A 49,444-nucleotide genomic window follows, 5' to 3' on the forward strand; every position below is an offset into this window, starting at 1 on the left:
GAAGTCGTTTTCGTAATGCATGTGGCTCAGGTCCAGCCGATGCTGGTCGCTCGGCTGCAGGCGTGCTTTCAGCAGCCAGCTGCTGGGCTGCTGGCTGCCCGGGTCGGCGTCGTTCTTCTGCCCCCGCGCGGTGGCGTATTCGCTGCTGCGGCTGCTGCTGGCAGCGGCCAGCAGGCCGAACTGGCGATCACCGCCGTCCTCGCTGTGGCGCCAGGCGCCGGCGAAGGTGCGTCCATTGCCGTAGCCGTTGTTGCCGTGGCGGTAGCCTGCACGCAGGCCCCAGTCACGGTCTTCACCGAGCAGGTCACCGATATCCAGCGTGCGGAAATTGGCACTGCCGGCCAGCGTGCCTGCGCCATCACCACCGGCGACCGCACCGCGTTGCACGTCCACGCCGGCCAGCAGGAACGGGTCGACGTAGGCGAACGGCCCCCCGGAGCCATGGCCCGCGTTGTTGCGGAAGGTCTGGGTGACACCATCGATCATGGTGTTGACCCGCCCGGCGCCGGTCATGCCGCGGATGTTGACCTGCAGGCCGGGCTGGCTCCGCGAATGGAAGCTGTGGGTGCCGGGCATCGAGCGCAGCAGGCTGTTGCCGTCCTGGCGCTCGGCCATGGCTACGCGTTCGCTGCCGACGGAGGGCGCGAAGCCATCGCCGGTGGCCGGTACATATTGGCTGGCGCCGGCACCCGGTGCCGGGCCGTGCGCGGTATCGCCCTGTACGCGCAGCGGGCCGGTTCGACGGCTGCCGTCGGTGGGTTCGGCCGGCGCCGGTTCCAGCGTTGCACGGCGTGTGTCGATGAAGCGGGGGCGCAGGCCGCTGCCGACCAGCAGGCGCGACAGCGCCTGCGCATCATCGAACTGTCCGCGCAGCGCCGGTGCCGTCTGGCCACTCGGCAATGCCGCCCCAATCACCAGATCGACACCGGTCAGCCGGCTGTACGCATCCAGCGCGCTGGCCAGCGGTTGTGCAGGAAGATCGAAGTGGCGCGTGACGGTCTGCGCGTGCGCGCTGGCCGACAACAGTGGAAGCGGAATGGCGCAGGCCAGTGACAGGGCGAGGACAAGGGGGCGGTGAAACGGCATCGGGAGCTCCAGGGGCTGACGCAGCGCGTCGTCATCCTGGGTAGACGCAGCGGCAGGGCCGATGTCAGGGTGCATCGCGATGTCCCTTGCGTGGCGGCAGCCACACCTGCACGCCCGCGCCCAGGCGGAGCACGCGCACACGCAGCTGTGTGGCCAGCTGGTCGCGGCTGCGCGCCGCGCCGTCGGCGCTGCCGAGCAGGGTGACCGGCTGCTGGCGCAGCTGTGCGCCGATGATCCAGGTGTGGCCGCCATGCCAGCGATCCAGGCCCTGGGTGACCTCGGTCAAGGGTGCGGAGACCCAGTGCAGGCGCCGCTCGCGCCAGGCCAGGGCAGCCCCCTCCGCTGGAAGCAGCGTGGCGGATGCCTTCGCGTCGAATCGCATCTGCTGCCCTTCGGATGCTTGGCGGGTGCTGCTGCCGGACACCACGTTGACGCGGTGCTCGGTGACCGTGACCACGCTGTCGCCGCGCAGTACCGCCAGATCGAACGCGGTGCCCAACGCGGTGACGGTACCGTGCGGGGTATGCACCTGGAACGGTCGCGCAGCGTCGGCGCTGACCTGGAACCAGGCCTGGCCGCGCTCCAGCTGCAGCTGTCGGCGCTGTGCATCGATGCGGACATGGACTTCGCTGCCGGGCGAGAGCAGTACGCGCGAGCCATCCGGCAGTACTTCTTCGCGGATCTCGCCTGCCGCCGTCCGCATCGTCTGCGCGGCCGGTGGCGCGGCTTGGTGGGTATACAGGCCGAACGCACAGAGCAGCAGCACGGCCGTACCGGCGTCGCACAGGCGCCGGCGCTGCCGCCGGAGCTGGTGCCGCTGCAGGCTGGGTGTTGCATCACCGGCCAGCCAGAGCGCCTGCAGGTGCTGGTACTGCGCGGCGTGGCGCGCATCGGCGTGGTACCACTGGCTGAACGCACGCTCGTCACGGCCGCCGTCGCGGCCGTCCAGCCACCAGCGTGCGGCCTCGCGCGCGATCGCCTCCTGGCTCATGCGCCGGGTACCTGCTGCAGCGCGACCAGCGCACGCAGCAGATGGCCGTGCGCGGTCTGCCGGCTGATCCCCAGCTGTCGGCCGATCTCTACCAGTGCCATCTGCTCCACCCGTGCCAGCAGGAACACCTGGCGCGACCGGGGCGGCAAGGCGGCAATGACCGCGTCGAGGTGGCGCAGCTGTTCGGCATCGAGCAGGCGCTGCTCCGGAAGGGGCGAAGGATCAGCGATGGCGAGCAGCTGCGCGTCATCCAGAGCGTCTTCGCGCCGGCGTTGGCGTTGCCGGTAATGATCGGCGATCAGGTTGTGGGCGACGCGGTACAGGTAGGCGCGGCCATTGCTCAGCAGGCCACTGGCGGCGATTCTGACGACGCGCAGCCAGGTTTCCTGGACGACGTCATCGGCGTCGCTGCGTTGCGGGAGTTTACGGCGGACATGGGCGTGCAGCGGCCGGTAGTGGGCCGCGCACAGCTGCGCGACATCCGTCGGTTCGACAGGCGTGGACACGGGGCGGGCGACAACTGGGAAAGGGAACAGCCCGCGGCGGCAAGGGCAGCGGCTGCACCTTACAGCAAAAGAGAATCATTTGCATCCATGAGCGCAAGGCGCGGCATGCATGGCCGACTGCGAGGTCAGCGCGGACGATAATCGCAGTGGATCTGCAGGGCTTCGGTGGGGTTGCGATGCAGCTCGAAACCGCAGTGCTGGAGGCTGCGCTTCACCCGGGCGATCGCTTCGGCATGGCGGGCGGTGCGACGATGCTGCCAGCGCGGCGGGGTGAACACGCCCAGTGGCAGCAGCCGTAGCCGCTTGCCGTGCAATACCACTGAGACATCGATATGACGGCCATCGATGTCGTGGCCGTTGGCGCCGAAGATGGCATCGACTTCATCATGGCGCTGCGGATAGCATGCGCGGAACACTGCGATGCCGAGCCAACGCACGCCACGACGGAAGCTGCCGAGCCGGCTGTGGCTGGGTTCGAAGCCGCGCGTGACGAGCAGGCGCAGCCCGGCAGGCAGCAATGCCTGCGCGTCGAGCAGGCGTTGCAGTACCTCTTCTTCCAGCTGGATGCGGGTGGAGGGCCAGCGCGGTGCGATGAGCAGTCCGTGGTGGCGGCCGCGTTGCAGGGTCAGCATGGGTCAAGCCTCGCATGCGGGCGAACAGCCGGGGGTAGTGCCGGCAAATCTGTTCCCCGTCGGGTGCCGGCCAGCGGCCGGCACTACCGTGATGATCGTCAGAGGTCGCGGTACAGGATCTGCGAAGCCAGTACGCGCAGGCCATCGGCATTGCTGGACAGGATGCGCTCTTCGCTGATGCCTTTCTGCCGTTTCAGCTGGAAGCCCTGGGCTGCAGGCAGCTGCGCGGCGATGCTGTCCATGCGCTGCAGGGCATCAGGCCCGCTGCAGTCGAAGTGGCCCCAGTAGGCGCCATCGCGGTGAATCTGCAATCGGTAGTTCATCGCGGTAGCTCCGGCAGGTCCTGCAGCCAATGGTCGAACATCGCGGTGGCGGCCGCGGCCAGTGGCGCGCCATAGCGACGCGCCTGCGTGCGCAGGTCGTTCGGATCGATGCCGGCCTGCGCCAGTTCCAGGGTGTGACCGATCAGCCAGCGCTCGAACTGGCGCGCGTCCAGCTCCGGATGGCATTGCAGTGCCAACGCATGGTTACCGATGGCAAAGGCCTGGTGGCGGCAGGCCGGCGTGCTGGCCAGGCGGCGTGCACCCGCCGGGAGTTCGAACGCCTCGCCATGCCAATGCAGTACCGGAATGCCCTGCAGGGCCTGCAGTGGCGAGCGCTGGCCGTCATCGGTGAGCAGCAGTGGCGCAAAGCCGATCTCCTTGCCACCACTGGCGGCGACGTCGGCACCGAGTGCACGCGCCATCAGCTGCGCGCCCAGGCAGATGCCCAGCGTGGGCCGCTGCTGCTGCAGCCGACATTGCAGCAGCGCGATGCTGTCATCGAGGAAGGGATAGAGATCAACGTCGTTGACGCTGACCGGACCGCCCAGCACCACCAGCAGGTCGGCGGCTTCGGCCGGATCGAGGGCGTCGACACCGGCTTGCAGCACCTGCAGCTGCCAGCCCTGTGCCATCAGCAGAGGCTGCAGGGTGCCGAGGTCTTCAAAGGCGACGTGTTGCAGGACGACTGCGTGCTTCATGCCAGGGCTCCATTGCTGGGCCAGTAGAAACTGTCCGGGGTGGCGCGTGCGCCGAAGATGGCCTGCCCGACGCGGACCACGGTGGCACCTTCCTCGATGGCCACTTCGAAGTCACCGGACATGCCCATCGACAGCTGCGACAGGTCGATGCCGGGAGGTGCAGTGCGCTGCAGCTGGTCGCGCAGTTCGCGCAGGCGCACGAAGCAGGCACGCACGCGCTCGACCTCGGGGGTGAAGATGGCCAGCGTCATCAGGCCGCGTACGTGCAGGCGGTCGAACGCTGGAAGCTGCTGCACAAAGGCCTCGACGGCAGCGGGTTCCAGACCGTACTTGCTGGGTTCGGCGGAGGTGTTGACCTGTACGAACACATCGAGCGTGCGGTCTTCCAGCTGCAGGCGCTGCTGCAGCGCTTCGGCCACGCGCAGGCTGTCAAGCGCCTGGAACTCGCTGGCGAAGCGCGCCACGTAGCGCGCCTTGTTGGTCTGCAGATGCCCGATCACCGACCAGTGCACGCCCAGATCGGCCATCGTCTCGGCCTTGCGCTGCGCCTCCTGCACCTTGTTCTCGCCCAGCTCGCGGCAACCGGCGGCCACCGCCATGCGGATGCGGGCGTCATCGACGGTCTTGCTGACCGGCAGCAGGCGCACGCTGGCCGGGTCCCGGCCGACGCGGGCGCAGGCAGCGGCGATGCGTTGGCGCACCGTGACCAGGTTGGCGGCGATCTGTTCAACGGACTGGGCGATGGGCCAGCCGGCGGCGGCAAGGGGCATGCGGGCACCTCCAATGCAGGATGGCCAGGGTGGGATACACTGGCACAGGACAAGAATTATTTTGGCATAGGACAAAATGAAAATCACCGGGCATAGCGCCGAGTCGATCTTCGACAGCATCCGTGATGGCATCGGCAAGGGCCGCCTGCCGGCGGGCAGCGTGCTGCCGCCGGTGCGCGAACTGGCCGATCAGCTGGGGGTCAATCGCAACACCGTGGCTGCTGCCTACAAGCGACTGGATGCGGCCGGCCTGGCCAGTACCGCGGGCCGACGCGGCACGGTGGTGCGTGGCCTGCCGCCGACGCTGGCGCGCGAGGGCAGTACGCCGGGGTTGGCGCTGCAGGACCTGGCCGGTGGCAACCCGGATCCTCGCCTGCTGCCCAGCCTGCGCCTGGCCCCGGCGGCGCCACGGCTGTATGGCGTGGGCACGGTCGACCCGAGGTTGCAGGCGTTGGCACGCGCCTCGCTGGATGCGGATTGCCCCGAGGGGTACGCGCTGGAGCTGACCCATGGCGCGGTCGATGGCATCGAGCGCCTGTTGGCGGCATGGCTGCTGCCGGGCGATCGCATCGCGGTGGAGGATCCATGCTTCCTCGGCAGCCTCAATGTGCTCAATGCCGTGGGCCATGCGCCGTTGCCGGTGACGGTGGATGCGCATGGCATGCAGGTTGAATCGCTGCGACAGGCGCTGGAGGCCGGTGCACGCGCGGTGCTGCTGACCCCGCGTGCGCACAACCCGACCGGGGCCAGCCTGGATGCGAAGCGGGCACGGGCGTTGCGCCAGCTGCTGGCGGCCTACCCGCAGGTGGCGGTGCTGATCGATGACCACTACGCACTGCTCTCGCAGCAGGCCTACCACTCGGTACTGCCGGTGGATGGCCGGCGCTGGGCGCTGCTGCGTTCGCTGTCCAAGCCGCTTGGCCCCGACCTGCGCCTGGCCTGGCTGGCCTGTGATGACGAGACCGCGATGCGGTTGCGGTTGCGGTTGGCGTCCGGCATCGGTTGGGTCAGTCATCTGTTGCAGGATGCCGCCACTTCGGTGCTGGCCTCGGCGCCGCAGCGGGCGAAGATCGCCTCGGCAGGCGAGCGGTACCAGCAGCGCCTGCAGTCGCTACAGGAACTGCTGCGCGCGCGTGGCGTGCCGACGCCGTTGCCGATGGAGGGATTGAACCTGTGGCTGCCGTTGCCGGCCGACAGCCATCCACAGGTACTGGCGCTGGCTGCGCGCGGATGGCATGTGCGTGCTGGCGAAGTGTTTGCGGTGGCTGCACCAGGGCATGGCCTGCGCATCACCTGCGCGGCGCTGGGGTCGGCGCAGCTGCGGCAGCTGGCCGATGACCTGGCGGCGGTGTGTGGGGTATAGCGCCCAGCCATGCTAGACGCTACTTCGCCTTGTAGAGCCGAGCCATGCTCGGCTGCTGTTGGTAGAAGCAGCAGAGCATGGCTCGACGCTACATAGCCGGCAGCCGAGCATGGCTCGGCGCTACAGGGGCGAAACAAAGTCGAGCATGGCTCGACGCTACAGAAGCAGATCAGGGCGCGGCGTTGGCGCCGGGGCGCACGTAGTAGGACTGGCCACTGTCATCGACGAACATCAGCTCCGGCTTGCCCTGCCAGGAGGTGAGCATGGCGCCGGTATTGTTCTGGTGCTTGACCATCAGGCTGGCGCCACGGTCCGGGTTGGCGACGACCTTGAAGACTTCGGTGGTGCCGGTGGCATCGTCCAGAGTGAGCAGGGCTTCGCCGCCGCGGTCGCTGGTGCCATAACCGCCGCGCTCGGAACCGTCGGGGCCAAGCAGGATCAGGCCGGACAGCGCGGTTGCACGCGGTCCTTGGGGACGGCCCCTGCTGAGGGGGTCCGGCACCGGCGCGCCGAGGATCAGCCGTGGTTGGCCAGTGCCATCGTGGATGACCAGGCCGCGCGCTTCGATGATCCGCTCAGGCGATTGGCTGCGATGCAGGCTCCAGGCGGTCCAGCCGGAAACGAGCAGGGCAAGGGTCGAGACCACCAGGGTGGTCAGCAGCAGCACACGGGGCATCGGGTCGTCCTTCCTTGGATAGGCCGACGATAGCGGATGCCGGCGGGCAAAGGCCAGTTCGTTGTGTGACGATGTGTATCGTCAGTGGAAATCGCGGCTGTGGCTGCGCAGTCCCTGCAGCAGCTCATCCAGGCAGTGCATGCGCTGCACGATGACATGCTGCACGCCATCAACGCGCTCCAGGCGGCCATCGATCTGCATCAGCTGGGTGTCGACCAGCACCCGGTGCTGGCGGTCGGCCAGGTGGCGCCAGACCACGGCGTTGACCATGCCGGTCTCGTCTTCAAGGGTGAGGAAGGTAACGCCACTGGCGGTCTGCGGGCGCTGGCGCATGCGCACCAGTCCGGCGATGCGCACACGGCGGCCGTGGCCGTGCCCGGCCAGCTGTGCGGCATCCAGGCAGCCACGACTGCGCAGCTGCGCGCGCAGGAACGAGATCGGGTGGCGGCCGAGGGTGGTGCCCGTGCTGCGGTAGTCGGCCTGCATGTCCTCCCAGGCGCTGGGCAGGGGCAGCGCCACGCGGGCTTCGGCGGTGGCGCGGGCCTGGTCGAACAGCGGCAGCCGGTTCTCTACGCCGGAGATATCCCAGCGTGCACGATGGCGATGGCCGCTGAGCCCGCGCAGCGCACCGGCATCGGCCAGCAGGCCTTGCTGGCGGCGGTCCAGCGCGGTGCGCTGGCACAGGTCGCCGACGTCGTCGAACGGGCGCCGCGCGCGCTCGCGCATGATGGCCTGCACGGCATCTTCGTTGCAGCCGTCGATCAGGCGCAGGCCCAGACGGATCGCCGCCGGCCCCCTGCTGAAGTCCAGCGTGCAGTCCCAGTCGCTGTGGCGTACGTCCACCGGCAGCACGCGGATGCCATGCCGGCGCGCGTCCTGCAGCAGCTGGTCGGGGCTGTAGAAACCCAGCGGCTGGCTGTTGATCAGGCTGGCAGTGAATGCGGCCGGGTGGTGGCATTTCAGCCAGCAGCTGTTATAGGTCAGCAGGGCGAAGCTGGCGGCGTGGCTTTCCGGGAAGCCGTAATCGCCGAAGCCCTTGATCTGCTCGAACAGGTGCTCGCCGTATTCGCGACTGAAGCCGTTCTCCAGCATGCCGGCCAACAGCTTCTCGCGATGCGGTTCCAGCCCGCCACGACGTTTCCAGGCGGCCATCGAACGGCGCAGGGCATCGGCCTGGCCAGGCGTGTAGCCGGCTGCTTCGACCGCCAGCTGCATCACCTGTTCCTGGAACAACGGCACGCCCAGCGTACGCGCGAACACGCGTTCCAGCTGCGGTGGGTAGAGCGGATGGTCCGGATCGTTCAGTGCCTCCGGGCCCTGTTCGCGCAGGATCCGCCGCCGCTCCAGGTAGGGATGCACCATGTCGCCCTGGATCGGCCCGGGGCGCACGATCGCCACTTCGATCACCAGGTCATAGAACGTGCGCGGCTGCATGCGCGGCAGCATCGCCATCTGTGCGCGCGATTCGATCTGGAACACGCCGATGGTATCGGCGGCGCAGATCATGTCGAAGGTCTTCGCATCCTTGGGCGGGATGGCGTCCATGCGCCCTTCGTGCAGGCCATGCTGTTTCAGCATCGCCAGGCACTTGCGGATGGCCGTGAGCATGCCCAATGCTAGGCAGTCGACCTTCATCAGGCCGGTGGCATCCAGGTCGTCCTTGTCCCACTGGATGACGGTGCGGTCGGCCATCGCCGCGTTCTCCACCGGTACCAGGGTCGACAGCGGATGCTCGGAAATCACGAAACCGCCCGGGTGCTGCGACAGGTGGCGCGGGAAATCGATCAGCTCTGCGGTGAGTGCCAGCAGCCGCCGCATCAACGGCGTGTCCGGATCGAAGCCACGCTCGCGCAGGGTTTCCGGCAGCGGGATGTTGCCGCCCCAGTGGTCCATCGCCGCGCCCAGTTCGTTGACCTGGTCCATCGGCAGGCCCAGTGCGCGGGCCACGTCGCGGATCGCGCTGCGACCACGGTAGCTGATCGCCACCGCGGTCAGTGCGGCGCGCTCGCGGCCGTAGCGCTTGAACACGTACTGCAGCACCTCCTCGCGACGCTCGTGCTCGAAGTCGATGTCGATATCCGGTGGTTCGTCGCGCTCGGCGGAGATGAAGCGCTCGAACAGCAGGTTGCTGCGTGCCGGGTCGATCTCGGTCACGCCCAGCACGAAGCACACCGCCGAGTTGGCCGCTGAGCCACGGCCCTGGCAGAGGATGTCCTGGCTGCGCGCAAAGCGCACGATGTCCTGCACGGTGAGGAAATACGAGGCGTAGTTCTTCTGCTTGATCAGCGCCAGTTCGTGCTCGATCTGCGTGCGTTGCTTCGCTTCGATGCCGCCTTTCCAGCGCCACCGGATGCCGCGCTCGACCAGCACGCGCAGCCAGCTGTCCGGATCGTGTCCTTCGGGCACCAGCTCGCGCGGATAGGTGTACTGCAGCTGTTCCAGGGTGAAGTGGCAGCGCTCGGCGATGCGCAGGGTTTCAGCCAGCAGTTCGGGCGGATACAGCTGGGCCAGCGCGGTACGCGGGCGCAGGTGGCGCTCGCCATTGGGAAACAGGCGCCAGCCGGCCTCGGCCACGCTGCAGCGGTGGCGGATCGCGGTCAGTGTGTCCTGCAGGGCACGGCGGCGGCGCACGTGCATGTGCACATCGCCACTGGCGACCAGGGGCAGGCGGTGGCGTTCGCCGAAGGCCTGCAGCTGCTGCAGGCGGCGTGCGTCATCGTGTTCGCGGTGCAGTTCCACCGCCAGCCACAGCCGATCATCGAAGCCGGTGCGCAGCAACTCGAGATCGGTGGCGGATGGCTGCCGGTCCAGCCACAGGCACAACAAACCGTCGGGCAGGCCGAGCAGATCGTCGCGCAGGCAGCGGTATTCGCCCTTGGCAGCCCGCCGCCGACAGGTCGTGATCAACTGGCACAGCCCGGCATAGGCGGCCTGGTCGGTGCACAGCAGGGCCAGCTTCGGCCCGTCCTCGACCTGGAATTCGGCGCCGACGATCAGCGCCACGCCATGGGTCTTGGCTGCCTGCCAGGCGCGCACGATGCCGGCCAGCGAGCATTCGTCGGTGATCGCCAACGCGCGGTAGCCCTGGCCAGCGGCGCGCGCGAACAACTCTTCGGCGATCGAAGCACCGCGCTGGAAACTGAAGGCCGACAGGCAGTGCAGTTCGGCGTAGCCGGGCAGTTCGCTGTGCATGGCGGCTCAGCCGAACCAGCCGTGCAGCATCCACGGCGCATGCGGATCGTTGCGCACGCGGAAGGCCCAGCCGCGCTGGCCATGCGCGGTTTCCACCACGTAGTAGTCGCGGCGCGCGTCAGCCTGGTCCCACCAGCCCGATTCGATCCGCTCCGGCCCGGCGATGATGCGCAGGCGCGGGTCACGCAGCGGCTGTGGAGCGTCCAGCAGCCAACCGGGGCGCAGTGGCCAGTATGCCGGTGGCCTGGCCGCTGGCTGGGTGCCGCTGGCGCGTTCGGGGCGATGGTCGGCCTGCACTGCCAGCGGCTGCACGGCGTCATCGCCGAGCCGCGCGCGCAGGCGCTCACGCAGCTGGTTCCACGGCATCGCCTGCGCCGGACGGGTATCGAACAGGTCACGCGCGGCGGGTACGAACGGCGGCAGCTGTTCGGCCTGCAGGCGCAGTGCGCGGCTGCCGGCCGGCAGGGCGAACGCTTCCATGCGGTTGCGCGCGATCTCGAACAGCAACGCGGGATCGCGTTCGGGCGCCAAGAGGCCGATGGTCAGCACGCTGGCCGGCAACAGGTCATGCTCGAAATGCAGGTCGAAGCGCTGCACGCCGCCATCGCGCGAGCACAGGAAGGCGGCCAGGTCGAGCAGCAGGCGGCGCAGCGGGAACAGCAGGGCCTGGCTGGATTCGATCTCGTACTCGAATTCGATGCGCGCATCGAAACGGTCGGGTGGCTGGTAGTAGCGCAATGGCGCGGTGGGCAGCCCGCGCAATGCATCCAGCTGCTGCAGGACCTCGGGGGCGAAGCGCCGGGCCAGGCTGTCGCGCGGCAGCTTGAGCACCGCGCCCAACGTGCGCAGGCCGGAGCGGCCGAGCACCGTCACCGCCTCGCTGGGCAGGCCGCAGCGCGCCAGGGGCAGCTGCGCCAGCACCGCCGGCAGTTGCTGCGCATCGATGCCGAGGCCATCGTGGACGTTGGCCAGCACGCGCGCGGCATGTGGGGTAGGCGCGGCCACCAGGCGGTGGCGGAAACCGAGTTCGTGCAGTTCATTGCGCAGGCGCTGCTGGATCGTCAGCCAGTCACCGAACAGGGCGCGGCTGGCACCGATTTCCAGCACCAGTGCATGCGGAAAATCGAGGCTGACCTGCGAGCTGTAGGCATAGGCCCAGCTGGCCAGCAGCTGCCGGGTGTGCTGTTCGGCATTGGGGTCGTAGTCGTGCAGGTGCATGTCCTGCACCAGTACCTGTGCAGCCGACAGCAGCATGCCCGGGCGCAACCCCGCGGCGCGTGCCGACGGGCTGACTGCACGCACTACGCGTCGCTGTGCCGGCCCCTGCAGCAGCACCAAGGGCCGCTGTTGGTCGGGCTGCAGGCGCAGCACGCTGTCCAGCGCCAACTGCGGCAACAACAGGCAGGCCCAGTGCATGGCGCGTCCTCAGTGGGCGATGGCCAGCGGCAACGGTTGTGCCGGCGGCAGGCCGCCACGGCACTTCAGCACCCGCACCTGGCCGTGGTCGAGCTGCAGGCGCAGGCTGGCCGGGGAGGGATTGCGCGCGGCCTGCGCCTCGCGGAACACGAAGCCCAGGCACTGGCCGCTGTCGGCGGCCACCTGCAGGCGGCGCAGGGCGCGGTCGTCGGCTTGATGCGGCCAGCACAGTACCGCCGCGCAGGCCGCAGAGCGCAGGCACTGTTCGGCGGCCCACAGTGCCTGCTTCGGCGCGGCGTGGATGATCTGCAACTGGCCCAGGTCCAGCCCGGCGGCGGCCCAGGCCGGGGCATGCGGACGGTACGGCGGAGCGACCAGGACGATCGGGCGGTCGCGCTGGCTCAGCCTGGCCAGTGCCGGCCATACCAGCGCCAGTTCGCCAACGCCGGGCACCGCCTGCAGTACCTCGCACAGTCCGCTGGCCGGCCAGCCACCGCCGGGCAGGCGTGCATCCAGTGCCGGATGGCCGCTGGCCAGATGGTCGCTGGCGGGGCCCTGGCGGGCCGGGCCACGCCACAGCTGGCGCCCGTCCAGCAGCCGGTCGAGGGCGACGACGGCACCCATCAGTCAGCCCTCCAGGGGAGGCGCCGGGCGGGCTGGAAACGGCAGGAACGGGCGGAAACGGCGGGCATGGCGCGAGTATCGACGGACCGGTATCAGGGGCTGAGACCAGACATGCTACTCGCGTTGTAAGTAGAATTACTAATGAAATCGGAGGGTCCGGTTTCAGGTTGCTGAAGGGGGAAAGCATCCACGCATGGCGTGGATCTACTGGAGAGAGCCCCGGCAAATCCATGCCGCAGCCTGGTAGATCCACGCCATGCGTGGATAGCGGTAAAGCGCGGTGCCGACCAAGGTCGGCACCCACCCGGCATGGCCCGTTGCTACCCGGGGATGCCCCTGGTTACGGGCGCACCGGCAGCGCCACCGGGCGCAGCGGCGCGGCATCGCCACCGCGGATCTTCAGCGGGCCGCCGATGAAGGCGAATTCGTAGACCTTGTCGCGGGCCAGTTCGTCCAGCGCCACCAGCTCGATGATCGGCGCACCCTGCTGTGCCAGCAGGTAGGTGTGCAGCGGCACGTAGTCGTCGGACACCTCCGAAGGGAAGGTCTCGAAGCTGAGGTTGTCGGCACCGACGATCATCGCGCCGCCGTCCTCGACCAGGAAGCGTGCCGCGTCCAGGCCCATGCCCGGCGGGTTGGCCATGTAGGCCCTGGGCTGCTCGAACAGGCGCATGCGGCCGGTGCGGATCAGCACCACGTCGCCCTGCTGCAGTTTCACCTTCTGGCGTGCCAGCGCATCCTTCAGGTCCTGGCGGGTGACGCGGTAGCTGTCCGGCAGCATGTCCACGCCCTTGGCGCCGGCCACGTCGATCAGCACGCCACGCGCGATCAGCGGCGGGAACTTCTCGATGCCGGTGACATTCCAGCCACGGTCGCCGAGGTGCTTGTCGGCCTCGAAGCCGTTCCAGATCTTCCCGTGGATGCCGAAGTGGTTCAGCGCATCGATGTGGGTGCCGGTGTGGCTGTACATCGAGAACGCGGTGCCGGTGTAGCTGCGGGTGAGGTTCATGGCCTCGCCCACGCCCATCGGATCGTCCATCACTGTGCCGCGCGGGGTGTGGGTCATCCAGAACTGGTAGTGCGGGTCGCCGGCATCCTGCCAGCTGGGCATGCCGACGTAGTATTCGGTGGCCAGGTCATAGGCCTTGCCGCCGCTGACCCGCGACAGGATCGCGGCGCGCGAGGCTTCGGTGATCAGGTTGAGGCGGCCGATCTCGTCCTCCGGCCCCCAGGGGCTGGTGCCGACCTGCTGGCCGGAGGGAACGCGTTCGTGCGCGGATACGGTGGTGGAAGCGGCGGTGGCGGCCAGCAGCAGGGTCAGCGCGGTGGACAGGGTACGTGGGGTCATGGGGAAATCTCCTTGCAGGGTGGGGGAGGGTGCGGCTCAGGCCGCGACCAGGGGCGCCAGGGCCTGGCGCAATTGCGGCAGCGGCAGGGTCTGCAGGCGCAGGCCGTTGCCGCCGATCACGGTGGGGATGGACCGGATGCCGAGCGCGGCAGCGTCGGCGCGATCGGCCTGCACGCGCTGGCGCACCGCGTCGCTGCGCATGTGGTCAGCGAAGGCGCCACGTGGATGGCCCAGCGATTCGGCAATATCCAGCAGTACTTCCGCGTCGCCGATGTTGCGGTGCTGGTGCAGGTGCGCCCATTGCACCGCGTCGAACATCGCGCCATGGGCATCATTGCCACCGATCAGCCCTGCGGCCTGGCAGGCCAGTGCGCCGAGCCAGCCGGAGGGATACTCGAAGTCCTGTGCGCGCATGCCTTCGATATCGATGCGCGCGGTGTCTTCATGCGCGGCGCAGTCGGTCCAGTGGCGCAGGATGATCGCCTTGGCGCGCTCCATCGAGCCGAACACCTCGACCATCTGCGCGCGCGAGTCCTGCAGCACGAAGCTGCGGTGGCGCACCTGGATGCCGAGTTCGGCCGAGACCTGCTGCAGGCGCGGGGCCAGCACGAAGCACCAGCCGCAGACCACGTCGTGGAAGAAATCGACCACCGGCGCTGCGGTGGCGGGGGAAGGAACGGAAGACATCTGCCTGCCATCGGTGATAGGGGAGGCGGCAGAGTAGGCAGCGCGGCGTGGCCGAAACAGCACGCCGTGGGCAGCTCAGTTTTCGCTGGCGGTTACGAATCCAGGCCGGCGCAGCCGGGCAGCTCGGCGTGCAGGAAGTCGATGAAGGCACGCACCTTGGGCTGCAGGTGGCGCGAGGTGGGGTAGACCGCATGCACGAAGCGCGGCGGATAGCGGTGGTCGGGCAGCACCTGCTGCAGTTCGCCACGGGCCAGCGCTGGTGCCGCCAGGAACGAGGGCAGGGCGCCGATGCCCATGCCGGCCACCAGCAGGTCACGCAGCAGCAGGCTGTTGTTGACGGTCACGCGTGCCGGCAGGGTGATCGTCACCTGGCCATCCGGGCCGAGCAGCGGCCAACTGCCCGGTGAGTCGGACAGGCTGTAGGCCAGCACGCTATGGGCCTGCAGATCGCCTACTGCCTGGGGCGCCGGATGCTGCTGCAGGTAGGACGGCGCCGCGCACAGCACCTGCTGCAGCGAGGCCAGCCGGCGTGCCACCAGGCGTGAATCATCCAGCTCGGCACGCAGCCGCAGCGACACATCGAAACCCTCGCCGACTGCATCGAGCAGGCGGTCTTCCATCACCAGGTCCAGCGACAGCTGCGGATGCTGCTGCAGGAAGCGGGGCAGCAGCGGCGACAGCGTGCTCAGCGCGAACGACTGCGGCACATTGACGCGCAGGCGCCCGGTCACCTCGCCACGCTGCTCGGCGATGCCACGTTCCAATGCGTCCAGTTCGTCGAGCAGGCGGCAGCATTCGCGGTAATAGGCGTGGCCGGTCTCGGTCAGGCTCATGCGCCGCGTGGTCCGCTGCAGCAGTACCACGCCCAGATGCGCTTCCAGCGTGCGCAGCTGTTTGCTGAGCCCGGCGGGCGACATGCCCAGGTCTTCGGCGGCGCGGGCCAGCCCGCCGCGTTCGACGATGCGGCGGAAGGCACGCATCAGGTTGAAGGAATCCATGCCGGTCCCGGGCGCGATGAGGGCGCCATTGTAGATCCACGCCATGCGTGGATGTGGGAAACGCGGTGCGGCAGGGTTGCGCCGTTTGTTCAAGCCAGCAACCCGCACGCCACGCCAGCATGCAGGCCCCTCACTTCCCGGGTTGCTCATGAAGCACTGGATGCTCCGCCTGTATGCCCCGCTGTTCCTGCTGGGGTTCGTCGCCACTGCCGTCGTCTGGGTCGGCCACTGCCATGGCGATCCGTTGTGGCTGCTGGCCCTGCTGGCGGCCGCCATTGCGCTCTCGTTCGCCGCCGAGCGCGCGTGGCCGTACGATCCTGCGTTCAACCACGATCATGGCGACCGCCTGCGTGACACCCTGCATGCGCTGGTCAACGAAGGCCTGAACCTGTTGTCGATCGCGGCGGTGCCGCTGCTGGCGGCGATCATTCCGTGGCAGGTCTGGCCGCTGCAGTGGCCGTTCGCACTGCAGGTACTGGTGGCGATCATCGCTGCCGATCTCGGCATTACCCTGGTGCACTACGCAAGCCATCGCATCGGCTGGTTGTGGCGCCTGCATGCGGTGCATCACAGCGTGACCCGCATGTATGGCTTCAACGGCCTGATGAAACACCCACTGCACCAGGCGGCCGAAGCGGTGGGCGGTGTGCTGCCGTTGCTGCTGTTGGGCCTGCCGATGCCGGTGGCGGCGGTGCTGGCGTTTGCCATCGCCATCCAGCTGCTGCTGCAGCACTCCAACGTGGATATGCGCCTGGGTGTGCTGGGCCGGGTGATGGCGTGGGCACCGCTGCATCGCTTCCATCACATGCGTTACGGTACCGCCGGTGACGTCAACTTCGGCCTGTTCCTGACCGCATGGGATCATCTGCTGGGGACCGCCTTCGATGCGCCCGGTTATCGGCTGCAGCAATGCGATCTCGGCATCGGCAGCCAACCGGACTATCCACGCGATTACGCGGGGCAGCTGCTGGCGCCGTTTCGTGAACTGCCGCATGGCGAGGTGCCGGAGCTGCCCGAAGGCCTGCGCAGGCGTGGGTGATCGGCCGTGTCAGGTCGCATGCAACTGCAGGCCCTGCAGCTGTGCGGCACCGATGCCGAACATGCGGCGCAGGCTGCGCGAGAGATGGGCCAGGTCGGCGAAGCCGGCGGCATGCGCGCTGGCGGTCAGGGTGTGCCCGCGCAGATGATGCGTGAGCGCAGTGCGTAGCCGTTGCCACAGCACCCAGCCGCGCAGGGTCACCGCCAGCTCGGACTGGAAACGCCGGTGCAGCTGGCTGGTCGACAGGTGCGCCGCCTCGGCGATATCGGCGGCCGGCACCGGGCCCGGAAGGTGCTGGGCGATGCGGGCCAGCGCTGCCTGCACCCGCCGGTCCAATGGCTGCGCGCGGCTCAATCGCGGCAACCAGTCCTGCAGTTCCATCGCAGTGCCGGGCAGCACGTGCAGGTGCTGCTGGATCTGTTCGAGGTCGGCATGCGCCGGCTCAAGGAACACCGTGCAGCCTGCTTCCGGTGCCGACAGGATCGCGTGCGGCTGGAACGAAGGCAGCCATAGCCGCTGGCCCTGCTGCTGTACGCCATCGATCTCGACGTGCCAGGGCGTACCGTCGCTCAGCAGCAATTGATGGGCGTAGTGCGCATGCAAAGCGCTGTCACCAGCATGGCCGTGCAGCACGGCGGCGTGCGCATCCAGCAGCAACGTGCCGTTCCAGGGCAGGGCGGGGGAGGACATGGAGGGATTGTAGATCCACGCCATGCGTGGATGAATCTCCATCGAAATCGAATATTCCGACAGTTGAACGAAGAGCAGCCGAGCATGGGCTCGGCTCTACAGCAGGCCGTGCAGGGAACTGTCGAATCTGCGGGTACCGGCGCCGCCCGGCCGCGCCCTCACCGCCCGTGCGGATCCGGCCGGTGATGCACGTACTCGACCACCGTGCCATCGGGATGCACCGCATTGAACGCCGCCCCGGTCGGCACCACCTGCAGCGGGAAGATGATCTCGGCACCGGCGGCGACCAGTTTGTCGTGATAAGGCCGAACGTCATCGACCAGCAGCGTCCCCGTGGTCGAAGTGAATGGCGCCAGCGCCTCATCGCAACCTTCGATCAGCAGGAATGCACCGACCATCGCCAGGCGTAGGCCGGCATCGGGAAACGGGAAGCCCGCATCGGCCACCACACCCTGCAACTGCTCGTAGAACGCCACGCTGCGCTCCAGTTCGCCAGGGGCAACGAATACCCGGATCAGCACGCGTGGGCTGCGCTGGGTGGAGGTATCACAGCGGTCACGCCAGAGATGATCGAAGTCGCGGTGTATGTTCATGGGCGGGGTCCAGGGCCGGTGACACCTCATTATCGGCAGCCCCACGCGGCCTGCTGATGACCGCCGGTGATGGCCTGATAACCGCTGGCCGGGTTGCCTCTGTGACTTAGGTCCTGTTGACAGGTGTGAACACCCTCGCACAATCTTCACAGGATTGGGTCGCCCTGCGCGGCCCGGACAGGCAGGTTGTCACGCCGGGAGGAGGGTCCCAGGCGCAGACCGGCCCGTCCTTCGGCCTGCGGGAGGTTGCCTGGCAATTCCTGCGCGGCATGAACGCTGCACCCTTCGGCGGCACTTTCCCTGGACCGATTGCCTTGGCAACGGAATTACGCCTGCCGATGAAAACGTTTACAAAGCCGCTTGCACTGTCCCTGGCCCTGTCTGTCGCACTGGCCGCCCCGGCCTGGGCCGACCCTGCCGCGTTCACCGTGCTGACCCTGGAACAGGCCCCGACCGCCGAGGCGATGCCGGCCCTGGCCGCCCAGCTGAAGACCCTGCAGGTGGACGCGGTGAGCGTGCGCCAGGTGCAGCGCGGTATTGGCCAGGTCGATCCGCTGCAGGTGCTGGCCGACGGACTGGGTTACGAATACCGCTTCATTGCTGCGGGCAAGGACGATGGCCAGACCCAACGCGGCCAGGCCGTGCTGACCCGGCTGCCGATCGCCGCTGAATCCGGCCCGGACCAGCCGGGTCTGAACTACCTGCGCCTGGACGATGGCCGCCACACCGTGGCGGTCTATACCGACGCCGGCGCAGGTGCCGCGCAGCTGCCGGCGCTGGTCACCCGTTCGCGGCTGGGTGCACCGGCGGTGCTGCTCGGCGCAGTGGCCGGTGAATCGGCCAAGGCCGCCGGCTTCGATCCGGCGCGTGTGGCGCTGGAAGCGGATGCCAGCTATTTCAGCGACGGTTTCCAGGCCGCCAGCAGCGCACCGTTCAAGGTGGAGGGCAGCACCCTGCGCGCCACCCTGCTGACACTGGCCTATGCCGCCGACAAGCACGGCGAAAGGCCATGGATGGACACCGCCCTCAACGCCGATGCGCGCGCTGCGCTGCTGCTGAAGGCGATGACCGAGGATGAGAAGTTCCAGATGCTGCACAGCTACTTCGGGCTGGGCAAGGACGGTGGCCCACTGCCGGAAGGTGCGGTCGGTTCGGCCGGTTTCGTGCCGGGCGTGGCGCGGCTGGGCATTCCGTCGCAGCAGTCGGCCGATGCCGGCGTCGGCGTGACCAATCCGGGCGGCATTCGTCCGGGCGATTTCGCCACGGCAATGCCCTCAGGCCCATCCACCGCGTCCAGCTGGAACCGCGAAGTGGCCTTCGCCGGTGGCGCGACCATGGGCCGCGAGGCATGGCAGCAGCGTTTCAATATCCTGCTGTCGGGCAGCGTCAACCTGCAGCGCGACCCGCGCAACGGCCGCAATTTCGAATACGCCGGTGAAGACCCGCTGCTGGCCGGTTCGATGGTCGGCGCGCTGATCCAGGGCGTGCAGAGCCAGCACGTGATCTCCTCGATGAAGCACTTCGCGCTGAACGACATGGAGACCCGGCGCAACTTCCACGACGTGCGCATCGGCGAACAGGCCATGCACGAATCGGACCTGCTGGCCTTCGAGATCGCGCTGGAAGCCGGTCGCCCGGGCGTGGCGATGTGCTCGTACAACAAGATCAACGGCACCTACGGCTGCGAGAACGGCTACCTGATGAACCAGGTGCTGAAACAGGAATGGAAGTTCCCCGGTTTCGTGATGTCCGACTGGGGCGGCGTGCACAGCGGTTCGAAGGCGGCGCTGGCCGGCCTGGACCAGCAGTCGGCCGGTGAAGTGTTCGACGCCGCGGTGTTCTTCGACGAGCCGCTGCGCCTGGCCGTGCATGGCGGCGTGGTGCCGCAGGCGCGCCTGAATGACATGGTCGCGCGCATCCTGCGCACGATGTTCCTGCATGGCAACTTCGACAACCCGCCGCAGCACCAGAAGGTCGATGCCGAGGCCGGCTTCGCCGTCGCCCAGCGCACGGTGGAAGAGGGCAGCGTGCTGCTGCGCAATGAGGGCAACCTGCTGCCGCTGGCCGACAGCGTGAAGCGCATCGTCATCATCGGCGGCCATGCCGACAAGGGCGTGATCGGCGGCGGTGGTTCGTCGATGGTGGGCGTCACCGCCAAGGGCACCAATGCGGTGCCGGGCGTGATGCCGACCACCTGGCCGGGCCCGGTGATCTTCCACCCGTCCTCGCCGCTGGAATCGCTGCGTGCGGCGCGTCCGGACGCAACCATCGAGTATGTGGACGGCACCAATGCCGCCGCTGCGGCCAGGGCCGCAGCGCAGGCCGATGTGGCCATCTTGTTCGCCACCCAGTGGGCCGCCGAATCGGTGGACCTGCCGGACATGCAGCTGCCGGACAACCAGGATGCCCTGATCTCGGCGGTGGCCGCGGCAAACCCGAAGACCGTGCTGGTGCTGGAAACCAACGGCCCGGTGCGCACCCCTTGGCTGGCGCAGGTGCCAGCGATGCTGCAGGCCTGGTACCCGGGCATCCGCGGCGGCGAAGGCATCGCCGCGCTGCTGACCGGTCAGGTCAATCCGTCGGGCCGCCTGCCGGTGACCTGGGTGACGGACGAATCGCAGCTGCCGCGCCCGCATATCGATGGCCTCGGCTTCAAGCCGGCCAAGCCGTTCGGTGATGTGTTCGATTTCGATATCGAAGGCGCCAACGTCGGCTACAAGTGGATGGCGGTCAAGGGCCTGAAGCCCACCTTCGCGTTCGGTCATGGCCTGTCCTACACCTCGTTCGCCTATGAAAACCTCAAGGTGAGCGTGGAAGGTTCGCGCCTGGTCGCCAGCGTGGACATTCGCAACACTGGCAAGCGCGCCGGTGCCGACGTGGCCCAGCTGTACCTGAAGCTGCCGGCCGGCAGCACCACGCCGATCCGCCTGATCGGCTATGACAAGGTGAGCCTGCAGCCGGGCGAACAGCGCCGCATCCGCATCGAAGCCGAGCCGAAGACGCTGGCGCACTACGATGCGCAGGCCCGCCAGTGGAAGATCGACGGCGGCACCTACCAGGTGCAGCTGTCGCGCAATGCGGCCGAGCCGCTGCAGAGCGTGGACGTGCAGCTGGTGGAACAGGTGCTGCGCTGATGCTTGAAGACACGGCCCCGTAAGGGGCCGTGTCCGTTGTAGATTGCCGCTGCGCTCGCCGGGCACGGCCCGGCGCTACCGGATATCTACTGTAGCGCCGAGCCCATGCTCGGCTGTTGTAGAACGGAGCCGAGCGTGGGCTCGGCTCTACAGAACGCCGCGCCCGGCGGACGCCGTCATCACCCGGGCGCGCTGCCAAACCACCTGCGCAGGAAATCGATCAGCTGCCGCACCTTCGGTGAAGACTGCGAACTGTGCGGATAGACCGCGTACACGCTCTGCTGCGGGAAACGGTGCTGGCGCAGTACCGGGCGCAGCCGGTCCTGGGCCAGGTCGTCCTCGATCAGCCAGCGTGGCAGCACGGTGACCCCGGCGCCGGCCACGGCGAAAGCGCGCAGGCTGCTGGCCCCATCCACGCGTACCACCGCGTTGCCCGGGTTGGTGGCAAACAGGGCATCGCTGCCGTCAGGTGCAACCACCGGCACATCGGCCAGGCGCGGATAGCCGAGGCGGGGCAGGGTGCCCAGCTGCACGGGGTCATCGGCCGCATCGGCAGAGGGCAGGCGCGCCAGTAGTGACGGCGCCGCTACCGCGCACAGTGGATGCCGTTCCAGTTCATTGGCGTGCAGGCCCGAGTCCGGCAGGCGGCCGAGGCGAATCGCCAGGTCGAAGCGTTCGGGAATGAGGTCCGCTGGCGCTGGAGAAGTTGAAAGGTGCAGCTGCAGGGCCGGGTGCTGCGCGCGGAACGCCTCCAACGCGGGAATCAGGCGTAGCTGGGCGTACTCCGGCGTGGTCGTCAGGCGCAGCACGCCCTGCAGCTGGTGCTGGTCGCGGCGCGCGGCATCGATCGCCGCCTGCGCAGCATCCAGTGCCTGCACGCAATGTTGCAGGAACTGCTCGCCGGCCTCGGTCAGGGCCAGGTGGCGGGTACTGCGCAGCAGCAGGGCCACGCCCAGCTCCTGTTCCAGCCGCTTCAGGTTGAAGCTGACCACCGCGCGGCTGAGGCCGAGGCGATCGGCGGCGGCGGTCAGGCTGCCGGCCTCGACCACGGCGCGGAAGATATCGAAGCGGTCGAGGCTGACCATGGCGATCCACTGTCAAAATAGATTTGACAGTGTTGCAGCTGTCGTCGTGTTTTTCCAACAAGGCCCGCACGGCATGCTGGCGACTTCTCCGCTGGAGCGCCGCCGATGCCGCCCCCCCGCCTGCGCCATGAGGCGATCTTCCTGCTGGTGTTCGCCCTGGATCTGGTCAACATGTTCATCGCGACGGTGGCCTATCCGGCACTGGCAGCGGAACTGCACGCTGATGTCGGTACCCTGGCCTGGGTTGGCACGGCCTACATGCTGGGGCTGAGCGTTGTGATTCCGCTGGCGCCCTGGCTGGCTGCGCGTTGCGGCGAGCGTCGCTTGCTGCTGGTGGCGTTGCTGTTGTTCGCGGCTGCCGCTGTGATGGCCGGCGCTGCGCCGGGTATCGGCTGGCTGCTGGGCTGGCGCCTGCTGCAGGGGCTGGCCGGCGGCCTGCTGATTCCAGTGGCGCAGGCCGCGGCCTACCGCCAGTGCACGCCCGAGCAGCGTGGCGCGTTGACCCGGCGCATCCTGCTGGTGGCGCTGCTGGTGCCGGCACTGGCGCCCGCGTTGGGCGGGCTGCTGGTGCAGTGGTTGTCCTGGCGCGGTGTGCTCTGGGCCAGTCTGCCCTTGGCGGTGGTGGCGATCGGGCTGGTGCTGGCCTGGATGCCGGCTGATGGCGCGCGCAGTGCGCCGCGCCTGCAGGCCTATGCGCTCTCCACGGCGATGATGGCGCTGGGCGCGCTGCTGCTGGCGTTGACCTGGCTGGGCGAATCGGGACATCGCGGTGCAGGTGCCGTGTTGCTGCTGGCCGCGCTGTTGCTGGCGGCGGCGCACCTGCGGCATGCACGTCAGCAGGCGCAGCCACTGCTGCGCTGGTCGCTGCTGTCCCATCGCGGGCTGCGGCTGGCGATGCTAGTGTATCTCGCCGTACCCGGTGTGTTCATCGGCAGCCAACTGGTCAGTACCCTGCAGCTGCACCAGGCCGGCTACAGCGCGGCACGCATCGGCGCGCTGATGCTGCCGTGGGCGCTGGCCTCGGCCACTGCGATCACGGCCAGCAAGCGCCTGCTGGCTCGCTTCGGCCCGGCCACGGTACTACGTACGGGCATGCTGCTGCAGGCCAGCGGCCTGCTGTTGATGGCGCTGCTGCCACAGCCGTCCTTCGTGCTGGCTGGATTGTTGTTCGCGCTGATGGGCGCCGGCGGCAGCCTGTGCAGCAGCACCGCGCAGACGCTGGCCTTCCATGGCGTGGAAGGTGAGGCGTTGGGCGATGCCAGTGCACTCTGGAACCTCAACCGCCAGCTCAGCTTCTGCCTCGGCACCGCCGCCATCGCACTGCTGCTGGCATTGGCCATGCAATGGCTGCCGGCACGCGCCACCAGCGTGGCGCTGGGTTTGGCCGCTGCAATGACGCTGTTGCCGATGACGCTGCTGCGCCGGTCGGACGCAGTTTCCCTTTCCCAACCCGAGAATGCTTGATGGACATCAGTGCAGAACATGAAATCCACCTCCTGCACGACAAGCTGCAGGCCTGGTTCCGTGCCGATGTCGGCGCCGATGCGCTGGAGGATCTGATGGCGCACTTCTGTGCAGACTTCAGCATGGTGGGCATCGCGGGTCGCAGGCTGGACCGGAAGGCCGTGCAGGCACTGTTCGCGGGCGGTCATGGCGCGCGTCCAGGACTGCAGATTTCCATCGACGCCGTGCAGGCGGTGGAAGCGCCATCACCGCTGGCGGTGCTGCGCTATCGCGAAGGGCATTCGGTCGACGGCGGCGCACCCGCATGGCGGGAGTCGCTGGCGGTACTGAGGCACGAGCAGGGGCGCTGGTGCTGGCTGGCGCTGCATGAGGTGACGGCAGCCTGATGCTGTAGAGCCGAGCCCACGCTCGGCTGCTCTTCGGAGGTTGCGGTGGCCCCAGCCGAGCGTGGGCTCGGCTCTACAACGGCCAGATCGATGCGTGCCCGTCGAGCCGCACATGTGCCATCAGTCCTGCCTGCATCCACCGAAGAATGCAAAGCCTGCACACACTTCACGGCGCCAGGCAGGAGTAGGCTTGGGGCTTTCCTGCCGGGAGGGGTTGTCCATGCATGTGCGTGCCGTCGCTGTAGCCATTGCCCTTTGCCTGTCCAGCACCGTGCTGGCCGCCGATACCCCGCCGATGACCCCGGACATCAGCGGCAAGCCGTTCGTTGCCCCCGATGTCGGTCGTGACTACGACAAGCGCGTGGTGATGGTGCCGATGCGTGATGGTACCAAGCTGTATACCGTGATCGTGGTGCCCAAGGGTGCCCGCAACGCGCCGATCCTGCTGACCCGCACACCTTACGATGCCGCTGGCCGCGCCAGCCGCAGTGATTCGCCACGCATGCGCGACCTGCTGCCGCAGGGCGACGAGGTGTTCGTCGACGGCGGTTACATCCGCGTGTTCCAGGACATCCGCGGCAAGTACGGCTCCGAAGGCGATTACGTGATGACCCGGCCGCTGCGCGGGCCATTGAACAACACCCAGGTCGACCATTCCACCGACGCCTGGGACACCATCGACTGGTTGGTGAAGAACGTGCCGGAGAGCAATGGCAAGGTCGGCATGCTCGGCTCGTCGTACGAGGGCTTCACCGTGGTGATGGCGCTGACCGACCCGCACCCGGCACTGAAAGTGGCCGCACCACAGAGCCCGATGGTCGATGGCTGGATGGGTGACGACTGGCTCAACTACGGTGCGTTCCGCCAGGTCAACTTCAACTACTTCGCCATGCAGACCGAGAAGCGCGGTAAGGGTACGCCGCTGCCCAGCCTCGGCTACGACGATTACAGCACCTTCCTGCGCATCGGCTCGGCAGGCGACTACGCGCGTTTCACCGGCGTGGACCAGTTGACCTGGTGGAAGAAGCTGGTCGAGCATCCGGCCTATGACGGCTTCTGGCAGGGCCAGGCGCTGGACGCGGTGATGGCAAAGACACCGCTGAAGGTGCCGACCATGTGGCTGCAGGGCCTGTGGGACCAGGAGGACATGTGGGGTGCCAACCACGCCTATCAGGCGATGGAAGGACGCGATAGCGGCAACAACCGCAATTACCTGGTGATGGGGCCGTGGCGACACAGCCAGGTGAACTACAGCGGCAGCGAACTGGGTGCGCTGAAGTTCGACGGCGATACCGCGCTGCAGTTCCGCCGCGACGTGCTCAAGCCCTTCTTTGACCAGTACCTGGTGGATGGCGCGCCGAAGGCCGATACGCCACCGGTGCTGATCTACAACACCGGCGAAAACCACTGGGACCGCTTGAAGGGCTGGCCGCGCAGCTGCGACAAGGGCTGTGCTGCCAGCAGCAAGCCGCTGTACCTGCGCGCCGGGGGCAAGCTGGCGTTCCAGGCACCGGCGGCGGGCGAGGGCGACTTCGAGGAGTATGTGTCCGATCCGGCCAAGCCGGTGCCGTTCGTGCCGCGCCCGGTACGTTTCGGTGACCGCGACATGTGGACCACCTGGCTGGTCAAGGACCAGCGCTTCGTCGATGGTCGCCCGGACGTGCTGACCTTCATCACCGAACCGCTGGCCGCGCCGCTGCGCATCGGCGGCACGCCGGTGGTTCACCTGCAGGCCTCGACCAGTGGCACCGACAGCGACTGGGTGGTGAAGCTGATTGACGTGTATCCGGACCAGGAAGCGTCCACGCCGGAGATGGGTGGCTACGAGCTGCCGGTGTCGCTGGCGATCTTCCGTGGCCGCTACCGCGAGAGCTTCAGCGATCCGAAGCCGCTGGCCGCCAACCAGGTGCTGCCGTATCGCTTCGATCTGCCCAACGCCAACCATACGTTCCAGAAGGGCCACCGGGTGATGGTGCAGGTGCAGTCCAGCCTGTTCCCGCTGTACGACCGCAATCCGCAGACCTACGTGCCGAACATCTACCTGGCCAAGCCAGGCGATTACCAGAAGGCCACGCAGCGCGTGTGGCACAGCGCTGCGCAGGCCAGCTACATCGATCTGCCGGTGTATTGAGGCCCGCAGGGTGGCGCCGGGCCGTGCCTGGTAGCACGTGGTAGTGCCGGCCGCTGGCCGGCATCCGCAATGGCGCAGGAGCGTGTCGACCAAGGTCGACACCTGCCAGGGCCCGGGCCTTCAGCCCACCTTCGACGGGCCCGTGCGCCAGCGGCTGGGGACCAGGCCGAAGCGCTTGCGGAACGCGGCGGCGAAGTTGCTGGGGGGGCGGTAGCCGCTGGCGGCGGCAGCCTGCTCGACGGTCCATCCGTTCTCGCGCAGGCCCTGTTCGGCATGGCGCATGCGCTGCTCATGCAGGTAGTCGAACACCGAGCTTCCATATTGCTGGGCAAAATGGCGGCGCAAGGAGCTGGGGCTCATGCAGGCCAGCTGGGCCAGTTCGATCAGGCTGTGGGCATGGCTGGGGTCGTCATGCAGGTAGCTGCGCACGCGCTCCAGTCGCTCGCGCTGGCCGGCGCGCAGCGTGCGTACATGCTCGGTCTGCATATCCTGGGCCTGCAGGCCGACGGCCAACACCTGAAGGGCCACGCCTTCGCGCCACAGCGCATCGATGTCGTCCTGCCAGGGGCTGTCGAACAACTGGGCGAGCGTCGGCAGCAAGGCATGCGGAATGGCCCAGTGACGGCACTGCAGAGGGGAATGAAGGACCCGTTGCAGTGCCGGCAGGCGCAGCATGTCCACGTCCAGATCGGCCGGTACGCTCAAGCTGACCCCCCGCAGGTGGCTGCCACCGGGATGCAGTCCGGCCATCGACACTGGTTCATGGTGGCTGGTGGTCATGCCTGTGCCGGCGCGCAGGGTGAATCCCTTGCGATGAGGAAACTGGACATCCACTTCGCCCTGCAGCATCAGGCGGATGGTCAGGCCGGCACCGTGCACAGCGGTGGCCGTGTAGGTGAACCGGTTGTGCACGTCCGAGGCGATCAGGCCCAAGCCACCGCGCAGTGACTGTTCGTGGACGTCGCCACGCCCTGCCCATTGGTCGTCGCGCAGTTCACTCCCTTCGATCCGGTAGTCGTAGCCATGGCGTTCGCCGAACTGGCGGTAATCAGCAAAAGTGAAATATCGGGACATCGCTCTGCGCAAACACAGGTTGAATTGAAGGTGTCGAAGAAACTGGAAGCGTTTCCCATTGTCGCCGCGATTCGCGCGCTATTGACTTCAATAAGGTCAAACCGATTGGCGATTACGGCCAAAGTGAAAATGTCGACGAGCATACGCCGGCGTTTTGCACGCATATCCGTACGTAATTCCATACATAAACTGCAGTTGAGGTTTCATGGCTGGAACGATCTGGAGACGCGGTGTCAGCCCGGCCATCACGGGCGCGCGCGTAAGGTGGGTGGGTTGGCTGTTGCAGGCCACTTCGATACCCCCGCATATGGAAAACGCAGATGATTGACTACCAGCTCACCGGCAAGACCGCGATCGTGACCGGCGGTGTGTCGGGCATCGGCCTGGCCGTGGCCCAGACGCTGGCCGCATCCGGTGCCCGTATCTCGGTCTGGGACCTCAAGCAGGATGCAGTGGATGCCACCGTGGCGCAGTTGCGCAGCACCGGCACACAGACCATCGGCATCGCGCTTGACGTCACCGACGACGCGGCGGTGGAGGCAGCGGTGCAGCGCACGATCAAGGAACTCGACGGCCTGCACGTGGCGGTCAACAACGCCGGCATCAGCGGGCCGGCCGCCGCCAGCGGTGACTATCCTATCGATGGCTGGCAGCGCGTGATCGATGTCAACCTCACCAGCGTGTTCCTGTGCCAGCGTGCGCAGATCCAGGCCATGCGCGCGGCCGGCACGGGCGGCAGCATCATCAACATGGCCTCGATCCTGGGCCAGGTGGGCTATGCCGGTTCCACTGCGTACGTGGCGGCCAAGCACGGCGTGGTCGGGCTGACCCAGACCGCCGCCTGGGAGCATGCGGCCGACGGCATTCGTGTCAACGCGGTCGGCCCGGGCTTCATCAGCACACCGCTGCTGGAGAAGATGGACCCGAAGGTGCGCGCCACGCTGGAAGGGCGGCATGCGTTGAAGCGGCTGGGTACGCCGGAGGAAGTGGCCGCATTGGTAGCCTGGCTGGCCAGCGACGATGCCTCGTTCGCGACCGGCACGTACTACGCCATCGATGGTGGCTACCTCGCGCAGTGAGCGAATGCGGCCCGCAGATCCACGCCATGCGTGGATGAAAGCGGGCGGTGAAGAAGGCGTGCCATGGCCTTCACCGCCGTCCCACAATCGCCGCGCGACGCTCCGGGAAAATTCCGGAGCTTTCCCATGGAACTTACCCAGGATGTCTCGATCCTGCTGCGCGTTGCCGCAGCGATGCTGTTCGGCGGCGTGCTCGGCGTCGAGCGCGAGATGGGCAAGCACGCCGCTGGCCTGCGTACGCACATGCTGATCGCAGGGGCCGCCGCGTTGATCGTCGGCCTTGGCGACTCGGTGGCCGAGCATTTCCAGCAGGAGCGCTACCGCGACTTGCTGCAGGTTGATCCGGTGCGCCTGATCGAAGCGGTGGTCGCCTGTGTCGGCTTCGTTGCCGCTGGCACCATCCTGCGTGGGTCACGCGAGGACCAGGTCAGCGGCCTGACCACGGCCAGCTCGTTGATCATGGCGGCGGCCATCGGCATCGCGGTGGGGATCAGCAAGTACGTGATCGCTATCGGGGTCAGCGTGCTGTGCGTGCTGGTGCTGGCGGTGATGCGGCGGTTGGAGAAGCGGATTTCGTAGGGAAGGTCGAGTTGCCGGCCAGCAGCCGGCACTACCAGCAAGTCCATAATGGTCGGACCAATATGAAGGCTAGCCCTATGGTCTAATAGGCTCTTCGTCGGAGAGGCGGTTAAATCCGCCGCAAGTGGTCGGATCGCAATCATTAATGGTAATACCAATGATCAGCGGCCACGGCGACCCACCGCCTGCGGTGGGCCCCTTCCGTTTCCAGTCGAGAGTCTTCATGCAGCCCTGGCAACACCTGTACGACCCCGCCGGCAACCTGTGGTTGTCCAGCCTGATCGCGCTGCTGCCGATCGCGTTCTTCTTCGTTGCCCTGGCCGTGCTGCGCATGAAGGGCTGGCTGGCCGGCACGATCACCGTGGCCATCGCACTCGGCGTGGCCCTGTTGTTCTACCGCATGCCGTTGCCCCAGGCGCTGGGCGCGGCCGGCTTCGGCTTCGTCTACGGCCTGTGGCCGATCGCGTGGATCATCATCGGCGCGGTGTTCCTCTACAAGGTCTCGGTCAAGACCGGACAGTTCGACATCATCCGCGCCTCGATCCTGTCGGTGACTGAAGACCAGCGCCTGCAGATGCTGATGGTCGGCTTCGCCTTTGGTGCCTTCCTGGAAGGTGCGGCCGGTTTCGGTGCGCCAGTGGCGATCACCGCGGCGCTGCTGGTCGGGCTGGGCTTCAAGCCGCTGTATGCCGCCGGCCTGTGCCTGATCGTCAACACTGCGCCGGTAGCGTTCGGCGCGATGGGCATTCCGATCATCGTGGCCGGGCAGGTCACCGGCCTGGATGCATTCGAGATCGGCCAGATGGCCGGTCGCCAGCTGCCGTTCCTGACCATCATCGTGCTGTTCTGGATCATGGCGATCATGGATGGTTGGCGGGGTATCAAGGAGACCTGGCCGGCGGTGCTCGTTGCGGGTGGTTCGTTCGCCATCGCGCAGTACCTGACCTCCAACTTCATCGGCCCGGAGCTGCCGGACATCACCGCCTCGCTGGCGTCGCTGGTGTGCCTTACCCTGTTCCTGCGCCGCTGGAAGCCGGTACGGATCTTCCGTTTCGACACCGAAACCAGCGCCGAGGCGGCCGCACAGGCACTGGAGGCACCGCGCCACAGCGTCGGCCAGATCGCCAGGGCATGGTCGCCGTTCCTGATCCTCACCGCGATGGTCACGCTGTGGAGCATCAAGCCGTTCAAGTCGCTGTTCGCGGCGGGCGGCCCGCTGGAAGGCTGGGTGCTGAAGATCCCGGTGCCGGGCCTGGATCAGCTGGTGCAGAAGATGCCACCGATCGTGGATGCGCCGCTGAGCTATGAGGCGGTCTATAAATTCGACTGGTTCTCGGCCACCGGTACCTCGATCATCCTGGCCGCGTTGATCGCCATCATCGCGCTGCGCATGCCGGCCCGTTCGGCGCTGCAGACCTTCGGCGAGACCGTGCGTGAGCTGCGCATGCCGATCTACTCGATTGGCATGGTGCTGGCGTTCGCCTTCATCGCCAACTACTCGGGACTGTCTGCCACGCTGGCCCTGGCGCTGGCGCATACCGGCGACGCGTTCCCGTTCTTCTCACCGTTCCTGGGCTGGCTCGGCGTGTTCCTGACCGGTTCGGACACCTCGTCCAATGCCTTGTTCTCGGCACTGCAGGCCACCACCGCACAGCAGATCGGCGTGTCCGACGTGCTGCTGGTGGCGGCCAACACCACCGGTGGTGTCACCGGCAAGATGATCTCGCCGCAGTCGATCGCCATTGCCTGCGCGGCGGTCGGCCTGGCCGGCAAGGAGTCGGATCTGTTCCGCTTCACGGTCAAGCACAGCCTGATCTTCACCACGATGGTCGGCCTGATCACCCTGGCCCAGGCTTACTGGCTGACCTGGATGATTCCCTGAGCCATGCGCGGCTGGCCGACCACCCGCTGCGCGCTTCGGGCCACAATGGCGCCATGAGCACGCAACGTATTTCCGACAAGGTGGCCGCGCAGCTGCGCGGCCTGGTGCAGGAACAACGGCTGCAGCCGGGTGACCGGCTGCCCGCAGAGCGCACCCTGGCGGTGCAGCTGGGGGTCTCGCGCACGGCCTTGCGCGAGGCCATCGCGCAGCTGGCCAGCCAGGGCCTGCTGACCGCACGCGTCGGTGGCGGCACCTACGTGGCCGAGCCTGCGGCACGCGCGCGGCAGGCGCTGGATGAACCGCTGGCGCCGTACCTGCCGCTGTTCCAGGGCGACCCGGAATACCGCTTCGACGTGCTGGAGATCCGCCACGCGCTGGAAGGTGCCACCGCCTGGCATGCGGCGCTGCGTGCCACCGACGAGGACCGCGCGCGCATCGCACAGGCCTTCCAGACCATGATGGACGCGCACGGTAAGGACGACCCCACCGGCGAAGCCGAGGCCGACGCGGCCTTCCACCTGTCCATCGCCGAGGCCTCGCACAACCTGGTCCTTCTGCAGGTGATGCGCGGCCTGTTCGAACTGCTGCAGACCAACATCTCGCAGAGCCGCGAAAAGCTCTACACCTCGGCGAGGACCTTCTCGCCGCTGTCCGACCAGCACCGCGAGATGATGGATGCGGTGCTGGCCGGCGACGCCGAACGCGCGCGCGCCGCCGCGCATGCCCACCTCGAGTTCGTGCACACCACGCTGCGCACCCTCGATGACAACGAAGCCCGGCGTGCGCGGGCCTCGCGCCTGCCTTCCCCCCACGGTTGACCCCATGATCATCTCCGCCTCCACCGATTACCGTGCTGCTGCCGAACGCCGGCTGCCGCCGTTCCTGTTCCACTACATCGATGGCGGCGCGTATGCCGAGCACACGCTGAAGCGCAACGTTTCCGACCTGTCCGACATCGCGCTGCGCCAGCGCATCCTGCGCAACATGTCCGACCTGAGCCTGGAAACCGAGCTGTTCGGCGAAAAACTGGCGATGCCGGTGGCGCTGGCGCCGGTCGGCCTGACCGGCATGTATGCGCGGCGCGGCGAGGTACAGGCGGCGCGCGCGGCCGACAGCCGCGGCATCCCGTTCACCCTGTCCACGGTGTCGGTGTGCCCGATCGAGGAAGTGGTACCGGCCATCCAGCGGCCGATGTGGTTCCAGCTGTACGTGCTGCGCGACCGTGGCTTCATGCGCAATGCGCTGAAGCGTGCACAGTCCGCCGGCGTGACCACGCTGGTATTCACCGTGGACATGCCGGTGCCGGGCGCGCGCTACCGCGATGCACACTCGGGCATGAGCGGCCCGAATGCCTCGCTGCGCCGCATCGGCCAGGCCATCACCCATCCGCACTGGGCGTGGGACGTGGGCCTGTTCGGCCGCCCGCATGACCTCGGCAACATCTCCACCTACCGCGGCAACCCGACCGGGCTGGAGGACTACATCGGCTGGCTGGGCAGCAACTTCGATCCCTCCATTTCGTGGAAGGACCTGGAGTGGATCCGCGAATTCTGGAAGGGCCCGATGGTGATCAAGGGCATCCTCGACCCGGATGACGCGCGTGATGCGGTGAAGTTCGGTGCCGATGGCATCGTGGTCTCCAATCACGGTGGCCGCCAGCTGGACGGCGTGCTGTCCACCGCACGTGCACTGCCGGCGATTGCCGACGCGGTACAGGGCGATCTGAAGATTCTCGCCGATTCGGGCATCCGTACCGGCCTGGACGTGGTGCGCATGCTGGCGCTGGGGGCCGATACCGTGCTGCTGGGGCGTGCCTTCGTCTATGCGCTGGCCGCGCAGGGCGAGGCCGGCGTGGCCAACCTGCTGGACCTGATCGCCAAGGAAATGCGCGTGGCGATGACCCTGACCGGTGCGCGCCGCATCGCCGACATCGGCCGCGATTCGCTGGTCAGCCTGCCATGAGCGGCCACGACGCCGTGCTGGCACAGTTGCGCGATGCGGTCGGCAATCGCCATGTACTGACCGGCGACAAGGCCACGCGGCGCTTCCGTCGCGGCTACCGCTTCGGCGATGGCCCAGTGCTGGCGGTGGTGCGACCGGGGACGCTGCTGGAACTGTGGCGCGTGCTGCAGGCAGCGGTGCAGGGCGGCGCCGCGATCATCCTGCAGGCGGCCAACACCGGGCTGACCGGTGGCTCGACCCCAGACGGCGATGACTACGGCCGGCCCATCGTGCTGGTCAGCACGCTGCGCCTGACCGGCATCCAGCTGTTGAACGAAGGCCGCCAGGTGCTGTGCCTGCCCGGTGCGACGCTGGACCGACTGGAGCAGACGCTGGCACCGCTGGGTCGCGAACCGCATTCGGTGATCGGCTCGTCCTGCATCGGCGCCTCGGTGCTGGGCGGCATCTGCAACAACTCCGGTGGCGCGCTGGTGCGTCGCGGCCCGGCCTACACCGAGCTGGCGCTGTATGCGCAGGTCGATGCGCAGGGCCAGTTGCAGCTGGTCAACCATCTGGGCATCGCGCTGGGTGATACGCCCGAGCAGATCCTGCAGCGCCTGCAGGCCGGTGACTACACGGCCGCCGACGTGGGCGATGGCGACGGCCGTGCGGCTTCCGATCCACGCTATGCCGAGGAAGTACGCAAGGTCGATGCCGATACCCCCGCACGTTTCAACGCCGATCCCAGCCGCCATTTCGAGGCGGCCGGGTCCGCGGGCAAGCTGGCGGTGTTCGCGGTGCGCCTGGACACCTTCGAAAAGGAGGCCGCCGAAGTCTTCTACATCGGCAGCAACCGCACCGACAGCCTCACCGCGATCCGTCGCCAGCTGCTGACCGGCTTCGAGCGCCTGCCGATCGCGGGCGAGTACATTCACCGCGATGCCTATGACATCGGCGAGCGCTACGGCAAGGACAGCTTCCTGCTGATTGATCGCCTCGGTACCTCCCGTGTGCCCGCGGCGTTTGCATTGAAGAGCCGCATCGATGGCTGGTTCGAACGGCTGGGCCTGCGCGGGGTGACCGACCGGGTGATGCAGGTGCTGACCGGCCTGCTGCCCTCGCACCTGCCAAAGCGCATGGGCGAGTTCCGGCAACGTTACGAGCATCACCTGTTGCTGAAGGTCTCTGCCCAGGACGCTGCGGAAACCGAGGCCTGGTTGCGCGGGTTCTTCGCCGGGCACGAAGGCGGCTATTTCCACTGCACGGCCGAGGAGGGACGCAAGGCGTTCCTGCATCGCTTCGCGGTGGCCGGTGCGGCAGTCCGCTATCGCGAAGTGCATCGTGAGCAGGTGCAGGACATCGTCGCGCTGGATATCGCATTGCGCCGCGACGATACGGATTGGTTCGAGCAGCTGCCACCCGATATCGACGCCCGTCTGCTGCACAAGCTGTATTACGGGCACTTCCTGTGCCACGTGTTCCATCAGGACTACATCGCGCGCAAGGGCGAAGACCCGATGGCGATCGAGCACGCGATGTGGGCGCTGCTGGACCAGCGTGGCGCCGAGTATCCGGCCGAGCACAACGTCGGCCACCTGTACCCGGCCAAGCCGGCGCTGGCCGGGTTCTACAAGCAGCTGGACCCGAGCAATACGTTCAACCCGGGCATCGGCCAGACCTCGAAGGCGAAGGGGTGGGGCAGCTGCGACTGCGGATGATGTAGAGCCGAGCCTATGCTCGGCTGCTCTTCCTGATAAACAGCAGTCGAGCATGGCTCGACTCTACAAAAATGATGGTGGGCAACGGTTACCATCGGAAGCCCAACCGCAGGAGCCGTCCATGCCCACCGCTGCCGCCCGCGCCACCCTGTGCACTGCATTGCTGGCGATCCCGCTGCTGGCGCTGGCCCAGAGCGCGATCCTGCCGCAGCAGCGCGATGCCGCCGGCAACATGATGGAGCCGCTGGGACAGGTACTGATCGCGAGTGAGACTGGACCGTCGGGGCTTTATGACTGCACGCGGGACGGCAACTGGTGCGTACGCGTGCAGCCGGTGGCCGAGGAGGGAGACCGGCCGACCGTGCTGGAAGTGCTTGAGAAGGGGCCGGGCCAGGGCAAGCCACACACCTACCACGTCAGCATCGACGTGCCGCAGGAAGCCGACCTGTCACTGTGGCCGTGGATCGTGCGCCTGGCGCCGGGCGTGGGCAGCGACGAAACAGTGACCGACCCGCAGCAGCGCGCCCGCCAGAATGTGCTGGTAGGCGGCATCGTCAAGTTCAGCACCATGTACTCCGGTGGAGGGGCCGACGCGTCCACGCTGCAGTTGGCACGCGTGCGCCACCTGCAGGACGACATCCAGGTGGACGACGACGTGCTGACCGTGCCATGGCTGGGCAATGCGATGATCCGCGCCTGTTTCAGCGAGCAGGACATGAAGCAGCGCGCAGGCGCCTGCCACGACGAATACGGGTTCTCGGCCAAGCTCGGGCTGGATCCGGTGGCCGAGGGCATGCCGGTGCTGCGCTACCAGACCGTGGCGACCCGGTTCCCGGCCGGTGTTTCGCGCTTCGAGGATTCGCTGGCCAAGGGCCCGCTGAAGAAGAAGGACCTGCGCACCGAACAGGACCCGGCGTGCAGCTATACGCGGCTGTTCCGCTTCAGTGATGGGGTGTTCCACCCCGACCAGGCGCTGCCGGACTGCGCGGGGTATACCGAACCCTGACATGTAGCGTCGAGCCATGCTCGACTGGGGTTTTCTGTAGAGCCGAGCCTGCGCTCGGCTGTCACGGAAGCGCAGCCGAGCGTGGGCTCGGCTCTACAGCGCCTACTCGCAGCGCGTGGAAGTGATGATGTTGTCCTTGTCCACGAACACGCGCAGGCGGTCCTGGCGGATGTCCTTGGTGGTGATGGTGCTGGGGCCGATCGGGTTGACCAGGCCGGCGCCGCTCTCGCTGGACAGGCGGCGGATGTTGGGTTCGTTGGCCGGCTGGCCGATCGCCCAGCCCAGCTGGCTGGCATCGCAGTGGCCGGTACCCTTGACCTGCGGGCCAGGGGTGCTGACGCAGGCCGACAGCAGCAGGGCCGACGCAGGCAGTAGCAGGGACAGACGGAAGGCGGACATGCGAGCGCTCCTGCGCAGGGAAGATGGGCGGAACGATAGCACCCGTCGCGCGAAAGGCGTCAGCACTCCGGTCATTGCCGGCACAGCGTGGTCATTGCATAGTGGCAGGGATGGCTGGCAGCACGCCAGCGGGCAGGCCGGGCCATTCCGGTGCAGGTGTTGGATACGCTATGACGGCAGGCAGTTTGCGCGACAAGCGCAGGGCAAGAAGGGTACTGGCAGTGTCGGTGCTGGGCGTGGCGTTTGCCGCCTCTGCCATCGAGCCGGCGCCGGACGCCGTTGCGGAAGCGCCGGTGTTCGGTGCCTGGCGCAACCTGCAGACCGAGGCAGGCTACGCACCCGCTCAGCGCAACCTGGCGTTCGCGATGCTGCCGCAGGCCGCCACCCGTGGCGATCGATTCGCCATTGTCGATCGTGAGGGCAAGCGCGCGGTGTGCTGCCTGCAGGTGGCCAGCCCGTCGCTGGGCGTGGCCGCACTGCGCGAGCAATACCACCTGCCACAGGCCTGGGTGACCGACCTCAGCAATGGCCGCAGCCCGGCACGCCCCTACCTGCCGCATGTCTATGCGATGCAGCGCGTGGATGAACTGGCCGACTATGGTTTCACCGATGTGCCGGGGGCCTACAGCGACCTGGGTGGGCTGCTGATTCCCGAAGGTGCCGCGCTGGAGGCCGATGGCAGTGCCGTGCGCCTGGGGGATGACCGCTATTCCCTGCATTTCCAGCGCCAGCCGCACGCCGAAGATGATGGCGCACTGGACCGCTACACCTTGCAGGCGGGCGAGGGCGTGGCCCCGATCGTGGTTGAAGTGCCGTTCGGCACCTACTGATTGCAGCACCGCGCTGGCTAGAATGCAGCGCGGCGCCGCCTGCCGTGCCTGTTCCGTGAGTCGCCGCCGTGTCCCTGCGCCCGTTGCTGCTGTCGCCCCTGCTGCTGTTGTCCGCCTGTGCGAGCGCGCCTCCGCCGCCCGCCCATTCCGATGCACTGTGGCGCCTGATCGAGCGTGACTGCCAGGCAGCTGACGGCCCGCGCGGCAGCTGCCTGCGGGTGGAGACGGCGGCCGGCCGCCGTGACGTGCTGGTCAAGGATGCACACGGTGACTACCAGTTCCTGCTGATGCCGCTGGACAAGGTAAGTGGCATCGAGAGCCGCGGTCTTTACCAGCGTGGGGCGCCCAACTATTTCGCGGCCGCCTGGCAGGCGCGCGCGCACACCGAACAGGCCCTGGGCCAGCCATTGCCGCGCAACGTGGCCAGCCTGGCGCTGAACTCACCGCACGGACGGTCGCAGCACCAGTTGCATATCCATGTCGATTGCCTGCGCACGGACGTGTTGCAGGCCCTGGATGCACACGCCGGCACCCTGGGGCCACGCTGGTCACCGTTGCCGGTACTTCTGCGCGGGCATCAGTACCAGGCCTATCTGTTGCCCGGTGCAGAAATGACCGCCAATCCGCTCAACCTGCTGGCCTATGGCCTGAGCGGCGTGGGCGATGTGGGCCAGTGGAGCCTGGTGGTGGCCGGGCGCGATGACGTGCAGGGCAGCCCCGGCTTCATCCTGCTGGCCACCCGCGTGGATGCCGCCAGCGGCAACGATGCCAGCGGCGAAGAACTGCAGGACCACGCCTGCACGGTGCTGACCGGCGCGGGTGCGGCACTGGAGCGGGTGCGCTAGCCGATCCGCTGCAGATTGCTGCGCCACGCCGGCGCGGTAAGCGCCAGCAGCTGGCGGTCATGCCATCCCTCGGCGTCCAGGTGGTAGTCGCGCAGGATGCCTTCGCGCATGAAGCCGTGGGCCTGCAGTGCCTGGGCGAAAGGGGTGGTGCAACCCGGTGGCAGTAGGACGAAGATGCGATGCAGGCCGACATTGTCGAACAGGAACGGGCACAGCGCGCGCAGTGTGGCCTGTGGATGCGCGTTGCGGTGCTGCAGCGACTGCAGTTCTGCGCAGCGCGAATGCAGCGACTGCAGGCGGACATGCAGCTGGTCGTGCAGGATGCCCTGCGCGTCGTCGAACACGCCCAGTACCAGCAGATCGTTGTCTTCCTGTAGGCGTGAACGATGGACGCTGGCGAGGAAGCGGGCCTCTTCATCAATGCCGTAGGACGGCCGTTGGCCGCGCTGGCGACGGTCGTCGAAGGTGCGCCAGCGCGGCAGATCGGTGCGCTGGAACGAACGCAGGGTGATGGGCGTTGCCTGGAGGTGCAGCAGGTGGCGGCGCAGGACGGGGCGCAGCGGGGCGAGGTGAGTGTAGGTGGCGCGGTTGGTCATCCATGCACGATGCGTATCGGAAAAGCGCCAGACCATGCAATTCATTGCAAAAGTGTGGCGGTGCCGTGGGTCCGTCTGATTCGGTTCAGGCATAAGCCCATCAGGGCTGGTCATTTCCGTTGAAACCACCCATTCAGGACACTTTCGTTACGGGATCGTTATGTGCCGCACAGGCCACGGCTCCCCCGTACCACCCGCCCACTCCCCCCAGGAAGCCCATGTCCGCCTCCCACAAGGCGTTGCGCCCGCGTCCGCTGGTGCTCGCGCTGTCGTCCCTGATGCTGGTCTCGCTGCCGGCCTTCGCGCAGGAAAGCGCACCCACCACATTACAGGAAGTGAAGGTCACCGGCTCGCGCATTCCCCGTGCCAGTGTCGAGGGGCCCTCGCCGGTGACGGTGATCAGCCGCGAGCAGATCGATGCGCAGGGCTACCGCAACGCCTTCGACGCGCTGAGCGCGCTGACCGAGAACACCGGCAACGTGCAGGGCGAGGACTTCGGCAATACGTTCACGCCGGCCGCCAACACCATCAACCTGCGCGGACTGGGTCCGAACCGCACGCTGGTGCTGGTCAACGGCCGCCGCCAGGCCGACTACCCGCTGGCCTACGAGGGCTCGGTGAATGTGGTCAACCTGGCCAACATTCCCAGCGCCCTGATCGAGCGCATCGAGGTGCTCGCTGCGGGTGCGTCGGCGGTGTATGGCTCCGATGCCATCGCCGGCGTGGTCAACATCATCCTCAAGGACCGTTTTGAAGGCGTGGACGTGAGCGTGCGCGCCGGCGGCACCCAGCAGGGCGGGGGTGACAACCAGCGCGCGCAGGTGGTCGGTGGCAGTTCCGGCGAGCGTTGGGATGCGCTGTTCGGCTTCGAGTTCGACGTGCGCAAGGCGATCCACGCGCGCCAACGCGACTTCATGGATTCACTGGACGATGATCCGGCCGGCAAGGCGCCGCAGGCGACCGCGATCGCCTATCGCCGCAATGCTGCCACCGGCCGCAACATCGATCCGGGCGTGAGCGGCTGCGACGCAGCGTCGGGCATCTATGGCGGCAGCGTGTTCCGTGCCAACAACCCGCGCCAGGGCTGGTACTGCGGCAGCAACGAGGCCGCCGCCAGCTACTGGACCGTGCAGACCCAGAAGCGCAACCTCAATGGCTATGGCCTGTTCACCTTCCACCTCAACGAGACCACCGACCTGTTCGCCGATGTCGCCGTGGGCAGCGCGCGCATCTACAACAACACGCGCGCGCCGACCTGGACGTCGTCACGCAACTACTTCTACAACCAGAACAGCGGGAACCTGGAGAGCTGGTACCGCCGCTTCGCGCCGGAAGAAATCGGTGGCCTGCCGCGCAATGCCAATCGGTTCCTGGAGAACTCGTGGTCGTTCAACGTGGGCGCACGCGGCCAGATCGGCGACAGCGGCTGGGACTACGAGGCGGTCTACAGCCGTTCGCGCTACGAGAACCGCACCCGTCGCCCGGTGCTGCTGGCCGGCATCAACGAGTACCTGCTGGGCCCGAAGCTGGGCGTGCGCAATGGCGTGGAGGTCTATGCGCCGGACCCGGTGCGCCTGTTCAAGCCTTTGACTCCGAACGAGTACGAGGGCCTGTCCGACTATCAGGAAAGTCGCAACGCGGCGTGGCTGCAGACCTTCAGCGCCAGCATCAATGGCCGCCTGTTCGCACTGCCGGGCGGCGATGCTGCGCTGGCGGCGGTGGTCGAGGCCGGCAGCCAGGGCTACCGCAACCGCCCGGACCCGCGCCTGGGCACCGGCGAGTTCTGGAACACCAGCGCCGGTATCGGTGCCGGCGGTGATCGTGACCGCTATGCGGCCGGCGTTGAACTGCAGTTGCCGCTGCTGCAATCGCTGACCACCACGCTGGCCGGCCGCTACGACCAGTACCGCGCAGGCGGCGAGCACATCGGCAAGGCGACCTGGAGCTTCGGCGTCGAGTTCCGCCCGATCGAGAGCCTGTTGATCCGCGGCTCTGCCGCGACCAGCTTCCGTGCGCCGGACATGAACTACGTGTTCGCCACCGAGACCCGCGGCTACAACCCGGGCATGACCGATTACTGGCGCTGCCGTACTGCAGGCCAGTCGTACGACAACTGCGACTACAACGGCCTGTCGATCGACTACAGCAACCGTGCCAACGCACAGCTGCAGCCGGAAACCGCCAAATCCTATGGGTTCGGCGTGGTCTGGTCGCCGCTGTCCGGGCTGGACTTCAGTGCCGACTACTACGACATCCGCATCGACAATGAGGTCACCAGCCTCGACACCAGCCGTATTCTTCGTGATGAAGCCGATTGCCGCCTGGGACGCACGTTGGGTGGCGAAGCGCGCGATATCGGTTCACCGCTGTGCCAGGACGCGCTGTCGCGGGTGATCCGCAACCCGTCCAATGCCACGGTGCAGCCGGACCAGGTAACCCGCGTGCTGATCAATCCGATCAACGCGGCCTCCGAGTCGGTGCGCGGCCTGGACCTGAAAGGCAACTGGCGCTTCGACGCCGGCCGCTATGGCCGCTTCACCACGCGCCTGGCCTATACCGTGGTGCTGGAGCATAAATACCGGCAGTTCTCCGATGATCCGGAGCGTGACATCCGCAATTCACTGGATGACTACCAGTGGCGCAGCAAGGCCAATGGCAGCATCACCTGGAACCAGGGCGACTGGACCACCACGCTGTACGGCAATCGTTTCGGTTCACTGCCGAAGACCGATGGCAGTGGCCGCATCGCGCCGTACATGACCTACAACGCCAGCGTGTTCCGCCAGTTCGGCGAGAACCTGTCGGTGGGCGTGATCGTCAACAACCTGCGTGACAGCCGCCCGCCGGCGGACAGGAACGGGGGCGGCTGGCCGTTCTACCCGGTCGGCAACTACGACCCGTATGGCCGCCAGTACTGGCTGCAGCTGGACTACCGGTTCCGCTGATCGGGCGGGCAGACAGAAGGCCCGGCAATGCCGGGCCTTCTGCTGTGCCCCTATCCGCGGTGATGGCGCGCCGGTCGGCTAGGGCAGCGCCTGTTGCAGGTACGACTCGATGACGTAGCTGAAGGGCTGCTGCTGGCGATCGCGTAGCAGCGCGCGCACTTCCAGGACCACGCCGTGGTCGCCTTCGCCACGCGGTGGCCAGAACGTCTGGTCGGCCAGTGTCTGGCGCTGGAAGCCGAGCGGGCCGACCACGCGGCCAAAGGGTTCGTCGGTGCTGTCCAGCACCTGGTTCATGGCCGGGCTGAGATGGTCCGGCAGGTACCAGTTGTCGGCCTCGGACAGCACGCGGCTGCCACAGACCAGCTGTACCCGGCGGTAGCGCAGCGCGGTGCCAGGCTGCGTCGCACCCAGCGCCTGCAGCACATCGGCGGGGGCAGGCTTGTCCTGGCCATGCACACGCACGGCGCGCACCCGCGCCTGTTCGGCCAGGCCGTGTTCGGCGCACCAGTGTTCCAGGGTGGCGGTGGCGCTCTGCCCGGACAGCACGCGCTGGTGCAATCGCTCGACCAGAGCAGCCGATGCGATGCGCTGTTGGCCCGGCGGCGCCTGCAGCGGCGCGGTGGCGGCCGCATCGGCGGCGGACAGGCTGGCCATCGGGGCAGCAGCGAGCAGGGACGCGGCCTGCCAGCGGCGGAGGCGATCGTGGCGGTCGGACGGGCCCATGCGGCATCACAGCGGAAACAGGCGCCCATGCTACCCGTTCAGGCGTGTGCACGGCGTGGCTGCGACCGGTTGTCGCAGGGTAATCATCGTTCTGGTGAATGCGTGCCATCCAGATATTTCGTTGGCCGATGGCAGCGCCGGCGCTCAGGATGGCGCCATGGCTTGGCTTTCCCGGAGTTCCGATGACGCTTCAGTTCGTCCATGGCGGTGTAGACCGCTACGGCGCGCCACTGCATTTCCATGTCCGTGACGGCCGCATCAGTGGCCTCAATGGCGAGGCTACGCCGGCCGACGGGGCGGAATGCGTCGACCTGCAGGGCTTCGCGGTCCTGCCCGGGCTGGTCGACGGCCACATCCATCTGGACAAGAGTTTTGTCGGCGACCGCTGGCACCCGCACCAGCCGGTGAACAGCCTGCGTGAGCGGCTGGCGGTGGAGAAGGCCGCGGTAGCGGGTGCCGTGCCGATGGTGGACCGTGCCGAGGCCTTGATCCGCCAGTGCAGCCGCTTCGGCACGGTGGCCATGCGCTGCCACGTCGACATCGACGGCAGCACGGGTCTCGGCCATCTCGAAGCGGTGCGCGAGGCGGCGCTGCGCTGTGCCGACCTCATGCGCATCCAGTTGGTAGCGTTCCCGCAGGCCGGGGTGATGTCCTGTCCGGGTACCGCCGCCGTGCTTGAGCAGGCCCTTGCAGCGGGCGTGGAGGTGCTGGGAGGCATCGACCCGACCACGCTGGATGGCGATGCTGAGGGCCAGCTGGCACTGCTGTTCGGCCTGGCCGAGCGCTATGGCGTGCGCCTGGACATCCACCTGCACGAGCCCGGCGAAACCGGACTGGCCCAGTTGCTGCGCATTGCCGCGCGGACCCGGGCCGCTGGCCTGCAGGGGCGGGTGGCGGTCAGTCATGCCTACTCGCTGGGCGACGTGCCGCTGGCGCGCGCGTTGCAGGTGGGCGAGGCGCTGGCGACGGCGGGCGTGGCGATCATGAGCAACGCGCCGGGTGATCATCCATTTCCGCCTTTGCGCGCACTGCATGATGCGGGCGTGCGCGTGTTCGCCGGCAACGACAACATCCGCGACTGCTGGTGGCCTTACGGCAACGGCGATCTGCTGCAGCGGGCGATGCTGCTGGGCTACCGCTCGGGCTTCTACACCGATGCCGACCTGATGCTGGCGCTGGACATGGTCACGACCCATGCGGCGCAGGTGATCGGGCTGCCGCAATACGGTCTTGTGGAAGGGCATCCGGCCACTTTCGTGGCCGTGCGGGCCGATCATGGCCCGGCTGCCGTGGCCGGGGTGCCGGTGGAGCGCCGCGTAGTGGTGGATGGCCGCTGGCTGTAGATCCAGGCCGCACCAACCTCTGTAGCGCCGAGCCATGCCCGGCGGCTTTCAGGCGTAATCGTCGGCGCGGGTAGCGACGAATTCTTCCAGCCACGCCAGCAGATGGGCGATGTCGATGACCTCGCCCTGCTCCACGCGCTTGAGCAGCAGGGTGCCGGCGCCGATCTGCAGGCTGCTGTCGGCATGGCGCAGCACTGCATCGATGCCCCAGGCATCGGTGACCTGCATCCAGGCCAGGCCTGGCACGCGCTGGGCCAGGGTGTCACCGAGCGCCACGCCCAGGGCTTCCCAGCCGCCGCAGTCGTCACGATCGATCAGTTCGGCATCGACCACGCGCTGCAATGTGCTGGCGGCCAGCGGCCATTGCACCGGCAATGTCGGGAAGCTGGCGGCCACGCGCGCGGCGATCAGTGCACGCTGGTGCTGCAGGTGCGTCTGCAGGGCTGCAGGCAGGGGATCGAAGCGCGTCGGGGGTTGGTCGGACATGGCGAGGCGCCGTGGAGCACGGAAGCAGGGGGCACTGTACGAGGCCATGATGCCTGCCGTGCGGCAAGATTGATCAGATATCGATGATCAATGCGCGTAAGGCATCCACACGTGGCGTGGATCTACTGTGGTCAGTCCGGCTCGCGCTGCACCTGCCGCCACAGCTCGCTGGCCAGTGCCCGCACCGCATCATCGGCATCGGCACGATGCAGCAGGCCGATTTCGTAGTTGTCGATCACCGGCAGCCCACGCTCGCCATCGATGATGCGGTGCTCGCGGGTGACTGCACGGCGCGGCAGCAGGCTGATGCCGATGCCATCGGCCACCGCGCCCAGGATGCCGCTCAGCGACGAACTGGTGAAGGCAATGCGCCAGCGCAGGCCCAGCGCTTCCACGGCATGGATCATCTCGTCGCGGTACAGCCCTCGCGGCGGGAAGGTGACCAGCGGCAGTGGGTCCTGCTGCAGGCAACTGCTGCGCAGGCTGTCGATCCAGTGCATCGGCTCGCGCCGGCAATGCACCGCCTGGCGACTGTTGCGGCGCTGCTTGACCAGCACCAGGTCCAGCTCGCCGTGGTCGAAGCCCTGCGCCAGGTCACGGCTCAGGCCGCTGCTGATCTCCAGCTTCACCTGCGGGTGGCGGCGGCTGAAGGCGGCCAGCATGCGAGTGGTCTGCGGGTTGACGAAGTCTTCGGGTACGCCGATGCGGACCGCGGTCTCCACCATCGCGCCGGCCAGCGCCTGGGCCATTTCCTCGTTCAGGTCGAGCATGCGCCGCGCGTAGCCGAGCAGGGTGTGGCCGGCGTCGGTGGGGTGCACATCGCGGTGCCCGCGCTCGAGCAGGCGATGCCCGGCCAGTTCCTCCAGCCGCCGCACCTTCTGGCTGACCGTGGACTGGGTCGAATGCAGGCGCGTGGCCGCCGTGGTGAAGCTGCCGCAGTCGGCCACCATCACCAGCGCCCGCAGCAGGTCCAGTTCGAACAGGGTTCTATTCGATTTGGCACTGTCTTGCATTTGAACATTTCACTTCTGGATACCCAGGCCGACTTCTACCATGCGGGGCAGGGGCCGGCAATGCGCGGCCCCTGTGACCATCGCTCTGCGGCGATGGAGAAAAGGAGACACCGTGATGCGCTTCCATTGCCCCGCTGGCTGGCCTGCACCGTTCACGCGCGTGCTGCTGTGGTGTCTGCTGGCCATGGTCGCCCCTGCCTGCACTGCCACGTCCAGGGCCGACGCAGACGCGCGCCTGCGTGATGCCGCCAGCCGCGGCGATGCCGGGGCGGTGCGCGGAGCACTGGCCGATGGTGCTGATCTGGAGGCGCACGATGGCCAGGGCCGTACGGCGCTGCTGCTGGCCACGCAGGGCAACAACGTGGATGCGGCGCGCGAACTGATCGAGGCCGGGGCGGACGTCAATGCCAAGGATGCGCTGCAGGACAGTGCCTACCTGTATGCCGGTGCGCGCGGCCTGGATGAGATCCTGGCGATGACCCTGGCGCACGGCGCCGATCTGCGCAGCACCAACCGCTATGGGGGCACTGCGTTGATTCCGGCCGCCGAGCGCGGCCACGTCAGCACCGTGCGCATGCTGCTGCGTGCAGGTGTGGCGGTGGACCACGTCAACCGCCTGCACTGGACCGCGCTGCTGGAAGCGATCCTGCTTGGCGACGGTGGCGAGCGCCATGTGCAGATCGTGCAGCTGCTGCTGGAGGCCGGTGCCGACCCGGAGCTGGCCGACGGCGATGGCGTAACGCCACTGGCGCACGCGCGCCAGCGTGGCTATGCCGGTATTGAAACCCTGCTGCGCCAGCACGGCGCGGCGCGCTGAACCGCTACTCCTTCCACCCGCACGCTGGCCGTGCCCACCAGGATGCTGTCCATCATGTTCCGTTCCCGCCTGTTGCCCCTTGCCATCCTTCTTGCGGTGGCGCCGCTGTCGGCATCTGCTGCCGAGCGCGCCGACCTGCTGATCCGCAATGCCACGGTGGTCGACGTCGAGCACGCCAGCACGCTGGCCGGGCAGAGCGTGGTGATCCGCGGCGAGGACATCGTCGCGGTGGGCCCGGACGCGCAGCTGCGCAGCCAGTGGAGCGCGGCCCGCCAGATCGATGCCAAGGGCAAATACCTGATCCCGGGGCTGTGGGACATGCACGTGCACTTCGGGGGGGGCCCGGCGCTGATCGAAGAGAACAAGGCACTGCTGCCGCTGTACATCGCGCACGGCATCACCACCGTGCGTGACTGCTCCGGCGATCTGCCCGAGCAGGTGCTGCAGTGGCGTGGCGAGATCGCCAGGGGCGCGCTGTTCGGCCCGCGCCTGCTCAGTTCCGGCGCGAAGATCGAAGGCATCAAGCCGGTGTGGAAGGGCACGATCGAAGTGGGTAGCGAGGCCGACGTCGACAAGGCGATCACCCGACTGCAGCACGATAAGGTCGATTTCGTGAAGATCACCGACAGCACGCTGAAGCCGGATCTGTTCCTGTATTCGGCCAGCGCCGCGCGCAAGGCCGGCTTCAAGGCTTCGGGCCACATTCCGATGGCGCTGACGGTGGAGCAGGCGGTCGATGCCGGCCTGGCCTCGATCGAGCACCTGGACTACGCATTCAAGGCCGGCAGCAGGGACGAAGCGCAGATCGCCGCCGACTTCGGCGCCGGCCGCATCGACCGCGCGGAAGCCAATCGCCGCCTCGACGCCAGCTTCGACCGTGACACCGCGATGCACGCCTACCGTGATTTCGCCAAGCGCGGCGTATTCGTGACCCCGACCCTCAACGGTGGCCGTATCCTCGATTTCCTGGACCAGGATGACCACGCCAACGATCCGTACCTGGCCTACATCGGCCCGGGCCTGCGCGCGACCTACCAGTGGCGCGTGGACCGCGCCGCGAAGGCGACGCCGGCACAGATCGAGGCGCGCCACGCGCAGTACCACCAGGTGGCGGCCGTGCTGCCGTTGCTGCAGGAGGCGGGCGTGACGATCATTGCCGGCACCGATGCGGGCTTCCTCAACTCGTTCAACTTCCCGGGCATCGCCCTGCACCAGGAACTGCAGCTGTTCGTGAAGGAGGGCCTGAGTGCGCCGCAGGCGCTGTCGGCCGCAACCCGTTCCGGCCCGGCCTGGTTCGGCCAGATGGACCGCTACGGTGCTGTCGCGCAGGGCAAGGCCGCCGACCTGGTGCTGCTGACCGCCAACCCGCTGCAGGACATCGCCGCCACCGAGAAGATCGACAGCGTGATCCTGCGCGGCAACGTGTATGACCGCGCCGCGCTGGACAAGATGCTGGCTGACACCAAGGCCAAGGTCGCAGCGTGGAACGCCGAGGCTGCGAAGGCGCAATGATTGGCAGGGTCGCATCCCTTCCCAACGGGAAGGGTTCTGACCCTGTGGTCTTGAACGAAATCCACGCCATGCGTGGATGATGCGGCCGGTGACCTAGCGCGGTGCCGGCCGCATGCCGTGCAGCTGCGGCAACGCAGCCTTCATCGCATCGATGAAGGCGCGCAGCCGTGGCGGCTGCTGGCGCGCGGCAGGAAACACGACGTGGACCGGCAGTGCCGGCGCCTGCCAGTCCGGCAGCAGCTGCACCAGCCGCCCTTGTGCGAGGTCGTCGGCCACCAGCCAGGCCGAGACCACCGCTGCGCCCAGCCCGGCGCGTGCAGCCTGCTGTACCACGAACAGGTTGTCGCTGAGCAGGCGCGGGCTGATTGACAGCGTATGCGCCCGGCCCTGCGCATCATGCAGCAGCAGGCGTTCGCGGTAGTAGGTGACCAGCGAGATCCACGGCAGTGACTGTGCCTGTTCCGGCGTACTGACCGCCGTGGCGTCCACCAGCGAGGGCGCTGCCACGACGATGCGCGGCACTTCCGCGAGCGGCAGTGCAACCATGCGCGGTTCGTCGACCGGGCCCACCCGGACCGCGCAGTCGATGCCTTCGGCGATGAAATCGGGGCGCCGATCTTCCAGGATCCACTCCAGGCTCAGCTGCGGGTGCTGGGCAAGGAATGCGAGCATGGTCGGCAGCAGCTGCGCCTGGCCAAAGGCGTGCGGCACCATCACCCGCAGGCGTCCGCGCAGCGTTTCCGGTTCGCCGTTCAGCTCGGCCTGCAGCGACTCCCATTCGTCGACCACGCGCTGCGCATGACGCTGGCAGCGCAGGCCGTCCTCGGTCAGTTGCAGGCCATGGGTGGAGCGCTGCAGCAGGCGCAGGCCGAGCTGCCGCTCCAGTGCCTGCAGGCGTCGGCTGACCGTTGGCTGGGTGGTGCCCATCTGCAGGGCCGCAGCAGACAGGCTGCCGGCATCGACGATGCGCAGGAAGGTGCGCAGCAGATCCAGGCGATCAGCGCCGGTGGCGAGGTCATTCATGCGTGTAGCGTATGAAGTATATGTGCCAGAGCCTACTACAGACGTTTGACGAATACAGGCAGGATACGCCCACTTCCTCTACCGGGTTCCCCCATGTCTACCCCCTCGCTGTCTGTTGCGGCCGCATCGGCGACCGTGCCTTCCGCCCCATTGGTGCTGGCAATGGCGGCCGGTGCCGGCTTCTCGGTCGCGTCGCTGTATTACAGCCAGCCCATGCTGGGCCTGATCGCCCAGGACCTTGGCGCCGGTGAGCGCGCCGCCGGCCTGGTGCCAACCCTGACCCAGCTCGGCTACGCGCTGGGCATCCTGCTGCTGGCACCGCTGGGCGACCGCTTCGACCGCCGCCATCTGATCCTGTTGAAGTCCGCGCTGCTGGCGCTGGCACTGGGCGCCGCCGCGATGGCCGGGCACCTGCCGGGCCTGCTGATGGCCAGCCTGCTGGTCGGGCTGATGGCAACGCTGGCGCAGGACATCGTTCCCGCCGCTGCGGTGCTGGCACCGGATGCGCAGCGCGGCCAGATCGTCGGCCGGGTGATGACCGGCCTGCTGCTCGGCATTCTGTTGTCGCGGGTGGTCAGTGGCGTGGTGGCTGAAGCGTGGGGTTGGCGCACGCAGTTCGTGCTGGCGGCGGTATCGGTGGCGGCGATGGGCGCGGTGATGGCGCGTGCACTGCCGCGTTTCGCGCCGACCAGCACGCTGCGCTATCCGGCGTTGCTGGGTTCATTGCTGGCGTTGTGGCGTGAGCAGCCGCAGCTGCGCCGTGCAGTGGCCAGCCAGTCGCTGCTGGCGGTCGGCTTCAGTGCGTTCTGGTCGACCCTGGCGCTGATGCTGCATGCACGTCTGGGCCTCGGCAGTGCGGCGGCGGGTGCGTTTGGTATTGCGGGTGCGGCCGGTGCATTGGCCGCGCCGTTTGCCGGCCGTTTCGCTGATCGACTGGGGTGCCATGCGGTGGCACGGCTGGCGATTGCGGTGGCGCTGCTGGGCTTCGGCCTGCTGCTGGCCGAAGCCTGGTTGCCGGCCGCCGCGCTGCTGCCGTTGCTGGTGCTGAGTGCGCTGCTGTTCGACTTCGGCTTCCAGTCGGCGCTGGTGGCCCACCAGACGCTGGTCTATGGTCTGGTGCCGCCCGCCCGCAGCCGGCTCAATGCGCTGTTGTTCACCGGCATGTTCATCGGCATGGCCGCCGGTGGTGCGCTGGGCAGCCTGGCGCTGGCGCAGTGGGGGTGGCACGGCGTGGCCTGGCTGGCGGTGGTGTGTGCGGGCGGCAGCCTGCTGCTGCGTTTGAAGTAAGGGGGGGCGTTCGGCAGGGCTTGCAGCCCTGCACCTGCTGGGAGCCACAGCAACATCAACATCAACAGCGTGGATTCCGTGGGGTGGTGGGGCGGTGTCGGAGTGCGGGGACGCCGCAAGTACGTCCGTGTAGGCTTGGCAGCCGCTTGCTCGTGTGCGCTTTCCTGCGCACACGGCAAGACCGGGGTTGGGCGTCCTGCCCAACCCGCCCGAGGCATGCCTCGGGCCCATGCGGCTGACACCCCGCACTCCGACACCGCCCCATCTCTGACAGATTCTCGCGATCTGGTAGATCCACGCCATGCGTAGACAAATCTCCATCGAAATCGAGTATCTGGAAATCGGAACGATTTGAGCCGAGCATGGCTCGGCTCTACAGAAAGCCATGCCCGACAGCTCGCAGAGATCTGTCGAAGGCGGGGTGGGTCCGGTTGCGGGAGTGTCCGCGGCATGGATGCCGCGGCCAAGCCCCCAAGGAAGGGTCTACGGCGTCTCCCGCAACCGGACCCACCCC

44 protein-coding genes (1 of these 44 only partly in view) are annotated in these 49,444 nt (G+C 67.7%); 20 read left to right on the forward strand and 24 right to left on the reverse strand.

What is annotated here, in order from left to right; translation table 11 throughout:
* The 7 genes from AC2A1N_RS18335 to AC2A1N_RS18365 all read right to left on the reverse strand — a co-directional run.
* On the reverse strand, positions 1-1,086 hold the beginning of the coding sequence (locus tag AC2A1N_RS18335; RefSeq protein ID WP_484373080.1) for a TonB-dependent receptor. 1,386 nt of this gene lie to the left of the window's left edge; 1,086 of the gene's 2,472 nt are visible here — the first part of the coding sequence; the start codon lies at positions 1,084-1,086; its stop codon lies off the left edge, out of view.
* 64 nt (positions 1,087-1,150) lie between these two features.
* Positions 1,151-2,077, reverse strand: coding sequence for a FecR family protein (locus tag AC2A1N_RS18340; protein WP_484373082.1), 927 nt, complete (start codon positions 2,075-2,077; stop codon positions 1,151-1,153).
* Positions 2,074-2,583 carry an RNA polymerase sigma factor gene (locus AC2A1N_RS18345; protein WP_061479083.1) on the reverse strand — a complete coding sequence of 170 codons (510 nt, stop codon included), beginning with the start codon at positions 2,581-2,583 and terminating at the stop codon, positions 2,074-2,076. Before AC2A1N_RS18345 ends, AC2A1N_RS18340 begins: the two co-directional genes overlap by 4 nt.
* Before the next feature lie 125 nt (positions 2,584-2,708).
* Positions 2,709-3,215, reverse strand: coding sequence for a hypothetical protein (locus tag AC2A1N_RS18350; RefSeq protein WP_061479084.1), 507 nt, complete (start codon positions 3,213-3,215; stop codon positions 2,709-2,711).
* Positions 3,216-3,313: 98 nt separating this feature from the next.
* Entirely contained in the window at positions 3,314-3,538 is a 225-nt protein-coding gene (locus tag AC2A1N_RS18355) for a hypothetical protein (RefSeq protein ID WP_061479085.1), read from the reverse strand.
* Complete coding sequence (locus AC2A1N_RS18360; protein WP_049414238.1) at positions 3,535-4,236, reverse strand: glutamine amidotransferase; 702 nt, start codon at positions 4,234-4,236, stop codon at positions 3,535-3,537. Before AC2A1N_RS18360 ends, AC2A1N_RS18355 begins: the two co-directional genes overlap by 4 nt.
* Positions 4,233-5,006 carry a YggS family pyridoxal phosphate-dependent enzyme gene (locus tag AC2A1N_RS18365; RefSeq protein WP_484373085.1) on the reverse strand — a complete coding sequence of 258 codons (774 nt, stop codon included), beginning with the start codon at positions 5,004-5,006 and terminating at the stop codon, positions 4,233-4,235. Before AC2A1N_RS18365 ends, AC2A1N_RS18360 begins: the two co-directional genes overlap by 4 nt.
* Before the next feature lie 76 nt (positions 5,007-5,082).
* Between AC2A1N_RS18365 and ptsJ the strand changes: the two genes are divergently transcribed.
* Complete coding sequence (ptsJ, locus tag AC2A1N_RS18370) at positions 5,083-6,369, forward strand: MocR-like B6 salvage transcription factor PtsJ (protein WP_484373087.1); 1,287 nt, start codon at positions 5,083-5,085, stop codon at positions 6,367-6,369.
* A gap of 169 nt (positions 6,370-6,538) precedes the next feature.
* Here ptsJ and AC2A1N_RS18375 read toward each other — a convergent pair whose 3' ends face one another.
* From AC2A1N_RS18375 to AC2A1N_RS18405, 7 genes are all read right to left on the reverse strand, one after another.
* The gene (locus AC2A1N_RS18375) at positions 6,539-7,045 is read right to left on the reverse strand and encodes a hypothetical protein (RefSeq protein ID WP_134969157.1); all 507 of its coding nucleotides are present in this window, start codon (positions 7,043-7,045) and stop codon (positions 6,539-6,541) included.
* Positions 7,046-7,126: 81 nt separating this feature from the next.
* Entirely contained in the window at positions 7,127-10,237 is a 3,111-nt protein-coding gene (locus AC2A1N_RS18380) for an error-prone DNA polymerase (RefSeq protein ID WP_484373089.1), read from the reverse strand.
* Positions 10,238-10,243: 6 nt separating this feature from the next.
* Positions 10,244-11,653 (reverse strand): Y-family DNA polymerase, encoded by a 1,410-nt coding sequence (locus tag AC2A1N_RS18385; protein ID WP_061479091.1) that lies wholly within the window; start codon positions 11,651-11,653, stop codon positions 10,244-10,246.
* 9 nt (positions 11,654-11,662) lie between these two features.
* Complete coding sequence (gene imuA / locus AC2A1N_RS18390; RefSeq protein ID WP_061479092.1) at positions 11,663-12,277, reverse strand: translesion DNA synthesis-associated protein ImuA; 615 nt, start codon at positions 12,275-12,277, stop codon at positions 11,663-11,665.
* 340 nt (positions 12,278-12,617) lie between these two features.
* A complete protein-coding gene (locus AC2A1N_RS18395; RefSeq protein WP_484373092.1) occupies positions 12,618-13,625 on the reverse strand; it encodes a cyclase family protein in 1,008 nt (335 codons plus the stop codon).
* Between the two features lie 36 nt (positions 13,626-13,661).
* Positions 13,662-14,312: a DsbA family oxidoreductase gene (locus AC2A1N_RS18400; RefSeq protein ID WP_484373094.1), complete on the reverse strand. Its 651-nt coding sequence runs from the start codon at positions 14,310-14,312 to the stop codon at positions 13,662-13,664.
* Between the two features lie 92 nt (positions 14,313-14,404).
* Positions 14,405-15,355, reverse strand: a complete 951-nt coding sequence (locus tag AC2A1N_RS18405; protein ID WP_181357914.1) for a LysR family transcriptional regulator — start codon at positions 15,353-15,355, stop codon at positions 14,405-14,407.
* A 115-nt stretch (positions 15,356-15,470) separates the two neighbouring features.
* Between AC2A1N_RS18405 and AC2A1N_RS18410 the strand changes: the two genes are divergently transcribed.
* Positions 15,471-16,349 carry a sterol desaturase family protein gene (locus AC2A1N_RS18410; RefSeq protein ID WP_242892350.1) on the forward strand — a complete coding sequence of 293 codons (879 nt, stop codon included), beginning with the start codon at positions 15,471-15,473 and terminating at the stop codon, positions 16,347-16,349.
* Positions 16,350-16,358: 9 nt separating this feature from the next.
* Here AC2A1N_RS18410 and AC2A1N_RS18415 read toward each other — a convergent pair whose 3' ends face one another.
* Positions 16,359-17,063, reverse strand: coding sequence for an AraC family transcriptional regulator (locus tag AC2A1N_RS18415; RefSeq protein WP_061479096.1), 705 nt, complete (start codon positions 17,061-17,063; stop codon positions 16,359-16,361).
* Positions 17,064-17,197: 134 nt separating this feature from the next.
* Positions 17,198-17,632 (reverse strand): VOC family protein, encoded by a 435-nt coding sequence (locus tag AC2A1N_RS18420; RefSeq protein ID WP_010485036.1) that lies wholly within the window; start codon positions 17,630-17,632, stop codon positions 17,198-17,200.
* Between the two features lie 338 nt (positions 17,633-17,970).
* Here AC2A1N_RS18420 and AC2A1N_RS18425 point away from each other — a divergent pair, with 338 nt between their 5' ends.
* Complete coding sequence (locus AC2A1N_RS18425) at positions 17,971-20,766, forward strand: beta-glucosidase (protein ID WP_484373097.1); 2,796 nt, start codon at positions 17,971-17,973, stop codon at positions 20,764-20,766.
* Between the two features lie 179 nt (positions 20,767-20,945).
* On the opposite strand, the gene AC2A1N_RS18430 is transcribed toward AC2A1N_RS18425, so the two are convergent.
* Positions 20,946-21,851 (reverse strand): LysR family transcriptional regulator, encoded by a 906-nt coding sequence (locus AC2A1N_RS18430; RefSeq protein ID WP_484373099.1) that lies wholly within the window; start codon positions 21,849-21,851, stop codon positions 20,946-20,948.
* A gap of 105 nt (positions 21,852-21,956) precedes the next feature.
* Here AC2A1N_RS18430 and AC2A1N_RS18435 point away from each other — a divergent pair, with 105 nt between their 5' ends.
* The 3 genes from AC2A1N_RS18435 (at position 21,957) to AC2A1N_RS18445 (ending at position 25,832) form a co-directional block, all read left to right on the forward strand.
* Complete coding sequence (locus AC2A1N_RS18435; protein ID WP_484373101.1) at positions 21,957-23,315, forward strand: MFS transporter; 1,359 nt, start codon at positions 21,957-21,959, stop codon at positions 23,313-23,315.
* Positions 23,315-23,701, forward strand: coding sequence for a DUF4440 domain-containing protein (locus AC2A1N_RS18440; RefSeq protein WP_346477172.1), 387 nt, complete (start codon positions 23,315-23,317; stop codon positions 23,699-23,701). The genes AC2A1N_RS18435 and AC2A1N_RS18440 overlap by 1 nt, the downstream gene beginning before the upstream one ends.
* Before the next feature lie 220 nt (positions 23,702-23,921).
* Complete coding sequence (locus AC2A1N_RS18445) at positions 23,922-25,832, forward strand: CocE/NonD family hydrolase (protein WP_484373103.1); 1,911 nt, start codon at positions 23,922-23,924, stop codon at positions 25,830-25,832.
* A gap of 120 nt (positions 25,833-25,952) precedes the next feature.
* Here the strand turns inward: AC2A1N_RS18445 and AC2A1N_RS18450 are convergent, their stop codons facing one another.
* Positions 25,953-26,906, reverse strand: a complete 954-nt coding sequence (locus AC2A1N_RS18450) for a helix-turn-helix transcriptional regulator (protein ID WP_484373105.1) — start codon at positions 26,904-26,906, stop codon at positions 25,953-25,955.
* Between the two features lie 320 nt (positions 26,907-27,226).
* Here AC2A1N_RS18450 and AC2A1N_RS18455 point away from each other — a divergent pair, with 320 nt between their 5' ends.
* The 7 genes from AC2A1N_RS18455 (at position 27,227) to AC2A1N_RS18485 (ending at position 35,111) form a co-directional block, all read left to right on the forward strand.
* Positions 27,227-27,985 (forward strand): SDR family NAD(P)-dependent oxidoreductase, encoded by a 759-nt coding sequence (locus tag AC2A1N_RS18455; protein WP_061479101.1) that lies wholly within the window; start codon positions 27,227-27,229, stop codon positions 27,983-27,985.
* 126 nt (positions 27,986-28,111) lie between these two features.
* Entirely contained in the window at positions 28,112-28,564 is a 453-nt protein-coding gene (locus tag AC2A1N_RS18460) for an MgtC/SapB family protein (RefSeq protein ID WP_005413774.1), read from the forward strand.
* A 223-nt stretch (positions 28,565-28,787) separates the two neighbouring features.
* Positions 28,788-30,446, forward strand: a complete 1,659-nt coding sequence (gene lldP, locus AC2A1N_RS18465; RefSeq protein WP_061479124.1) for an L-lactate permease — start codon at positions 28,788-28,790, stop codon at positions 30,444-30,446.
* 53 nt (positions 30,447-30,499) lie between these two features.
* Entirely contained in the window at positions 30,500-31,264 is a 765-nt protein-coding gene (lldR, locus tag AC2A1N_RS18470) for a transcriptional regulator LldR (RefSeq protein ID WP_061479102.1), read from the forward strand.
* A 4-nt stretch (positions 31,265-31,268) separates the two neighbouring features.
* The gene (lldD, locus tag AC2A1N_RS18475) at positions 31,269-32,408 is read left to right on the forward strand and encodes an FMN-dependent L-lactate dehydrogenase LldD (RefSeq protein ID WP_484373108.1); all 1,140 of its coding nucleotides are present in this window, start codon (positions 31,269-31,271) and stop codon (positions 32,406-32,408) included.
* Positions 32,405-34,105, forward strand: coding sequence for a D-lactate dehydrogenase (gene dld, locus AC2A1N_RS18480; RefSeq protein WP_242892330.1), 1,701 nt, complete (start codon positions 32,405-32,407; stop codon positions 34,103-34,105). Before lldD ends, dld begins: the two co-directional genes overlap by 4 nt.
* Before the next feature lie 121 nt (positions 34,106-34,226).
* The gene (locus AC2A1N_RS18485; protein WP_061479105.1) at positions 34,227-35,111 is read left to right on the forward strand and encodes a hypothetical protein; all 885 of its coding nucleotides are present in this window, start codon (positions 34,227-34,229) and stop codon (positions 35,109-35,111) included.
* A gap of 102 nt (positions 35,112-35,213) precedes the next feature.
* Here the strand turns inward: AC2A1N_RS18485 and AC2A1N_RS18490 are convergent, their stop codons facing one another.
* Complete coding sequence (locus AC2A1N_RS18490) at positions 35,214-35,510, reverse strand: hypothetical protein (protein WP_049414567.1); 297 nt, start codon at positions 35,508-35,510, stop codon at positions 35,214-35,216.
* 170 nt (positions 35,511-35,680) lie between these two features.
* Here AC2A1N_RS18490 and AC2A1N_RS18495 point away from each other — a divergent pair, with 170 nt between their 5' ends.
* Together AC2A1N_RS18495 and AC2A1N_RS18500 are read left to right on the forward strand one after the other, a co-directional pair.
* Positions 35,681-36,340 carry a hypothetical protein gene (locus tag AC2A1N_RS18495; protein WP_061479106.1) on the forward strand — a complete coding sequence of 220 codons (660 nt, stop codon included), beginning with the start codon at positions 35,681-35,683 and terminating at the stop codon, positions 36,338-36,340.
* 68 nt (positions 36,341-36,408) lie between these two features.
* Positions 36,409-37,185 (forward strand): CDP-diacylglycerol diphosphatase, encoded by a 777-nt coding sequence (locus tag AC2A1N_RS18500; protein ID WP_061479107.1) that lies wholly within the window; start codon positions 36,409-36,411, stop codon positions 37,183-37,185.
* Here AC2A1N_RS18500 and AC2A1N_RS18505 read toward each other — a convergent pair.
* Positions 37,182-37,817: a GNAT family N-acetyltransferase gene (locus tag AC2A1N_RS18505; protein ID WP_049414571.1), complete on the reverse strand. Its 636-nt coding sequence runs from the start codon at positions 37,815-37,817 to the stop codon at positions 37,182-37,184. The genes AC2A1N_RS18500 and AC2A1N_RS18505 overlap by 4 nt on opposite strands.
* A gap of 182 nt (positions 37,818-37,999) precedes the next feature.
* Between AC2A1N_RS18505 and AC2A1N_RS18510 the strand changes: the two genes are divergently transcribed.
* Positions 38,000-40,726 carry a TonB-dependent receptor plug domain-containing protein gene (locus tag AC2A1N_RS18510; RefSeq protein ID WP_061479108.1) on the forward strand — a complete coding sequence of 909 codons (2,727 nt, stop codon included), beginning with the start codon at positions 38,000-38,002 and terminating at the stop codon, positions 40,724-40,726.
* A gap of 78 nt (positions 40,727-40,804) precedes the next feature.
* Here AC2A1N_RS18510 and AC2A1N_RS18515 read toward each other — a convergent pair whose 3' ends face one another.
* The gene (locus tag AC2A1N_RS18515) at positions 40,805-41,449 is read right to left on the reverse strand and encodes a hypothetical protein (protein ID WP_154351001.1); all 645 of its coding nucleotides are present in this window, start codon (positions 41,447-41,449) and stop codon (positions 40,805-40,807) included.
* Positions 41,450-41,631: 182 nt separating this feature from the next.
* On the opposite strand from AC2A1N_RS18515, the gene AC2A1N_RS18520 reads away from it, so the two are divergent.
* Positions 41,632-42,792 (forward strand): amidohydrolase family protein, encoded by a 1,161-nt coding sequence (locus AC2A1N_RS18520; protein WP_242892327.1) that lies wholly within the window; start codon positions 41,632-41,634, stop codon positions 42,790-42,792.
* Positions 42,793-42,840: 48 nt separating this feature from the next.
* On the opposite strand, the gene AC2A1N_RS18525 is transcribed toward AC2A1N_RS18520, so the two are convergent.
* Together AC2A1N_RS18525 and AC2A1N_RS18530 are read right to left on the reverse strand one after the other, a co-directional pair.
* On the reverse strand, positions 42,841-43,278 hold the full coding sequence (locus AC2A1N_RS18525) for a DUF3806 domain-containing protein (RefSeq protein ID WP_242892324.1): 438 nt from the start codon (positions 43,276-43,278) through the stop codon (positions 42,841-42,843).
* 131 nt (positions 43,279-43,409) lie between these two features.
* Positions 43,410-44,291 (reverse strand): LysR substrate-binding domain-containing protein, encoded by an 882-nt coding sequence (locus AC2A1N_RS18530; protein WP_061479113.1) that lies wholly within the window; start codon positions 44,289-44,291, stop codon positions 43,410-43,412.
* Between the two features lie 115 nt (positions 44,292-44,406).
* Here AC2A1N_RS18530 and AC2A1N_RS18535 point away from each other — a divergent pair, with 115 nt between their 5' ends.
* Together AC2A1N_RS18535 and AC2A1N_RS18540 are read left to right on the forward strand one after the other, a co-directional pair.
* Positions 44,407-45,108: an ankyrin repeat domain-containing protein gene (locus AC2A1N_RS18535; protein WP_134969243.1), complete on the forward strand. Its 702-nt coding sequence runs from the start codon at positions 44,407-44,409 to the stop codon at positions 45,106-45,108.
* Between the two features lie 54 nt (positions 45,109-45,162).
* Positions 45,163-46,620 (forward strand): amidohydrolase family protein, encoded by a 1,458-nt coding sequence (locus AC2A1N_RS18540; protein WP_484373114.1) that lies wholly within the window; start codon positions 45,163-45,165, stop codon positions 46,618-46,620.
* Between the two features lie 93 nt (positions 46,621-46,713).
* Here the strand turns inward: AC2A1N_RS18540 and AC2A1N_RS18545 are convergent, their stop codons facing one another.
* Positions 46,714-47,643 (reverse strand): LysR family transcriptional regulator, encoded by a 930-nt coding sequence (locus AC2A1N_RS18545; RefSeq protein WP_484373116.1) that lies wholly within the window; start codon positions 47,641-47,643, stop codon positions 46,714-46,716.
* A gap of 93 nt (positions 47,644-47,736) precedes the next feature.
* Here AC2A1N_RS18545 and AC2A1N_RS18550 point away from each other — a divergent pair, with 93 nt between their 5' ends.
* Positions 47,737-48,930 carry an MFS transporter gene (locus AC2A1N_RS18550; RefSeq protein ID WP_484373118.1) on the forward strand — a complete coding sequence of 398 codons (1,194 nt, stop codon included), beginning with the start codon at positions 47,737-47,739 and terminating at the stop codon, positions 48,928-48,930.
* The last annotated feature ends 514 nt before the right edge of the window (positions 48,931-49,444 follow it).

The sequence above is a fragment of the Stenotrophomonas maltophilia group sp. SKK55 genome (assembly GCF_057179845.1).

What these genes read in the sequence shown, in the direction of transcription:
- AC2A1N_RS18340 (WP_484373082.1), bottom strand. Translation starts at nt 2,077, where the DNA reads ATGAGCCAGGAGGCGATCGCGCGCGAGGCCGCACGCTGGTGGCTGGAC.
- AC2A1N_RS18350 (WP_061479084.1), bottom strand. Translation starts at nt 3,215, where the DNA reads ATGCTGACCCTGCAACGCGGCCGCCACCACGGACTGCTCATCGCACCG.
- AC2A1N_RS18355 (WP_061479085.1), bottom strand. Translation starts at nt 3,538, where the DNA reads ATGAACTACCGATTGCAGATTCACCGCGATGGCGCCTACTGGGGCCAC.
- AC2A1N_RS18360 (WP_049414238.1), bottom strand. Translation starts at nt 4,236, where the DNA reads ATGAAGCACGCAGTCGTCCTGCAACACGTCGCCTTTGAAGACCTCGGC.
- AC2A1N_RS18365 (WP_484373085.1), bottom strand. Translation starts at nt 5,006, where the DNA reads ATGCCCCTTGCCGCCGCCGGCTGGCCCATCGCCCAGTCCGTTGAACAG.
- ptsJ (WP_484373087.1), top strand. Translation starts at nt 5,083, where the DNA reads ATGAAAATCACCGGGCATAGCGCCGAGTCGATCTTCGACAGCATCCGT.
- AC2A1N_RS18375 (WP_134969157.1), bottom strand. Translation starts at nt 7,045, where the DNA reads ATGCCCCGTGTGCTGCTGCTGACCACCCTGGTGGTCTCGACCCTTGCC.
- AC2A1N_RS18380 (WP_484373089.1), bottom strand. Translation starts at nt 10,237, where the DNA reads ATGCACAGCGAACTGCCCGGCTACGCCGAACTGCACTGCCTGTCGGCC.
- AC2A1N_RS18385 (WP_061479091.1), bottom strand. Translation starts at nt 11,653, where the DNA reads ATGCACTGGGCCTGCCTGTTGTTGCCGCAGTTGGCGCTGGACAGCGTG.
- imuA (WP_061479092.1), bottom strand. Translation starts at nt 12,277, where the DNA reads ATGGGTGCCGTCGTCGCCCTCGACCGGCTGCTGGACGGGCGCCAGCTG.
- AC2A1N_RS18395 (WP_484373092.1), bottom strand. Translation starts at nt 13,625, where the DNA reads ATGACCCCACGTACCCTGTCCACCGCGCTGACCCTGCTGCTGGCCGCC.
- AC2A1N_RS18400 (WP_484373094.1), bottom strand. Translation starts at nt 14,312, where the DNA reads ATGTCTTCCGTTCCTTCCCCCGCCACCGCAGCGCCGGTGGTCGATTTC.
- AC2A1N_RS18405 (WP_181357914.1), bottom strand. Translation starts at nt 15,355, where the DNA reads ATGGCGTGGATCTACAATGGCGCCCTCATCGCGCCCGGGACCGGCATG.
- AC2A1N_RS18410 (WP_242892350.1), top strand. Translation starts at nt 15,471, where the DNA reads ATGCTCCGCCTGTATGCCCCGCTGTTCCTGCTGGGGTTCGTCGCCACT.
- AC2A1N_RS18415 (WP_061479096.1), bottom strand. Translation starts at nt 17,063, where the DNA reads ATGGCGTGGATCTACAATCCCTCCATGTCCTCCCCCGCCCTGCCCTGG.
- AC2A1N_RS18420 (WP_010485036.1), bottom strand. Translation starts at nt 17,632, where the DNA reads ATGAACATACACCGCGACTTCGATCATCTCTGGCGTGACCGCTGTGAT.
- AC2A1N_RS18425 (WP_484373097.1), top strand. Translation starts at nt 17,971, where the DNA reads ATGAAAACGTTTACAAAGCCGCTTGCACTGTCCCTGGCCCTGTCTGTC.
- AC2A1N_RS18430 (WP_484373099.1), bottom strand. Translation starts at nt 21,851, where the DNA reads ATGGTCAGCCTCGACCGCTTCGATATCTTCCGCGCCGTGGTCGAGGCC.
- AC2A1N_RS18435 (WP_484373101.1), top strand. Translation starts at nt 21,957, where the DNA reads ATGCCGCCCCCCCGCCTGCGCCATGAGGCGATCTTCCTGCTGGTGTTC.
- AC2A1N_RS18440 (WP_346477172.1), top strand. Translation starts at nt 23,315, where the DNA reads ATGGACATCAGTGCAGAACATGAAATCCACCTCCTGCACGACAAGCTG.
- AC2A1N_RS18445 (WP_484373103.1), top strand. Translation starts at nt 23,922, where the DNA reads ATGCATGTGCGTGCCGTCGCTGTAGCCATTGCCCTTTGCCTGTCCAGC.
- AC2A1N_RS18450 (WP_484373105.1), bottom strand. Translation starts at nt 26,906, where the DNA reads ATGTCCCGATATTTCACTTTTGCTGATTACCGCCAGTTCGGCGAACGC.
- AC2A1N_RS18455 (WP_061479101.1), top strand. Translation starts at nt 27,227, where the DNA reads ATGATTGACTACCAGCTCACCGGCAAGACCGCGATCGTGACCGGCGGT.
- AC2A1N_RS18460 (WP_005413774.1), top strand. Translation starts at nt 28,112, where the DNA reads ATGGAACTTACCCAGGATGTCTCGATCCTGCTGCGCGTTGCCGCAGCG.
- lldP (WP_061479124.1), top strand. Translation starts at nt 28,788, where the DNA reads ATGCAGCCCTGGCAACACCTGTACGACCCCGCCGGCAACCTGTGGTTG.
- lldR (WP_061479102.1), top strand. Translation starts at nt 30,500, where the DNA reads ATGAGCACGCAACGTATTTCCGACAAGGTGGCCGCGCAGCTGCGCGGC.
- lldD (WP_484373108.1), top strand. Translation starts at nt 31,269, where the DNA reads ATGATCATCTCCGCCTCCACCGATTACCGTGCTGCTGCCGAACGCCGG.
- dld (WP_242892330.1), top strand. Translation starts at nt 32,405, where the DNA reads ATGAGCGGCCACGACGCCGTGCTGGCACAGTTGCGCGATGCGGTCGGC.
- AC2A1N_RS18485 (WP_061479105.1), top strand. Translation starts at nt 34,227, where the DNA reads ATGCCCACCGCTGCCGCCCGCGCCACCCTGTGCACTGCATTGCTGGCG.
- AC2A1N_RS18490 (WP_049414567.1), bottom strand. Translation starts at nt 35,510, where the DNA reads ATGTCCGCCTTCCGTCTGTCCCTGCTACTGCCTGCGTCGGCCCTGCTG.
- AC2A1N_RS18495 (WP_061479106.1), top strand. Translation starts at nt 35,681, where the DNA reads ATGACGGCAGGCAGTTTGCGCGACAAGCGCAGGGCAAGAAGGGTACTG.
- AC2A1N_RS18505 (WP_049414571.1), bottom strand. Translation starts at nt 37,817, where the DNA reads ATGGTCTGGCGCTTTTCCGATACGCATCGTGCATGGATGACCAACCGC.
- AC2A1N_RS18510 (WP_061479108.1), top strand. Translation starts at nt 38,000, where the DNA reads ATGTCCGCCTCCCACAAGGCGTTGCGCCCGCGTCCGCTGGTGCTCGCG.
- AC2A1N_RS18515 (WP_154351001.1), bottom strand. Translation starts at nt 41,449, where the DNA reads ATGGGCCCGTCCGACCGCCACGATCGCCTCCGCCGCTGGCAGGCCGCG.
- AC2A1N_RS18520 (WP_242892327.1), top strand. Translation starts at nt 41,632, where the DNA reads ATGACGCTTCAGTTCGTCCATGGCGGTGTAGACCGCTACGGCGCGCCA.
- AC2A1N_RS18525 (WP_242892324.1), bottom strand. Translation starts at nt 43,278, where the DNA reads ATGTCCGACCAACCCCCGACGCGCTTCGATCCCCTGCCTGCAGCCCTG.
- AC2A1N_RS18530 (WP_061479113.1), bottom strand. Translation starts at nt 44,291, where the DNA reads ATGCAAGACAGTGCCAAATCGAATAGAACCCTGTTCGAACTGGACCTG.
- AC2A1N_RS18535 (WP_134969243.1), top strand. Translation starts at nt 44,407, where the DNA reads ATGCGCTTCCATTGCCCCGCTGGCTGGCCTGCACCGTTCACGCGCGTG.
- AC2A1N_RS18540 (WP_484373114.1), top strand. Translation starts at nt 45,163, where the DNA reads ATGTTCCGTTCCCGCCTGTTGCCCCTTGCCATCCTTCTTGCGGTGGCG.
- AC2A1N_RS18545 (WP_484373116.1), bottom strand. Translation starts at nt 47,643, where the DNA reads ATGAATGACCTCGCCACCGGCGCTGATCGCCTGGATCTGCTGCGCACC.
- AC2A1N_RS18550 (WP_484373118.1), top strand. Translation starts at nt 47,737, where the DNA reads ATGTCTACCCCCTCGCTGTCTGTTGCGGCCGCATCGGCGACCGTGCCT.